The organism is Rhodococcus sp. HM1, assembly GCF_023218075.1.
Taxonomy (GTDB): Bacteria; Actinomycetota; Actinomycetes; order Mycobacteriales; family Mycobacteriaceae; genus Rhodococcus.
In genome coordinates this window covers 57,672-101,275 of the sequence record NZ_JALPTB010000018.1, presented here as the reverse complement: position 1 = coordinate 101,275, position 43,604 = coordinate 57,672, and the positions used below count along the sequence as shown (strand labels likewise).

Sequence of the window (43,604 nt, the reverse complement as noted above, 5' to 3'; positions counted from 1 at the left end):
GTCCTCGCCGAGGCGTTCGGCCGGCCCGACGACGCCCCCGAAACCCTGCAGCGACCGCCCGCCGCAGCCGGCGCCGATGCCGGAAACGAGGCCCCCGAACCCGATCCCTGGCGCGATCCGTCGACCCCGGTACGGCTCGGACCCGCCGCGCAGCAGGCGGGTGAGCAGGTTCTGCCGCCCGGACGGAAACTGACCCTGCGGGAGGTGCTGTTCGACCGTCGCGTCGAACCGCGCGCTCTCGCGACCCTCGCGGCGGTCGCCGTCGCGATCGGCATGGTGGGCGGCTTGATCGTCGCGCTGGTGACCGCCGACAACGGATCCCTGACCAGCCGCGGTGTCTCGCTCTCGCAGATCGCCGGCGACGACGAACTGCCCACCGGGCAGGTCGCGCGGGTCGCCGACGCGGTGCTCCCGGCGGTCGTGTCGATCCAGGTGACGCTCGGCGACGAGGCCGGCACCGGTTCCGGGGTCGTGATCGACGGCGCCGGGTACATCGTCACCAACAACCACGTCGTGTCGATGGCGGCGAGCAGCCCCGACGCGAAGATCCAGGTGACCTTCAACGACGGCACCAAGGTGCCCGCCTCGATCGTCGGCCGCGACATCCACACCGACCTCGCGGTGCTCGCGGTCGAGGACGTCGACAACCTGACGGTCGCCGAACTGGGACGGTCCGCCGACGTGCAGGTCGGTGAGGACGTCATCGCGGTCGGCTCGCCGCTCGGCCTGAGCAAGACCGTCACGCGCGGCATCGTCAGCGCCCTGCATCGGCCGATGCGCCTGGGCGGGCAGGGCACCGACACCGACGCCGTGATCGACGCCGTGCAGACCGATGCGTCCATCAACCCCGGCAACTCCGGTGGTCCGCTCGTCGACGCGGAAGGTCGCGTGATCGGCATCAACTCGGCGATCAAGACGGAGACCGGCGGTTCGGTCGGGCTCGGCTTCGCGATTCCCATCGACACGGTCACGCAGGTGGCCCAGGAACTGATCCGCAGCGGGGAGATGCACCACCCGGAGATCGGGGTGAACGCCCGCACGGTCGTCAACGACGCCGCAAGTGGGGCGGAGGTCGCGAACGTGCAGGCCGACAGCCCGGCCCAGCGTGCCGGGATCGTCGAGGGCGACGTGATCGTCAAGGTCGGCGACCGCACGGTGACCAGCGCGGACGAGCTGGTCGTGGCGGTTCACGAGCAGCGGATCGGGGAACCGGTGACCGTCCAGCTCGTGCGCAGCGGCCGTCTCGTCGACGTGCAGGTGACCCCCGAATCGGACTGACCGGCCGGGAGCCTCTCGGGCACCGGTTGTGATCTGCGCACGTCAACCGCACGCCCCGGTATCCGACCACGTACTCTGGAACGGTGTTCGGCAACATCGGTTGGGGCGAGTTCATGGTGCTCCTCGTGGCGGCGCTCGTGGTCCTGGGACCCGAGCGGCTGCCCGGCGCGGTCTCCTGGGTGACGAAGTCGCTGCGTCAGGTGCGCGACTACGCGTCCGGCGCCCGCCAGCAGCTCAAGGACGAACTCGGACCGGAGTTCGAGGACCTGCGCAAGCCGCTGTCCGAGCTGAACGAACTGCGGGGCATGACCCCGAAGGCCGTCATCACCAAGCATCTGCTCGACGGCGACGATTCGATCCTCACCGGCAACTTCGACAAGCCGGCACCGAAACCGCCGGCGGCGAAACCGCTCGGAGCGGGGGAGCTGCCCCCGATCGACACCGACGCGACCTGAGCGCGCGGGATCTGATCGGATAGCCGTGGCAGCACAGGAGGTCCGAACCCCTGTGCGGCGCGGCCGTCTCGCGGCCCGGCTCGCCGGCATCCGCGAGATCACCGACGAGGATTCGGCGTCGGCGGCGTTTCTGCTCGCGGCGACCGTGGCGGCGCTGATCTGGGCGAACCTCGGCGACTCCTACGAGGCGTTCTGGCATCTGCCGCTGACCGTGCAGATCGGCGACTACGGCATCGGCATGGACCTGCAGCACTGGGTCAACGACGCGCTGATGACGTTGTTCTTCTTCGTCGTGGGGCTCGAGGTCAAGCGTGAGCTGACCATCGGCGAGCTCACCGATCGGACCCGGGCCGCGGTCCCGGTCGTCGCGGCGGTCGCCGGGCTGGCGGTGCCGGTCGTGCTGTTCCTGCTGCTCAACCCGAGCGGTGAGGCGGCCGGAGCGTGGGGTGTCGTGATCTCCACGGACACGGCGTTCGTCATGGGCGCGCTCGCGCTGGTCGGCCCGCGGTGCCCGGCCCGGCTGCGGATCTTCCTGCTCACCCTCGCGGTCGCCGACGACATCGGGGCGCTCGGCGTGATCGCGTTGTTCTACACCGACGATCTGCGGGTCGGGCCTCTCGTGTTCGGCGCGATCGGGCTGCTGGGGATCGCGTTGCTGCGTCGCCTCGCGGTCTGGCGCGGCGTCGTGTACTTCCTGGTGGCGGCGGCCACCTGGGTGGCGTTCTACGAGTCCGGTGTCCACCCGACTCTGTCCGGGGTGTTGATCGCGCTGATACTTCCGGTGTATCCACCCCGGCGCAGCGAGGTCGAGAGGGCCGGGGAACTCGCCCGTGCGTTCCGGCAGTCACCGAACTCGGACTATGCGCGGGCGGCACAGCTGGGTGTGCTCCGCGCGGTGTCCGTCAACGAGCGCCTGCTGCGGCTCTACGGCCCCTACACGTCGTTTCTCGTCGTACCCGTGTTCGCGTTGGCGAACGCCGGGGTGGTGCTGAGCGCGGAGGCGGTCGGTGCCGCGGTGCGGTCGTCGCTCGCGTGGGGCATCCTGCTCGGCCTGGTGGTCGGCAAGTTCGTCGGCATCACCGGCGCGGTCGCGCTGTTCACCCGCATGCGTCCGGGGGCGCTGCCGCCGGGGCTGACGCTGTCGCAGATCGCCGGGGGCGGCGCGCTCGCCGGGATCGGGTTCACCATCTCCCTGTTCATCGTGGATCTGGCGATCCCGTCGCCGACCCTCGCGAACGACGCGCGGGTCGCGGTGCTCGCCGCCGCCGTCGTCTCCACCGTGGTGGGGTGGGTGCTGTTCCGCATCGACGACCGGCGGCGCGGCCCGGTCCCGGTGACGAGCCGGTTCCTGCCGCGCCCGGTCGAGGTGGGGCGGGACCACATCCGCGGCCCGGTCGACGCGCCGCTGACGCTCGTGGAGTACGGCGACTTCGAATGCCCCTTCTGCAGCCGGGCCACCGGCAGCATCCGGGACGTGCACGCGCATTTCGGGGACGCGGTGCGGTACGTGTTCCGGCACCTTCCGCGCGACGAGGCGCACCCGAACGCGCGGTTCGCCGCCGAGGCCAGCGAGGCCGCGGCGGAGCAGGACCTGTTCTGGGAGATGCACGATCAGCTGTTCGCGCACGCCGACCGCCTCGGCGAGGACGACATCTACGGCTACGCGGCCGAGTTGGGTGTGGACCTGGAGCGTTTCGAGGAGACGTTGCGGACCGGTGCCACGCGGTTGCGGGTCGTCGACGATGCCGTCGACGCCGAGGTCGGCGAGATCACCCAGACCCCCACGTTCTATCTGGGCGTGTCCGGGGAGGATCTGCTCCGGCACACCGGACCGTTCGACGCGGCGACCCTGATCCGGCGGCTCGAGGACGCGCGGCGACGGGGCGAATCGGGTGTCGGCGCCGGCTGAGCCCCGGTATGGGGCCGGCCGTGACGCTCAGAGGTGACGGGTGGTGTCGATACCCAGCGACATGCCGGCCAGGCCGCGGCGCCGCACCGCGAGCTTCTCGGCGATCTCGCGCAGCGCCGTTCCGGCGGCGGAATCCGGGGCACTGAGCACGATCGGGGTTCCGGCGTCGCCGGCCTCCCGGATCGCCGGGTCGAGCGGAATCTGCCCCAGCAGGGGGACCTGCGCGCCGACCGCGCGGGTGAGCCGTTCGGAGACGGCCTGGCCGCCGCCGGTGCCGAAGACGTCCATGCGGGTGCCGTCGGGCAGTTCGAGCCACGACATGTTCTCCACGACACCGGCGATGCGCTGACGGGTCTGCAGCGCGATCGACCCGGCCCGCTCGGCGACCTCCGCAGCGGCCTGCTGCGGGGTGGTGACGACGAGGATCTCGGCGCCCGGGATCAACTGGGCCACGGAGATCGCGACGTCACCGGTGCCGGGCGGCAGGTCGAGCAGCAGCACGTCCAGGTCGCCCCAGAACACGTCGGCGAGGAACTGCTGCAGCGCGCGGTGCAGCATCGGCCCGCGCCACACGACCGGAGTGTTGCCCTGCGTGAACTGGGCGATGGAGATCATCTTCACGTCGTGCGCGATCGGCGGCATGATCATGCGCTCGACCTGCGTGGGCTTGGCGTCGGTGCCGAGCATGCGCGGGATCGAGTGACCGTAGATGTCGGCGTCGAGGACGCCCACGGACAGACCGCGCGCGGCCATCGCGGCCGCGAGGTTGACCGTGACCGACGACTTGCCGACCCCGCCCTTGCCGGACGCGACCGCGTAGACGCGGGTCAGCGATCCGGGCTGGGCGAACGGGATGACCGGTTCGGTGGAGTCCCCGCGCAGCGACTTGCGCAGTTCGGTGCGCTGTTCGTCGTTCATCACGTCGAGGGTCACGTTGACGGCACCGACCCCGGCGACGTCGGCGACGGCCTTGGTGACGCGTTCGGTGATCTCGGTGCGCAGCGGGCACCCGGCGGTGGTGAGGTAGACGGCGACGGCGACGTTTCCGTCGGCGTCGATGTCGATGCTCTTGACCATCCCGAGTTCGGTGATGGGTTTGCGGATCTCCGGATCCTGCACCCGGGAGAGGGCACTGCGGATTTCGGATTCACTCACTGCCATGGCGCCCATCGTAGGCGGGTACGGATCAGTGGATGCGCGGCAGGTCGACGGGACTGGGCTCGATGCCGGTCGAATAGGCCGCGGACCAGGCCAGGACGTTCGCGACGTAGGCCATCGAATTGTTGTAGCGGTGGATGGCCTTGGTGGCCTGTGCGACGTTGCGCATGTCGAGGCCACCGTCGCACAGGTACTTGGCGGTCGTCAGGGTGGAGTCGAACAGGTTCTGCGGATCGGCGACGCCGTCGCCGTTGCCGTCGCCCGCGTACTGGTTCCAGGTGGTGGGGATGAACTGCATCGGGCCGACCGCGCGGTCGTAGACGGTGTCGCCGTCGAGGGCGCCGCCGTCGGTGTCGTAGATGGTGGCCTGGCCGGGCAGGCTGCCGTTGAGGGGAAGCCCGATGACGGGATCGAAGAGCTTGCCGTCGTCGGAGGCGCGTCCGCCGTTGGCGTGGCCCGATTCGACACGGCCGATGCCCGCGAGCAGCGTCCAGTACATGCCGCAGCCGGGGTTCTCGGCAGCGAGGATGCGTTCGGCGTTCTGGTAGGCGGCGAAGTTCACCGCGGGGATCCCGAGCGGCCCCTGCTGCCGGACGACGGGTGCGGCCGGTTCCGGTTCGGGTGCCGGCGCGGCCTTCGGGGCGGATGCGGCGGCGGGTTCCGGCGCGACCATCAGGTCGGCGACCGGCGCGACGGACCGGACGACCTCGGCGGGAGTCGTGTCGGCGGCAGCGGTTTCGGCCTCGGCGGAGCCGGCGGTCTGGTGGATACCGAGGAAGCTCTTCGAGGTCGCGCCCGCGGTGGCGGCGGCCGCGGTGACCAGGCCCACCGGTACGAGTCCTGTTACTGCGATGACGGAATTTCGTCGCAACTTGGAGGTCGTAACTTTGTTGTGCCGGCCCACTCGCTACCTTCCCTCGGGCACCTTTTCGAGATGCCTCCGTTATCTGGCCGACCGACGATAACACGGGCTGAGATTGTTCCGTTATTCAAACGTGATGTAACAGGGTGCGCTGCGCGCCCGTGTGCCTTTATGGCGGCTTGGGCCGCCACAAAGACACACCGCTACTGCTGGCAGAGCGCGGGAACCAGGCAGGGGATTTCCGGCAGGGCCGGGGGAGCGGGAGCCGGAGCCTCCGGAGCAGGCGCGGCTTCGGCCGGGGCGGGCTCGGCGGCCGGCTCCTCCACGACGACCGGCTGGGATGCGACCGGCTGTGGTGCCACCGGCTCGGGGGCCGCGACATCCGCGGCGTCGGGAACCGGCCGGACGGTGGTCGTGGGCATCGGCGGCGGGGTGATCACGCCCGGCGACGTGGCCGCACCCTTCTCGTACGCAGCCGACCACGCCTCGACGTTCACCCGGTATTCCGGGCGGGGGTCGAACAGTGCGATCGCCCGGGCGCGGCCCTCCGGCTCCCGCAGGTTCGCCTCGTTCGCGCACATCCAGTGGCCCGCCGCGAGGGACTGGTCGAACACGTTCTGCGGATCGGTGCGTCCGTCGGCGTTGCCGTCCACCGCGTACTGCTCCCACACCGCCGCCGGCAGCTGCATCGGGCCGAGTTCACCGTTCGGCGACACCTTCGGGGTGCTCAGTGTGCCGAGCACATCGGTACGGCCCCCCTCGGCGTGCCCGGATTCGAGCCGCCCGACCGCCGCGAGCAGATTCCACGGCAGCCCGCACCCGGGCGTGTCGATCTGCAACTGCATCTCCGCAGCGCGATACGCGTAGTAGACGAGTTCGGGCACCGCGAGGGGACCCTCCGCCGCGAGCACGGGGGACGGCTCGCCGGGTGGGACCGTGACATCCGGCGGGAACTGCGCCAGCGGGTCGGTGGGAATGCCCGCGGGGGCGGCCGCCGGGCCGCGTGGCGGGGTACCCGGCGCGGGAGTGCCCGGGACGATCCCCACGGCCCCGGCCGTGGTCGTCACGGCTTCCTCGGCCGCGGCAGCCGGTTCGGTCAACGGTGCTGCCGACGACGAGGCGGCCGCATATCCCGCCGCGAGAATCACCGGCACCGCGATCAGACCCTGCCACCGCACACGACCACCCCTCACATGTCCTGCACAGCACTTCCTGCACAGCCACGAACTCGGACCCCCACGCCGCCCGACCCGGCATGTCTGTGACGGAGATTACAGAACAGTCGAGCCGAGTGCTCGCTCGGGATGACGTCAGCGCCGCGCACCGGGTGGCGTCAGCGCCGCGCGCTGCGTGCCTTCGCCTGGCTCCCGGACCGGGCGGACTCGTCCTCGGTGTCGACGAGCAGGGCACGCAGGTCGTCCAGTTCGCGGCGCAGATAGTCGCGGGTCGCGACCTCGCCGACCGCGAGCCGCAGGGCGGCGAGTTCCCGTGCGAGGAACTCGGTATCCGCCTTCGTCTGCTCGGCCCGCGCGCGGTCCTCCTCCAGCGAGACCCGGTCGCGGTTCTCCTGACGGTTCTGTGCCAGCAGGATCAACGGTGCCGCGTACGCCGCCTGGGTCGAGAACGCCAGGTTGAGCAGGATGAACGGGTACGGATCCCACTTCAGGTCCACCGCGAGGATGTTCAGGGAGATCCACACCACGACGATGATCGTCTGGATCAGCAGATAGCGGCCGGTCCCGAGGAAGCGCGCGATCGACTCGCTGACCCGGCCGACGGCCTCCGCGTCGAAGTTGAGCCGGAACCGGGACGACCGCGGCGTGTCGAGACGCTGGCTGGCCAGAGTGGTGCGGTCACTCATCGTCGGTCTCCTCTTCACGCCAGTCCTCGGGCAGCAGGTGATCGAGCACGTCGTCGACCGTCACCGCGCCGAGCAGATGCTGTTCGTCGTCGACCACCGGACCGCACACCAGGTTGTAGGTCGCGAAGTACCGGGTGACGGCCGTCAGGGAATCGCCGGGATCGAGCCGGGGCAGGTCGTTGTCGACGATGCCGCCGACCAGGCTCGCGGGCGGTTCGCGCAGCAACTGCTGCAGGTGCACGCAGCCGAGGTAGCGGCCCGTGGGGGTCGCGGTGGGGGGCCGAACGACGAACAGCATCGACGCCAGCGCCGGTGTCAGGTCCGGGTTGCGTGCCCGCGCCAGCGCCTCCGCAACCGTCGTGGCCGGGGTGAGCACGACCGGCTCCGGGGTCATCAGACCACCGGCGGTGTCGGGCGAGTGCTCGAGCAGGCGGCGCACCGGCTCCGAATCCTCGGGGTCCATCAACTGCAGCAGCGATTCGGCTTCGGTTTCGGGGAGCTCACCGAGCAGGTCGGCCGCGTCGTCCGGGTCCATCGCCTCGAGCACGTCGGCGGCGCGATCGACACCGAGGCTGGTGAGCAGCTCGGTCTGGTCGTCGGCGGGCAACTCCTGCACGACGTCGGCGAGGCGTTCGTCGTCCAGCGCGACCGCGACCTCGTTGCGCCTCTTCTCGGGCAGTTCCCGCAGCGCCAGCGCGACGTCCGCCGGGCGCATGTCCTCGAACTGCAGCAGCAGTTGCGAGACGCCCTGGCCGGGCATGGCCAGCGTTGCCGCGGTGAGCCCGGAGATGTGCTGCCACCGCACGACGTGGATCGCCGAGCGCCGGGCGAGCCGGCCCCGGTGCTGCCGTACCGCGACGCGCGTGACGAGCCAGTCGCGGGTGCGGGTCAGCTCGATGCCGAGATCCACGACGACCGCGTCGACCCCGGCGAGCTCGGGCAGTTCCGGGTCGTCGACCCGGACCTTCGAATCGAGCACCTGGGCGAGGGCGAGGATCTCGGTCGGGCGCTGTTTGAATCGGCGCAGACTGACGTTTCCGGTCGTGAGGGTCACCGCGCCCGGCTCGATCGCGGTGACGCGCAGCATCGGCACGAAGATCCGCCTCCGGGTGGGCAGCTCGACGACGAGGCCGATGACACGCGGCTGCTGGCGTCCCATCCGGATGGTGAGCACGACGTCGCGGACGCGACCGATCGATTCGCCGTCGGGTCCGAGAACGACCAGGCCCGCAAGCCTGGCCGCGAACACCTTGCTCACTGCTGCCAAGTGGTCACTCCCCACGAATTCGGTGCCGGACCAGCCAAGCATAAGAGCGGCCCCCGCCGGTCACGCCGCACCGCCCGGACCCGCGCCCCCGCCGTGAAATCCACGCCACAGACGGGTGGTCGTTCAGGGTTCGGTCACTGCTGACATGATGGCCGGGTCAGGGCGTGGGGGCGCCGAAACTGCAAACGGGAGGTCCGTCCAGCTCATGTCGTTCTCGTACAAGCCGCGTCGATCCGTACTCGCCGTCCCCGGAAGCAGCCGGAAGATGATCGAGAAGGCGAAGGGCCTGCCCGCCGACGAGATCTTCCTGGACCTCGAGGACGCGGTGTCGCCGCTGGCGAAGGAAGAGGCCCGCACGAACATCGTCGACGCGCTCAACGAGGGCGGCTGGGGCGAGCAGCTCAAGGTCGTGCGCGTCAACGACTGGACCACCGACGCCACCTACCTCGACGTCACGTCCGTCGTCGGCGGCGCGGGCGCGCACCTCGACGCGATCCTGCTGCCCAAGGTGCCCGACGCGAGCCACGTCAAGGCCCTGGATCTGCTGCTCACGCAGGTGGAGAAGGCGCACGGCCTCGAGGTCGGCGCGATCGGTATCGAACCGCAGATCGAGAACGCCATCGGCCTGACCAACATCAACGAGATCGCGACGGCCAGCCCGCGCGTCCAGACGCTCGTGTTCGGTCCCGCCGACTTCATGGCCAGCATCAACATGCGCACCCTCGTCGTCGGCGAACAGCCCGACGGGTACGACCGCGGGGACGCCTACCACCACATCCTGATGACGATCCTCATGGCCGCCCGCGCCCACGGGCTGCAGGCCATCGACGGTCCCTACCTGCAGATTCGCGACGTCGAGGCGTTCCGCCGGTCGGCGCAGCGCACCGCCGCCCTCGGTTTCGACGGCAAGTGGGTGCTGCACCCGAGCCAGATCGACGCGGCCAACGAGGTCTTCAGCCCCCGGCAGGAGGACTACGACAAGGCCGAGATGATCCTCGACGCCTACGAGTGGCACACCTCGGCCGCCGGCGGCGCGCGCGGCGCGGCGATGCTCGGGGACGAGATGATCGACGAGGCCAGCCGGAAGATGGCTCTGGTGATCTCCGCGAAGGGCCGCGCGGCGGGCATGACGCGCACCACGGTGTTCGACCCGCCGCAGTAGCCACGCGGGAGTCGTCAACCGGGCAGAATGGACACGTGCGCACAGCCGGAGCTGTGCGCCGCCCCCGACTGCGAAGCGACGTGCGGGTCGCCCCGCGAAAAGGAGTTCATGCCCATGACGAACCCTCTCGGACAGCCCGGCCGACCCGCCCCGGGTCTGCCGACCCCGCCGAGTGGTTGGCCGGTCGGGTCGTACGCGACCTACGCCGAGGCCCAGCACGCCGTCGACTACCTGTCCGATCAGAACTTCTCGGTTCAGGACGTCACGATCGTCGGTGTCGACCTCATGCAGGTCGAGCGTGTCACCGGCCGGTTGACGTGGCCGAAGGTGATCGGCGGGGGAATCGTGTCGGGTGCCTGGCTCGGCCTGTTCTTCGGTCTCCTGCTGGGAATCTTCTCGACCGATTTCCTCGGTCCGCTGCTCGTCGGCCTGGTCGGTGGCATCGTGTTCGGTCTGATTTCGGCGACCATCCCGTATGCCGCGACACGCGGCCAGCGGGACTTCTCGTCGACGATGCAGCTGGTCGCCGGCCGCTACGACGTGCTGTGCGAACCGAAGAGCGCCGAACGGGCCCGCGACCTGCTCGCCAAGCTGGCCATTTAGGGCATGTCTCCCAATCCCCATTTCGGCGCACCAGTCGCCCAATCGCCAGGTGCATCCGAGAGGGATCAGGAGACACGCCCTGGACCGGCTCCCTGCGCGGCGGGATCGACGTAGTCTCGCCCCATGACGATCCTCGTGACCGGAGCCACGGGCAATGTGGGGCGGTTGGTCGTCGACGAGCTCGTGCGCGCCGGGACCGAACGGTCCGTTCTCCCGATCCGGGCGCTGACGGTGAACCCGGTTCGTGCCGCGCTGCCCGATGGGGTCGAGGTCGCGAAGGGATTCGTGGGCCGGCCGGAGTCGCTGGACGGTGTGTTCGACGGCGTCGACGTCCTCTACCTGGCGCCGGTGCCGGCCGTGGCCGGTGCGGTCGCGCAGCTGGCCCGGGACGCCGGTGTGCGCAGGATCGTGACGCTGACCGGCGGGGAAGGCTCGGATTGGCACGGCATCGAGGCCGACGTCGAACGATCCGGACTGGCCTGCACGCATCTCGAGCCGGGGGAGTTCATGTCGAACGCCCTGATCTGGGCGGAACAGATCCGCACCACCGGCGAGGTGCGCGGTGCGTACCCGACGGCGGCGACCGCCCCGATCGCCCTCGAGGACATCGCGGCGGTCGCTGCCCGGGCACTGCTCGACGACGCCCATGCGGGCCGCACCTACGAGCTGACCGGCCCCGAGTCGCTCAGCCACCCCGACATCGTCCGCGAGATCGGCCGGGCGCTCGGCCGTGAGGTGCCGTTCCGCGAGGTGAGCCGCGAAGAGGCGGAGACGTTGCTGAAACGGTCGATGGGGGAGTACGCGGGCTGGTATCTCGACGGCAGAGCATCCATGATCGGTCGTCCGCAGCAGGTCACGCGGACCGTCGAGGACGTTCTCGGCCGACCGGCCACGACCTTCGCCCAGTGGGCGCACGCCCACGTCGACGAGTTCCGGTGACGCGGTGGCGGACGCAGACGTGGATCCCGAGGAGATCGCCGACGAGTTGTACGGCCTCGACCCGAACGACTTCGTCGCGGCCAGGGACGAATACGTCGCGCAGGCCCGCAAGGCAGGCGATCGGGACACGGCAGCGGCGATCGGCAGGCTGCGCAAACCGACGGTCGCGGCGTGGCTGGTGAATCTGCTCGCCCGCGACCGCGCCGACGAACTCGCCGCGCTGCTCGACCTCGGCGAGGCCCTGCGCAAGGCCCAACGCCGCTTGTCCGGCAGCGATCTGCGCAAGCTGTCGAACCAGCGTCGGCACGCGGTCGGGGCGCTCGAACGGGAGGCGGGCCGTCTCGCCGTCGCGCGCGGACGCCGGGTGAGCGAGGCGGCGCTGCGTGAGGTCGGGCAGACCCTCAACGCCGCTCTCGCCGACCCGGACATCGAGGAACGGGTGCGTGCCGGGCGGCTCGAAACCTCGCTCGAATACAGCGGATTCGGAGACACCGGTGCGGCTCCGCTGCACGTCGTCCGCGATCGGGCGAAGGACACCGCGACCGAGGAGTCCGAGGACGAACAGGCGCGCGCCGCCGAGAAGGAGAAGGAGAAGGCCCGCGCGGCCGAACTGAAACGCGCGATCGCCGACGCGGAAGCCGCCCAGGCGGCCGTCGTCGAGGCCCGCGCCGCGGCCGAACGAGCCGAGCAGGAACTTACTCGCCACGAGACGCGGGTGCGGGAGCTGCGCGAACAACTCCAGCACGCCGAAGAGCAGCGCGAGTTCGCGCGCAGTGCCGCCAAAGCCGCGGCGCAGGACGCGAAGGAGGCCGAGCGCGCGGCCTCGGCGGCGAATGCAGCGGTCAGCCGTCTGCGGGGTGAGTGACCGAAGCTCCGACGATCGACGCGGTGAATGCGAATCCGCCCACGCTGCAGCGGGGGCGGATTCCGAAACGCGTCGTGGATGGGGACGAGCCCGATGCGGGAGTCACGATCCGGGCGTCCGAATCGTCGAACAGACGACAGGACTATCGGACGGAGAAGCTCATGGACACCGCATACATCGCAATCACCGTCCTGGCCGCCGTCGCGATGGCGAGTGCCGCCACGCTGAGCCTGGTTCGGCACCGGCTCGTCGTGGCCGCAGCCGACGTCGTGGAGCTGCCCCGCTCGTGGGTGCCGCGACTGGGGGCGCTCCTGGGGGCGGGTGCGGTCGGGCTGATCGTGGGATTCGCGGTCCCCGTGCTCGGCGTGGTCACGGCGGTCGCTCTCGTGCTGTACTTCCTCGCCGCCGTCGGCGCCCACATACGGGTGCGCGACCACGATCCGGGGCGGCTCGCGAACGTCCTGACGTTCCTCGTCCTCGCGGTCGCTGCCCTCGTGTCGAGCGTGCTGTATCACGTCCCGTGGTGATCGGGACCGGACCTACACGGGGAATTCCCGTTACGGGTGCTCCGGCGTACCTGCGAGATCGGTTCTGCCGGTAGTAGGGACCCGGCCGCCGGCGAGCCCGTCGACCACGGCCCATTCCGCGGCCAGCGCCGTCGCCTCGACCTCGTCCTCCTCGACGTCGGTGAGTGGCCGCGAGGGTGCCCGCACCGTGACGAACACCAGGACCGCGGCGGCGGTCGCGGCGACCGCGGCGAGCCCGAACGCGGCGACGAAGGCGGACTGCTTCGCGAATCCGCCCGCGCCGACGAGCGTCGCGAGCAGCGTGGTGACCAGCGCGCTGCTCAGGGAACTGCCGATGGTCCGGGCGATCGAGTTGATGCTGTTGGCGACGCCGGTCTCGTCGGGCCGGACCTCGGCGACGAGCAGCGCCGGCAGCGCCGCGTAGGCGAGGCTGACGAAGACCGAGACGAGGATGCCCGAGACGATGATGTGCCAGCTCAGGTCGTGCAGCACGGCGATGAGCACGAACCCGGCCGTGCCGATCACGCAGGACACCCCGAGGACCCGTTTGGCGGTGAATCGATGCACGAGACGGCCCGCCAGTGCCGCGGCGATCACCCCGACCAGCGCGCCCGGCAGCATGTACACGGCGGTGGCCTCGAGCACCGTCGCACCGAATCCGTAGCCCGCCGCCGGCGGGGTCTGGACGAAGTACGATGTCGCGAGGAAGTTCACGAACATCGCGACTCCCACGAGCAGTCCCGTCAGATGCAATACGAGCACGGGCCGGTGGGTGAGCATGCGCGGCGGGACGAGCGGTTCGTCGACGTGCCGTTCGAACGCGAACCAGCCGGCGAGCACGGTCAGGCCGCCGGCCGCACACAGCAACGTCGCCGGTGAACCCCAGCCCCACGTGCCGCCCTCCGACAGCGCCAGCAGCGCGAGGGCCAGCCCGAGCGACAGCAGTACCGCCCCGGCCCAGTCGATCCGGCCGTGCGCCGCAGCGACACGTTTCGGGACGACGACGAACGCCATCACCAGCCCGGCGAGGTTGAACAGCACCAACAGCCAGAACACCCGCCGGTAGTCGGTGTCGCCCGACACGGTCGTGCCGGTGAGAACCATGCCGATCGCCCCGCCGACGCCCATCGTTCCGGACAGCAGCCCCATCGCGCCGACGAGCCGATCCGGGGCGATCTCCTCGCGGAGCACCGCGATGCCCACGGGGAACAACGCGTACGAGGCCCCCTGCAGCACCCGGCCGACGACGAGCAGCGCGAACGAATCGGTGAGCGCGCACAGCAGCGACCCGGCCAGCACCACCCACAGGATTCCCATGAGGATCGCGCGTTTGCCGCGAAGGTCGGCGAGCCGTCCGAGGACGGGGGTCGCGACCGCTGCGGCCAGGAGGTTCGCGGTGAGCAGCCAGCCGGAGGCGGTGGTGCTCACGCCGAGTTGCGCGCGGATGGTGCCGACGATGGGCACCACGACGGTCTGCATCACGGCGACGGTGGTGACGATGAGACACAGTGCGGGTAGCAACAGTCTGGTACGCAACGTGTCCGATCTCGCCATCAGCCGACCGTAGCAGTGACGAACCACGACAGCGTGCGAGCAACCGGCACGCGGGACACAGGGGTGCGAAGGTGGGTCGGTGACGCCCCGCACCCTCACGAACCGTGAGCTCGGCCGCGCGACCCTCGCGCGCCAGCACCTGCTGCGCCGCAGCGACCTCGGTCCACTGCCGATGATCGAGCACCTGCTGGGTCTTCAGGCGCAGGCATCCCTCCCGCCCTATCTCGCGTTGTGGAGCCGGATCGGGCGATTCGCACCCGAGTCCCTCTCCGGCCTCATCGCCGCCCGCACGGTCGTGCGGATCGTCCTCATGCGCGGCACGATCTTCGCGGTCTCGGCGGCAGACGCGGCCGCGCTGCGTCCGTGGGTGCAGCCGCTGCTCGACCGCGACCTGGACACCAACACCGCCTACGCCGCCGCGCTGGCCGGGGTGGATCGGGACGCGCTCGCCGCCGCCGGACGCGAACTGGTCCGCGACGTGCCGCGTAGTCAGCAGGAACTGCAACCGCTGCTCGCCGAACGGTTCCCGGGCCGCGACCCGAAAGCCCTCGCGCACGGGGTACGCGGACTCGTGCCGATGGTGCAGGTGCCGCCGCGCGGTCTGTGGGGCAGGTCCGGGCAGCCGCGGCTGGCCGTGCTCGACGAGTGGACCGGTCACCCGCCGGTCGCACCGGACCCGGAGTCGCTGCTGCTGCGCTACCTCGGGGCGTTCGGGCCCGCGAGCGTGCGGGACGCGCAGGCGTGGTGCGGGCTCACCCGGCTCGGCGAGGTCTTCGAGCGGCTGCGGCCGCGGCTCGAGGTCTTCCGCGACGAGCGCGGCGTCGAACTGTTCGACCTGCCCGACGCACCGCGCCCCGATCCCGCGACCCCCGCCCCGGCGCGCATCCTCGCGCCCTACGACAACGTGCTGCTCTCGCATGCCGACCGGTCGCGGCTGATCTCGGACGAGAACCGGCGCCGCATCATGACGCAGAACGGCATCGTCAAGCCGGCCGTACTCGTCGGCGGGACCGTCGCGGGTATCGCCGACCTGAGGATCACGAAACAGGCTGCGGCACTGGATATCACACCGTGGCGCAGGCTCACGGCCGCGAACCGGTCCGCGCTCGAAGCGGAAGGGCTGCGGCTGCTGGACTTCGCGGCCCCGGCGACCGCCGACCACCGGGTGCGATTCGTCGACGACGACCGCTGACCCGCCACCCGGGACGAATGCCGCGCGCGGCGTACATTGCAGGGGTGACCGACGCTGTACTCCCTGCAGTCCGTGCCCACCTCACCGAGCATGTCGCCGGTGCGTCCGGTGCCGACCCGGAATCGGCATCGGTGACGTTCCTGGGTCTCGAACCCATCGAGGTGCTGCGGTTCCGGTCGACGGACTCCGGGGTCACCCGGTTCGTCACGCTCGGCTGTTCGCGGCATCCCATGGGCGATCCCACGGCGATGGTCGCCGATCCCACCCGGGGCCCCCGCGCCGAGCTGGTCCTGAGCCTGCGGAATGCGGAGGGCATCACCGCCGGTGTTCACCGCACCCTCGCGATCCTCGCGGCGCTGCCCGCCGTCGAAGGTGTCGTCCTGACCGACGACGCACTGCTCGATCTCGGTGAACCACTGTGGGAGAACGCGCCGTTCACCGCGGTGCTGCTCGGACCCAGCGACATTCCCGACCTGGAGCTGCCCGAACCCGCCGATCCGGTCCGGTTCTTCGACGCCGTACCGCTCACCGGCACCGAGGCCGCGTGGAAGCGGTTGCGCGGCGCCGGTGCGCTGCGCGACGCGTGGACCGAAGCCGGCATCGACGTGCGCGACCCGAACCGAGGCCAGCCACGGATGTGACGCGATCCACTCCTGCTGCGTGATGTGATCCGGGTCGCTCCTGCTCTACAGTCGCGTCCATCCGATCACCACGGGAGGCACGGATGGACAAGGACGTCGTCGTCGTCATCGGCGTAGGCGGCATGGGACTGGCGATCGCCCGCCGCCTCGGCAGCGGCCGGAAGGTGCTGCTCGCCGATTTCGACGAGACCACGCTCGCGGCAGCGACTGCGACACTGCGCGGCGAGGGCCACGACGTCACCGAACGGACAGTCGATGTCTCCGAACGCGATTCGGTCGTCGCCCTCGCGGACGCCGCCGCCGGACTCGGGCGCGTCACCCACATCGCGCACACCGCGGGGCTCTCGCCCGTGCAGGCGCCCACCGAGGCCATCCTGCGCGTCGACCTGCTCGGTGTCGCCCTGGTCCTCGACGAGTTCGCGCGCGTCGTCGCGTCCGGCGGTGCGGGCGTCGTCATCGCCAGCATGGCGGGGCACATGTCCGGCGGGCTGCCCGCCGACCAGGAGAAGGCGCTCGCGACCACCCCGACCGGCGAACTGCTCGACCTGCCGTTCCTCGCACCGGAAACGCTGGGGCATCCCGCGATGGCCTACGTGGTCGCCAAGCGCGCGAACGCTCTGCGCGTGCAGGCGGCGGCCGCCGCGTGGGGCGCGCGGGGTGCCCGCATCAACTCGATCAGCCCCGGCGTCATCTCCACCCCGATGGGCCAGGAGGAACTCGCCGGCGAGTCCGGCGCGAACATGCGCGCGATGGTCGAGATGTCCGCGACCGGTCGCCTCGGCACGCCCGACGACATCGCCGCCGCGGTCGCGTTCCTCCTCGATCCGCAGGCCGGTTTCGTCACCGGCACCGATCTGCTCGTCGACGGCGGTGCCGTCGCCGCGGTGCGTGCCGCCGGGTGGGCCGGCTGACGCCGGGCGCGGCCGGACCGACCGAATCCGGTTATTTCGGCGTGATCACCCCGACCGGACCGCCGCCGAAACACACGGTCGGTCCGGTCGCGGGAGAGCGCACCTGCAGGCCGTTCCCACCGCCCGGCACCCGGACGTAGACGGTGCCCGGACCGGACCCGACCGGAACCTGCGTGGGGTCGGCGCCCGGGAACCCGACCTCGATCCGCCCGGGCTGCGACGCGAAATAGTTCAGCTGCACGGTCCAGTCCAGTTCCATCATCGGGCCGTCCAGCGGCAGCGCGACGGTCGTGCCGGGCGAGAGCAGGTACCCGCAGTCCGGCTCGGGTCCCGGCGGCACCCACCGCACGGCGAACAGGGCTCCTTCGACGAGCGCGCCGGAGTCGTCCAGCACGGCCGGATCCTCGGCGCTGTCGGCGATCTCGGCGCGACCGGGCAGCGCGGAGAACACCGATCCGATGAGATTGTGCGGATGCGTGACCGGCAGCAGCACCCACACCGACACCGGGTGGTCCAGGATCGGCACGTCCGGGTGGGCGGTGAGCGCGACCCGGGCGGTGGCGAGATAGTCGCCGGTCGGATTGTCCACCCAGCTCCGCGTGAACGTCACCGTCGACCACAGCGAACCGGCCGTGAACGCGACCGCACAGATCGCCGCGACGACAGGGGAGATGCGGGCCGGTGCACCCCGTGCGGGAGCGCGCAGCGCCAGGGCGGCCGCGATCGCGCCGATCACCGCCGAGTCCGCGAAGTAGCGCAGGGTCTGCGCCAGTTCGTAGGTGGTCTCGGCACCGAACCGGGTGCTGATCATCGCCGCCAGGGAGGCGAGCACGTAGGCGGCGGCCGCGGCCCACACCCATCCCGTCCGCCGGCGTCGCCGCACGCTCCACACCAGCACCGCGATCACCGCCGCCCAGCTCACGACGACCAGCACGATCGGCGGCGTCGCCCACGGCGGGCTCGGGTTCCAGCGTTCCCACTGCCACGGTCCGCCGAGCAACGTCGGCACCAGCCCGTACGACAGCCCGTGATGCGTCAGCCCGGACACCATCGCGAGATCGGGTATCCCGAAACGGGATTCGACGAACGTGAGATAGCACGCGGCCCACCCGGTGAGCAGCGCCGCCGAGGCTATCCACAGCACCCGCCCGCGTCGCGCCGCGAGCCGCACCGGCCGGGCGCGCCCGTCGACCCGGTACGCGAGCGCGACGGTCGCGAACGCGACGAACGGCACCAGGATCGACTTCTCGAAGAACAGCAGGGCGATCGCGGTGACCACGGTCGCGGACACCGCGTAGCGGCGCCGGCCGGTGCGGGCCAGCAGCAGCGCGTCCCCCGCGACCCACGCCAGCGCCGCCTGCAACGGCAGCGCGTTGAGTCCCGCCGCCCACCACGCGAACGCCGGCAGCGTCAGCGGTGCGAACAGGTAGAACAGCAGCGGTCCCCACAGGACCCGGCGTGGGCCGAGCAACAGCCACAACACCCGCAGCACCGCGAGCGACGCCACCGCCTGCCCGACCACCAGCGACACCGCGGCGGGCCACCACTGCAGGGGCGCCACCGCGTCGGCGAGCGCGGCCGCGGCGAATGCGCCCGGCATGAGATGGCCGTCGTGGTCGTGCAGCAGCAGCTCCGCGGACCACAGCGGATAGGTTCCCGCGCGGCCGATCAGGATCAGGTCGTCCCAGTAGAGTTCGCCGACCGCGGCGACGGCCGCGCGGATCGCCACCTGCACCACGACGAGCGCGAACCCGACCCCGAGGACCAGGCGCACACGATCCCGCCGGTCCGCGGGCACCGTGGAGGAACGGTCGAGAAGTGCTGTTCTCACAGCCACTTGTTGCGCCGGAACGTCAGGAACAGGGCGACGGTGCTCACCACGATCACCCCGACGACCAGGTAGTAGCCGTATTCCCAGTGCAGTTCGGGCATCCGGTCGAAGTTCATGCCGTAGATGCCGGCGATCATCGTCGGGACGGCCGCGATCGCGACCCACGCCGAGATGCGCCGCATGTCGGTGTTCTGTTGCACGGTGACCTTCGCGATCGCGGCGTCGAGCAGGGTGCTGAGCGTTTCGTCGAACGTCGCGATGCGTTCGGCGACGGTGGTGTGGTGGTCGGCGACGTCCCGGAAGTAGCGGCGCACGTCCTTCGGGATCGGGTGGCCCTGTCCTCGGGTGAGCTGCTGCAGCGGCGTGGCGAGCGGGACCACCGCGCGGCGCAGTTCCACGATCTCGCGCTTGAGCAGATAGATCTGTTCGACGGCGATGCGGGTGCTGGGCGTGAACACGAGTTCCTCGAGGTCGTCGACGTCCGGCTCGACCAGGGTGGTCACCGCCAGATAGCTGTCCACCACGTAGTCGGCGACGGCGTGCAGCACCGACGCGGGCCCGAGCGCGAGCCGGCCGGGTGACTGCTCCAGCCGGTGCCGGACGTCGGACAGCCCGGAATGGTCGCCGTGCCGCACGCTCACCACGAAGTCGGGGCCGGTGAAGATCATGATCTCGCCGGTCTCGACGATCTCGTTGGTGGTCGTCACCGATTCGTGCTCGACGTAGTTGACGGTGCGCAGCACCAGGAACAGCACGTCGTCGTACCGCTCGAGCTTGGGCCGCTGGTGCGCGTGCACCGCGTCCTCGACCATCAGCTCGTGCAGGCCGAACGTCCGGGCGACGCTCGTCATCTGGTGTTCGTCGGGTTCGTGCAGTCCCAGCCAGACGAAGCCCTCGCCGCGGCTGCGCACCTCGGCGAGCGCGTCCGAGTGCGTGTACCGGCCGGGCAGGCGCCTGCCGTCGATGTAGACCGCGCAGTCGACGACGGCCTCTTCGGCGGGGACGGGGACGGCTCGGGAGTCGGCGTCGCGGCGGGACGGCAGGTTCGGCATCGGTTCCCTTCCGCGCGGCAGCTCGGCCCGGCCATGCTAACCCGCCCGCGGACGCCGCCCGGGGCGTTGCCTCGAGCTGTGTGCGGCCGGCGCCTGACAAACTGGAGGGGTGCGCATCGATCTGCATTCCCATTCGACGGCCTCCGACGGAACGGACACGCCGGCGGACCTGGTCCGTGCCGCCGCGACGGCGGGGCTGGACGTCGTTGCGCTTACCGATCACGACACGACCGCGGGCTGGGACGAGGCGGTCGCGGCGCTGCCGTCCCGGATGACGCTGGTGCGCGGGATGGAGATGTCGTGCACCGGCCGCGGTGAGGACGGGCATCCGGTCGCGGTGCATCTGCTCGCGTACCTGTTCGATCCAGCCGACCCGGTGTTCGCAGCGGAACGGGAACGACTCCGTACCGAGCGGGTCGGGCGGATCCGTGCGATGGCGTACCGGATGGCCGAGGACGGCCTGCTGCCGGATCCGGAGAGCGTCGTCGAGGCGGCGGGGCCCGTGGCGGGACGCCCCCACCTCGCGCGGGCGCTGGTCGAGGCCGGGGTGGTTCCGACGGTCGGTGCGGCCTTCACCGATCTGCTGTCGCCGCGGGGCCGCTACTACGTGCCCAAGGACGACACCGCCCTCGAGGATGCGGTGCGCATGGTGACGGCGGCCGGGGGAGTGACGGTGCTCGCGCACGCCCGCGCGCGGGCGCGCGGCAGGTTGCTGGCGCTCGACCACGTCGAGGAACTCGTCGACCACGGGCTCGGCGGGCTCGAGGCCGAGCATCCCGATCACGACGCCGCGGACGTGCGGCTGATGCGGGACATGGCGGCGAACCTCGGGCTGTTCGTCACCGGGTCGTCGGACTACCACGGCGCGAACAAGGACATCGGCATCGGCCGATTCACGACGCACCCGGCGGCGCTCGAGGAACTGATCGCACGGACCTCGGGTGTCGAGGTGGTCGTCGGATGAGTGCGTGGGGTCGGCGGGGCCGCGAGTCGTACGGGGACGACTACGACGATCGGTACTACGCCGCGGGCAATGACGACACCGAGTACTACGACAATGAGTACTACGACCATCAGTACTACGACGCGTCGGATTCGCCGACGGAGGTGTTCGATCGTGCCGGCCGGCGGGACAACGTCGCCGTGCGCGCGGTGCGGACGCTGTCCGGACTGGTGTGCGGCGCGGTCGTGATACTCGCCTTGGTCGTGGGCGGCGCCCAGTACCTCGCCGGGAATCGGGGAGTGCCGGGGCCGGGCGTCGAATCCGTGGCGGCTCACGTGGTGGCCGCGATCGTCGTGATCGCGGCTCAGATATCCGCGGATCGCCGTCGCGGGCTGTCCGCTCTACCCGGTTCCGCTGTGGTGTTTGTCACTGCGGCTTTCCTGATGTTCACGCAGTGGTGGGGATGACGCCCCGTATCTTCCCTGCTACCCGTGAGTAATTCGTCCGTTACGTGGACAAGACCCCCGGTTTCGTCGAAACTCACAGGTGGGACGCTCGAAAAGTGAGAGCTTCGCAATGTGTGGCGATTTGATTGTTCCGTTGTGAAGGTGGCAAACTTGCGTCCAATCCGGCGCCGGAGATACCCCCCGATGCCGGACGATGGCAGACCCCTGTACAAGGGCTCGTCGCCAGGGCTCACCAGCCACGGCGCCATCACGCTCCGGAAGTCGTACAGCGTAGTACAGCGGTAATCGTGATCGCGCCCGGATGCTTCACAGAATTTGTCCTTGGCGAAGCACCTGCGAACGAATGGTAAATCGTCGCAGCTACTTCGCAGTAACCGCGACCTGGGTGGTCACGGAACCAGCAGGAGTGTCATCGTGTCTATCGTGTCCGACGCACCAACGCCCAGCAAGGTCGAACTGACCAACGAAGAGATCTTCGACGCGCACATCGACGGCAAGCTGTCCGTCGAGCTCACGTCGCCGCTCGAGAACCAGCGCGACCTGTCGATCGCGTACACCCCGGGTGTCGCGCAGGTCAGCCGCGCGATCGCCGCCGACGAGACCCTCGCCGCCCGCTACACCTGGACCGACCGCCTGGTGGTCGTCGTCAGCGACGGCACCGCCGTGCTCGGTCTCGGAGACATCGGGCCGCGCGCCTCGCTGCCGGTGATGGAGGGCAAGTCCGCGCTGTTCAAGAAGTTCGCGGGCCTGAACTCGATCCCGCTCGTTCTCGACACCAAGGACCCCGACGAGATCGTCGAGACCCTGATCCGGCTGCGTCCGAGCTTCGGCGCCGTGAACCTCGAGGACATCTCGGCCCCGCGTTGCTTCGAGATCGAGAAGCGCGTCGTCGAGGCCCTCGACTGCCCGGTCATGCACGACGACCAGCACGGCACCGCCATCGTGGTGCTCGCCGCGCTCATGGGCGCCGTCAAGGTCCAGAACCGCAACATCGCGGACCTGCGCATCGTCGTCTCCGGCGCCGGTGCCGCCGGTGTCGCGTGCACCAACATCCTGCTCGCCGCCGGTGCCACCGACGTCGTCGTGCTCGACTCCAAGGGCATCGTCTCGCGTGAGCGCACCGAGCTCGGCCCGATCAAGGCCGACCTCGCCGAGCGCACCAACCCGGCCGGTCGCCACGGCGGGCTCATCGAGGCCCTCGACGGAGCCGACGTGTTCGTCGGTGTCTCCGCCGGCACCGTGCCCGAGGAGATCGTTGCGACCATGGCCGACGACGCGATCGTGTTCGCGCTGTCGAACCCGGACCCGGAGATCCACCCGGAGGTCGCGAGCAAGCACGTCGCAATCGTCGCGACCGGCCGCAGCGACTTCCCGAACCAGATCAACAACGTGCTGGCCTTCCCCGGTGTGTTCAAGGGCGCCCTCGACGCCGGTGCCCGCCGCATCACCGAGGGCATGAAGCTCGCTGCCGCCGAGGCCATCCTCTCGGTTGTCGGCGATGAGTTGGCGGTGGACAAGATCGTTCCGAGCCCGCTCGATCCGCGCGTCGCACCCGCCGTCGCCGAGGCCGTCGCGGCCGCGGCGAGGGCCGAGGGTGTCACCGACTAGCGGCATCGCACCGCACGCCCCGGACGGAGCCCGCACCAAGGCTTCCGGACCGGGGCGTTCGGCGTTGCGGACGGTGCGCGAGGATGGCACGGTGACCACGAACTCGAAGCGCACGACACGGTCGGGAAGAACCCTGGCCGCAACGGCGGCGATCGCGGCCGCGGCGGTCGCCGGGTGCGCGTCTCCGGTCCTCGACGAGGCCCCCGGACCGTCCGGCGTGGTCGTCGGCACGGGAACCGGGACCGACGGCGAGCTGCTCGCCCAGCTCTATGCGGGAGCGTTGCGTCGCACCGGGATCGACGTGACGGTCCGCGATCCGGGCGACCTCGCCGCGCTGGACGCCGCCGAGGTCACGCTCGTCCCCGGCTACACGGGCCGGCTACTGCGCCACTTCGACCCGTCCGCACCGCAGACGGACGCCGAGGACGTGTTCACCGCGCTCGGCCGGGCACTGCCCACCGACCTGACGGTCGCCGACTACGCGACCGCCCAGGACCGCGCCGTTCTCGTGCTGAGCGACGCGACGGCGGCCGCGCTGGGTGTCACGGGCGTCGACGAGATCACCGGCCGCTGCGCGGAACTCACGGTCGCGGCGACGCCGGGCTTCGCCGCGACCGGGGGCCTCGAGGCGCTCGCCGCCGCGGGCTGCGTGCCCGCCGCCGTCGAGCAGGTCGCCGACGCAGACGCCGTGCGCGCGGCGACCGATCGCGGCGCGCTCGGCGCCCTCACGACGGCCTCACCCGCGCTCGTCGATGCCGGCCTCGTCGCACTGGCCGACGCCCCGGACCGCGCGCCAGGTGAGGACGCGACCGCCGAGGACGCGCAGCCACCGGTGTTCGCGGCCCAGAACGTCGTCCCGTTGTTCCGGCGGGACGTGTTCGGGGAACGTCAGCTCGATGCGCTGAGTGTGATCGCCGGAGAACTCACCACCGCAGACCTCGCCGAGATGCGCGCCCGGGTGGACGACGGCGAGGACTCAGCCGCCGTCGCGGACGCGTGGCTCGGCGAGCATGTGTGAGCGCAGGAACTCACCCAGGTCGACGATCGCGTCGGCGGCCTCGCGGACCAGCGACGCCTGCAGGTGGGCGACGTGCCACAGCCGCGGCTGTTCGGTGACCTGCACGTCGACACCGGCCGCCCGCAACCGCCGCGCGAACTCGGTGACCTGCGGGTAGAAGACCTCGGTCGTGCCGACGTGGATCAGCGTCGGCGGCAGCGGGCGCAGGTCGGCATGCATCGGCGCGTATCCCGGATCGGCCGGGTCGCCGTCGCCGAGATACGCCTCGGCGGACGGGAACAGCCATCCGGTCGAGAGCACGGTGTCACGGTCGAACGGCACCGCGCGCGAGCCCGGATCCACCCACGGCGACAGCAGGCCCAGCGCGGCGGGCGTCACCCCGTGCCGGTCCGCAAGCCGCAGGGCCGCCGCGACCGCCAGACCGCCACCCGCGGAGTCCCCGGCGATCGGTGTGCTCGCGGCGTCCACACCGTGTTCGGTGACGAGCTCGAGATACGCGGCGACCGCGTCGTCGAGCGCCGCCGGATACGGATGCTCCGGGGCGAGACGGTAGTCCAGGACGTACACGGCCGACGCGGTCGCTGCGGCCAGGTGCGCGGCGAGCGACCGGTGCGTGGCCGGGGAGCAGGTCGTGAACGCACCGCCGTGCAGGTACAGCACCGCGGTGCGCCGCTCGGTCGCACCGACCGTGATCCGTTCGGCGGGACGGCCGGCGAGGGTGATCTTCCGGACCACCGTGCCCTTCGGCAACGTCTGGATCGGTGCCGCCAGCCCGAGCAGCCGTCGTTGCATCGGATACGACAGCCGCGGGCTCAGCACGAGCCGGTACATCGGACGCAGGGCCGCGCGCACGAGCGGCAGCGGGAACTGTGGCATGTCGGTATCTACCCCTTCGGCAGCACGCGGCCGGCGATGTTCGCGACCACTCGTTGGTAGGACGGTCCGAGCAGCCGCACCCACGCGTCGAGCAGTTTCGCGTCACCGCCGATGAGCACCCGGGCGCGGTTCTTCCGTACGCCGTCGACGATGGTCTTCGCGGCGTCCTCCGGGGAGGTGCGGGCGAGCTTGCTGTCGAAGAACTGGGCGAAGCTCGCCTGGTCGACACCGTCGGGCACGGTCGCGTTGCGGGCGATCGCGGTCTTGATGCCGCCCGGATGCACGCACGTGACCCGCACCGGGTGGCCGGCGATCAGCATCTCCTGCCGCAGCGACTCGGTGAATCCGCGGACCGCGAATTTCGCTGCGTTGTAAGCGCTTTGGCCGGGGATCGAGAGCAGGCCGAAGAGCGACGAGACGTTGATCAGATGGCCGTCGCCGGACGCGATCAGGTGCGGCAGGAACGCCTTGCTGACGTTGACGACGCCCCAGAAGTCGACGTCCATGATGCGTTCGATGTCCTTGAACTCGGTGCGTTCGAACTCGCCGTGGTATGCGATGCCCGCGTTGTTGTAGACCTGGTTCACCGTGCCGAACCGTTCGAGCACCGCGTCGGCGTACGCGAAGACCGCCTCGCGCTGGGTGACGTCGAGATGGGTGGAGTGGACCTCGGCGCCGAGATTCTCTGCTCGCCGGACGGTTTCGGCCAGGCCCACGGTGTCCACGTCGGACAGGGCGAGCCGCGCGCCCTTCGCGGCGAGCGCCACGGCCAGTGCCCGGCCGATACCCGAGCCGGCGCCGGTGACGACGGCGACCCTGCCTGCGAATTCACTCATCGCACTGCCGCCTTTCCGCTGCTGCGCTCGGTCTGCTCGGTGGTGGTCACCGCGGGGTCGATCGCTGCGGCCGGTGGGACGAGGTCCGCGGCCGCGACGCCACGATACGCGTCGAGATCGAATTTCTTGGTCAGGCGCCGGAATTCGAACGTGAAGCCGGGCCACAGGGTGGTGTTGTTGCCGTGCTTGTCGAGGTACCAGCTCGCGCAACCGCCGTTGTTCCACACGCTGTTCTTCAGCGCGGCCTGCAGCTTGCGGTTGTACTCGTCCTGGGCTTCCTGCCGGACCTCGATCGTCCCGATGCGGTGCCGGTCGAGGGTTTCGACCGCGTCGACGACGTAGTTGAGCTGCGATTCGATCATGTACACCATCGAGGTGTGGCCCAGGCCGGTGTTCGGGCCGACGAGGAAGAACAGGTTGGGGAAGCCCGCGACCGCGCTGCCCTTGTAACCCTGCATGCCGGTCTCGTCGAACACCTCTGCCAGCGAGCGGCCGTCCTTGCCGACGATGCCTGCGAAGGTCGGGGAGTCCGTGACGTGGAAGCCGGTCGCGACGACGATCGCGTCGACCTTCCGGACCGTGCCGTCGCGGGTGACGACGGCGTCGGGACGCACCTCGGCGATGCCGTCGGTGACGAGGTCCACGTTCGGGCGGGTCAGCGCGGGGTAGTAGTTGTTGGAGATCAGCATGCGCTTGCAGCCGATCCGGAAATTCGGAGTGACCTTGCGGCGCAGTTCCGGATCGGGGATCTGCCGGCGCAGGTGCCGGCGGGCCGCGAACTCCAGCGGTTTCATGAAGATCGGGGCCTTGGCCAGGCCCACCACCTGCGTCTCGCGGGTGAGGTACTGCAGGGCGCGCGACAGTCGCTGGGCGCCCGGCACGTACTTGAACGCGAGATGTTCGACGGTCGTGTACTCGCGATCCGCGCGGGGCAGGATCCACGGCGCGGTGCGCTGGTACACGTCCAGGTGTTCGACGCGGCCGGCGATCGCGGGCACGATCTGGATCGCGGAGGCGCCGGTGCCGATCACCGCGACCCGTTTGCCGGTCAGGTCGGCGTCGTGGTTCCAGCGTGCCGAATGGAAGATCTCGCCGTCGAAGCTGTCGATGCCGGGGATGTCCGGCAGCGACGGCTCGCACAGCGCACCCACGGCGGAGACGAGCACCTTCGCGCTGTAGTCACCGGTGGTGGTGTGCACGTCCCAGCGGAAGGTCGCGGGGTTCCAGCGCGCGCCGAGCACGTCGCACCCGAACACCGTGCGGCGCCGCACGTCGTACTTGTCGGCGACCCCGGTGATGTAGCGCTGGATCTCCGACTGCGGCGAGAACGAGCGGGTCCAGTCCGGGTTGAGGGCGAAGGAGTACGAGTAGAGATTCGAGGGCACGTCGCACGCGGCACCCGGATAGGTGTTGTCGCGCCACGTGCCGCCGACCTCGGTGCCGCGTTCGAGGACGAGGAAGTCCTTGCCGGCGCGGGTGAGCCGGATGGCGGCCCCGAGTCCGGCGAACCCGCTGCCGATGATCAAGGTCTCGACCTGCCGTACGGCGGTGCCGGCAGCGGAGATATCTGTAACCGGAAGACTCATGTACCCGAGCGTAGGTCCCTATTGAGGGATGGTCAATAGCATTGTTGACTCTAATTCAACAAAGGTGCTTGCATGGCACTTGTGAAGAACTCCGGCCCCAAACGCACCCGGCTCAGCCCGGACCAGCGCCGTGCGCAGTTGATCGATCTGGGTGTGCAGATGCTGTCGGAGCGGCCGCTCGAACAGATCTCCGTCGACGACATCGCCGATCAGGCCGGGGTGTCCCGGGGCCTGCTGTTCCACTACTTCTCGAGCAAACACGAGTTCCACGTCGAGATCGTCCGGCACATCAGCCGCGACATGCTCGAACGCACCGCCCCGGACGAGAGTCTCGATCCGATCGCGATGCTGCGCGGCACCCTGGTCGCCTACGTCGACTACGTGACCGAACGCCGCGACACCTACGTGTCCATGCTGCGCGGGGCCGCCAGCAGCGACCCCGACATGACCGAGGTCTTCGAACAAACCCGGACCGCGATGGTCGAGCGCACCGCCGCACACCTGCCGATGCTGGGGATCGAGGTGACCCCCGCCGTGCATCTCGCGGTGCGCGGATGGATCGCGTTCGTCGAGGACACCACCATCGAATGGCTGCGCGATCCGCAGATCACCCGCGAGGAGTTCATCGAGCTCGCGGTCGGCGCCCTGCCCGCGGTGGTCATGGTCGCCGGGGCGCCGGCGGGTGCCTCCCCGTCGTAGCCGTCCCACCCCGGGTGTTTCGAGCGAATGTATCCCTCGTCTCCTTGGATCGACCGAACGATACATTCGCTCACCAGGGGGAGGGGGTCGGAGGGGGAGCGCAGGCCGCAGAGGGCAGGCCGCAGAACGGCGCGAACCGGGCCGGCCCGCCCCGAAGGGCAGGCACGACCCGGCTCGCATGAGAACCGTCTTTCGAAGAAAGGCGGGGTGTGCCGAGAAGGTGCGGGCTACCGCGCGAACGCCTTCTCGATGATCTCCTGCTGCTCGACCGCGTGGACCTTGCTCGAGCCCGACGACGGCGCGGACATCGAACGACGCGACACCCGCTTGATGCCGGTGAGCTTCTCCGGCAGCAGTTCCGGCAGCGCCAGGCCCAGGAACGGCCACGCACCCTGGTTCGCCGGCTCTTCCTGCACCCAGAAGAACTCGGTGGCGTTCGGGTACTGGTCGAGGGTCTCGGCGATGCGACGACGCGGCACCGGGTACAGCTGCTCGATGCGGACGATCGCGATGTCCTCGCGGTTCTCCTTCTGCTTCTTCGCGAGCAGCTCCCAGTAGAGCTTGCCGGAGGTCAGCAGGATGCGGGTCGCCTTGGTGCGGTCGGCGGTGCCGTTCTCGTAGGGGACCTCTTCCAGCAGCGAGCGGAACTTGCCCTGGGTGAAGTCCTCGACGTTGCTGACCGCGGCCTTGTTGCGGAGCATCGACTTCGGCGTGAACACCACGAGCGGGCGGCGGATGCCGTCGAGGTGGTGACGACGCAGCAGGTGGAAGTAGCTGGCCGGAGTCGATGGAACCGCCACGGTCATCGAACCCTCGGCGCACAGCTGCAGCCAGCGCTCGATACGGCCGGACGTGTGGTCCGGGCCCTGCCCCTCGTGGCCGTGCGGCAGCAGCATCACGACGTCGGAGAGCTGGCCCCACTTGGCCTCACCGGACGAGATGAACTCGTCGATGATCGACTGCGCACCGTTGACGAAGTCGCCGAACTGCGCCTCCCACAGCACCAGCGCGTCGGGGTTGCCCACCGAGTAGCCGTACTCGAAGCCCAGGCCCGCGAACTCGGTCAGCGCCGAGTCGTACACCATGAAGCGACCACCGTTGCCGGCCTGCGCGGCCAGCGTGGCGAGCGGGTTGTACTCGTCGCCCGTCTTGCGGTCGATGAGCACCGAGTGACGCTGCGTGAACGTGCCGCGGCGCGAGTCCTGACCGGCCAGGCGCACCAGCGCGCCCTGCTCGGCGAGCGAACCGAACGCGAGCAGTTCCGCGAAGGCCCAGTCGATGTTGCCCTCGCGCGCCATCTCGCGGCGCTTCTCGATGACCGGCTTGACGCGCGGGTGCACGTTGAAGCCCTCGGGAACGTTCGCGAACTGGTCACCGATGCGCTCGAGCACCGACTTGTCCACGGCGGTGGTCAGGCGCGGCGCCGGCGTCTGGTCCAGCTCGACCGACTCCGACGGTTCCGGCTTGTACTTCTCGAGCTCGCGGACCTCGTTGAACACGCGTTCCAGCTGGCCCTGGTAGTCCCGCAGGGCGTCTTCCGCTTCCTTGAGCGAGATGTCGCCGCGGCCGATGAGGGCCTCGGTGTAGCTCTTGCGGACGCTGCGCTTGGTGTCGATCACGTCGTACATGGCCGGCTGCGTCATCGACGGGTCGTCGCCCTCGTTGTGGCCGCGGCGGCGGTAGCAGATCATGTCGATCACGACGTCCTTGTGGAACTTCTCGCGGAAGTCCACGGCGAGCTGCGCAACCCAGACGCACGCCTCCGGATCGTCGCCGTTGACGTGGAAGATCGGCGCGCCGATCATCTTCGCGACGTCGGTGCAGTACTCCGACGACCGCGAGTGTTCCGGCGCGGTCGTGAAGCCGACCTGGTTGTTGACGACGATGTGCACGGTGCCGCCGGTGCGGTACCCGCGCAGCAGCGCCAGGTTCAGCGTCTCGGCGACGACACCCTGACCGGCGAACGCGGCGTCGCCGTGCAGCAGCAGCGGCAGGACGGTGAAGCCGTCCTCACCCTTGTCGAGGATGTCCTGCTTGGCGCGGACCAGGCCCTCGAGGACCGGGTTCACGGCTTCGAGGTGCGACGGGTTCGCGGTCAGCGAGACCTTGATGTCGTTCTCGCCGAACATCTGGATGTAGGTGCCCTCGGCGCCGAGGTGGTACTTCACGTCGCCGGAGCCGTGCGCGGCGGCCGGGTTCAGGTTGCCCTCGAACTCGGTGAAGATCTTCGAGTACGGCTTGCCGACGATGTTGGCGAGCACGTTGAGGCGACCGCGGTGCGGCATGGCGATGGCGACCTCGTCGAGCTGGTGCTCGGCGGCCTGGTCGATGATCGAGTCCATCATCGGGATGACCGACTCGGCGCCCTCGAGCGAGAACCGCTTCTGGCCGACGTACTTGGTCTGGAGGAACGTCTCGAACGCCTCGGCGGCGTTGAGGCGGCTCAGGATGTACTTCTGCTGCGCGACCGTCGGCTTGACGTGATGCGCCTCGACCCGCTCCTGCAGCCACTGCTGCTGCTCCGGCTCGAGGATGTGCGTGTACTCGATGCCGACGTGGCGGCAGTACGCGTCACGCAGCACCGACAGCACGTCGCGCAGCTTCATGCGCTGCTGGCCGTGGAAGCCGCCGACGTTGAACTCGCGGTCGAGGTCCCACAGGGTCAGGTCGTGCGTGGTGACGTCGAGGTCCGGGTGCGAGCGGAACTTGTCCTTGACGAACTGCAGCGGGTCGGTGTCGGCCATGAGGTGGCCGCGGCTGCGGTACGCCGCGATCAGCTCGAGCACGCGGGTGCTCTTGTCGACCGCGCCCTCCGGCACGTCCTTGCGCCAGCGGACCGGCTCGTAAGGGATGTGGAGGGTGTGGAAGATCTCGTCGTAGAAATCGTCGGAGATCAGCAGCTCGTGAACGGTCTTGAGGAACTCGCCGGACTCGGCGCCCTGGATGACCCGGTGGTCGTAGGTCGAGGTGAGGGTCAGCAGCTTGCCGACGCCCAGTTCCGCGATGCGCTCGTCGGAAGCACCCTGGAACTCGGCCGGGTACTCCATCGCGCCGGCGCCGATGATGGCGCCCTGACCGGCCATCAGGCGCGGCACCGAGTGCACGGTGCCGATGCCGCCGGGGTTGGTCAGCGAGATCGTCACACCGGAGAAGTCGTCACCGGTGAGCTTGCCGTCGCGGGCGCGGCGGACGATGTCCTCGTACGCCGAGTAGAACTGTGCGAAATTCATGGTTTCGCAGTTCTTGATCGCGGCGACCACGAGCGAACGTTGTCCGTTCTTGCCCGGCAGGTCGATCGCGAGACCGAGGTTGGTGTGCGCCGGCGTCACCAGGTTCGGCTTGCCGTCGATCTCGGCGTAGTGGTTGTTCATGTTCGGGAACGCCTTGACCGCCTGGACCAGGGCGTAACCGAGCAGATGCGTGAACGAGACCTTACCGCCCCGGGTACGGGCGAGGTGGTTGTTGATGACGATCCGGTTGTCGAACATCAGCTTCGCAGGGATGGCGCGAACGCTGGTGGCGGTGGGGATCGAGAGCGAGGCGTTCATGTTCTTCGCGACAGCGGCAGCGGCACCGCGGAGAACCTTCTTCTCCTCGGCGGCGGCCTTGTCGGAAGAGGGTGCAGCCGGCTTCGGGGCAGCAGCTGCGGGCTTCGCCGGCGCGGCGGCCGGAGCCGCGGCCTTCGGAGCGGGTGCTGCCTTCGGTGCGGGAGCCGGTGCGGGCGTCGGGGCGGGAGCCGTCGCAGTGGCGGTCGGAGCGGTAGCGGTGGCGGTCTCGATGCCGTTTGCACCACCTGCGACCGCTGTTTCGGGGGAATAATCTGTCAGGAATTCGTGCCAACTCGCGTCCACGGACGAAGGATCGTCCTGAAAGCGCTGGTACATCTCGTCAACCAACCACTGGTTCTGACCGAACTGTGATGTAGAGCTGCTGCTCACGGCAGTTGTTCGCCTCGTTTCTTTCTTCGGTACCCGATCGGAGCGCCTGTATTCATGAGGCTATCCCGTGCGTGCGGCGATCGTAATTGATCGAACATGCGGCGAGATCTACCTCACAATTTGTGCTTCGACTTCGACGGGGTCTCCATCGATGACGGTTCTCGACGACCGATTATTCCCTGCGCGGGTTTCGGCCGCATCACAGAGGGTCTGGTATACGCCGCCCGCGTAACGCAGCTCCGCGTGCGGCCCGGTTTCGACGATCCGCCCCCCGTCGACCACCACGACGCGGTCGGCGCGGGCCGCGGTTCCCAGCCGATGCGCGACCACCACGGCGGTCCGGGAACGCGCGACCTTCTCGCCGGCCTCGAGAACGGCCCGTTCGGTGCCCGGATCGAGGGTCGCGGTCGCCTCGTCGAGAAGCAGCAGGTCGGGATCGACGAGTTCGGCGCGGGCCAGCGCGACCAGCTGCCGCTGGCCCGCGGACAGACCCTGGCCGCGTTCGCCGACCGGATGGTGCATTCCGCCCGACAGGGTCGCGATCATGCCCAGCGCACCGACCGCGCGGGCCGCGGCCTCGATGTCGGCGCGGTCCGCGTCGGGACGGCCGTACGCGATGTTGCTCGCGACGGTGCCCGTGAACAGGTGGGCCTCCTGTGGCACGACACCGAGCCGGCCGCGGTAGTCGGCGAGCCGATAGTCGCGCAGGTCGACCCCGTCGACGCGCACCGAACCGGAGGTCGGATCGTAGAAGCGGGCGAGGAGCTTGACCACGGTGGACTTGCCGGCGCCGGTGCGGCCGACGAGCGCGACCGTCGTACCCGCCGGGATGTGCAGTTCGACGTCGGTGAGCGCGTCGGTCTCGGCGCCGGCGTACCGGAAGCCGACATCGGCGAGGTGCACGTCGCCGCGCAGGTGCCCGGTCACCGGCACCGAGCCGGGCGGACCGGCCTCCAGCGAACTCTCGGTGCGCAGCAGGTCGCCGATGCGGCGCAGCCCGACGCGGGCCTGCTGATAGCCGTCGAACACCTGCGACAGATGCTGGATCGGGCCGAACAGCAGGCTCAGGTACAGCACGAACGCCACCAGCACGCCCGGCGTCGCCTCACCCGCCGCGACCTCCCGGGCGCCGACGTACACGACCGCAGCCAGCGCCAGGTCCGACAGCATCGTGATGAACGGGAAGTACAGGGAGATCGCCCGCTGCGAGCGCATGCGGCTGCGACGGTAGGCGTCGGCGCGTTCGGCGAACCGCTGCGCGGCGAACGCCTCCCGCCGATAGGCCTGCGCGGCACGCAGACCGGTGACGTTCTCCTGGAAATCCGCGTTGACGATCGAGATGCGCTCGCGCGAGATCGCGTACGCCGACGACGACACCTTCCGGAACCAGAAGGTCGCGATCAGCAGCGGCGGCACCACCGCCAGCGCCACCAGCCCGAGCGAGACGTCGGTGACCAGCAGCGCCACGGAGATGCCGGTGACGGTGAGCACGCTGACCACCGCGGTCGACAGACCGGTCTGGATGAACGACGACAGTGCGTCGACGTCCGTGGTCATCCGGGTCATGATCCGCCCGGACAGTTCCCGCTCGTAGTAGTCGAGTCCGAGCCGCTGCAGATGCGCGTAGCTGCGCACCCGCAACCCGAACAGCACCCGTTCCCCGGCCCGGGCGGTGAGCACCGTCAGCACCGCCACCACCGCCCAGCCGAGCAGCGCGAGCAGCACCCCGGCGCCGACCGCGGCCCACAACCGGGCGGGATCGCCGGGCGTGACGCCCTGGTCGACGGCGTACTGCACGATCGAGGGGAACCCGATCGAGGTGAGGGATTCGACGATCAGGCACAGCACGACCGCGCCGAGCAGCAACCGGACGGGCCGCAGCGTCGTCCACAGCCGGAACCTCGGATCGGGGCGGCGCAGCGCCCGGGACTGCAGGTCGCGATGCCGGCCCGGGGTTTCGGTGGCCGGGGGCAGCGCCGCCACCGCGGCCCGGAGTTCCGGGGTGGGTGCGACGGAACCGAGCGCCCCGCTCATCGGGCCGCCGCCACCGCGTCCGCCACCGCCCGGGCCGCCGCCGCCCGGACCACCGCCGGGACCTGCCAGGGCAGGAGAGGCGGGGGACCTGCCGGCCTCGTCCGGGTCGGCCGTCACCTCCGGCCACAGCTGCTCGGCCGACGGTTCGGGCCCGGAGGCGAGGGGAGCGGTGTCGGGGTCGTCGTCGCCGGTGCCGGTGAGCAGCGCCCGGAACAGCGCATTGCGTTCCTCGAGTTCCTCGACGGTCCCGACGTCGACAATGCGACCCTCGTCGAGGACCGCCACCCGATCCGCGAGCGACAGGGTCGAGCGGCGGTGCGCGAGCACGAGGGTGGTGCGCCCGCGCTGTGCGCGCAGCGCCGCGAAGATCGCGGCCTCGGTTTCGGCGTCGACGGCGGAGGTCGCATCGTCGAGGATCAGCACCCGCGGATCCAGCAGCAGCGCCCGGGCCAGCGCGACCCGCTGCCGCTGCCCGCCGGACAGGGTCAGGCCGCGTTCCCCGACGACGGTGTCGTATCCGTCCGGCAGGTTCTCGACGAATTCGTCCGCGCGGGCCGCGACCGCGGCGGCCCGGATCTCGTCGGGGGTGGCGTCGGGCCGGCCCAGCGCGATGTTCGCGGCGATCGTGTCGGAGAACAGGAACGGTTCGTCGAACACGAGGCCGACGGCTTCACGCAGCTCGTCGCTGCGCAGCGAGCGCACGTCCAGCTCGAAGTCGTCGCCGGTCAGGCTCACCGACCCGGCGTCCGGCGCGTAGAAGCGCGGCAGCAGCAGCGACAGGGCGGTCTTGCCGGACCCGGCCGGGCCGACCACGGCGACGGTTTCGCCGGGAGTCACCTCGAGATCCACGCCGCGCAGCACGTCGCGACCGGGTTCGAATCCGAAGGTGACGTCGCGCAGCGCCAGCCCGAGCGGACCGGCGGGCAGCGGCACCGGGTGCGGCGGGTCCGCGACGTCGGGTTCGGCGTCGATCACTTCGTAGACGCGTTCGACGGCGGCGCGCGAGAGCTGCGCCATGATGATCACCGACGACAGCGTGCGGGTCGTCGCGCTCATCGTCGCCAGGTACGCGGTGAACGCGAGGAACGTGCCGACCGTCACGGTGCCGTGCAGGGCCAGCCACCCGCCGAGCGCGATGGTCGCGACCAGGCCGAGCTGCGGGATCGCGCCCATCGGGGCGGTGAACCGGGCATTGACGCGGGCCGCGCGCATCCGTTCGGCGTACAGCGCCAAGCCGTGCCGTTCGAGCTGGTCGACCGCGCGGTCCTCCTGACCGAAGCCCTTGACGACGCGCACACCGGTGACGGTTTCCTCGACGTGCTGGGCCAGGTCGGCGGCGCGTTGCTGCGCGGACCAGGTCGCGGCGAACAGTTTCGGCCGCACGGTCCGGACGATCAGCGCGATGACCGGCACGGTAACGACGGCGATGAGGGTCAGCAGCGGCGACAGTACCGCCATGATGACCAGCGCCAATACGAACTGCAGCAGGGCGCCCGCCGACATCGGCACCATCGCGAGCAGTCCCTGGACGAGCTGCAGATCGGTGATCGAGCGGGACACGACCTGTCCGGTGCGGATCTGGTCCTGGCCGCGTCCGTCGAGCCGCTGCAGCGACCCGAGCAGCCGCAGCCGCAGGTCGTGCTGGACGTTCAGCGACAGCTGTCCGGCGAGCATCCGGCGCCCGTACTGGCAGCCGAACCGGACCAGTGCACCACCGGCGATTCCCGCGGCGGCGACCCCGATCAGGTGCAGGTCGGCGCCCTGCGGGTGGGTGGCGCTGTCGAGTGCGAGTTTCGTCAGGAGCGGGAAGCCGATGTCGATGAGCGCGGCGACGACCGTCGCCAGCAGTGCGCCGATGGCGACGGCACGATGGCGGAAGGATTCGGTGCTCAGTCGGCGGATCCAGCCGGGGGACTGCGAGTCGTGTTGCATCGCTGCCGACATTAGCGCCAGGCGCCGACGGCGCCCGTGTGCCTTTGTGGCGGTGGGGACCGCCACAAAGGCACACCGGCGCGAAGCGCCCGGTCAGCCCACGTCGCGGCTGCGGACCCGCCACCAGCCGAGCGCGCAGACGAGCAGCGTCCAGCCGATCAGCGCCAGCGGAGCCCCCGGCCAGCGAACGGCCATGTCGCCGGTTTCGGGAATGTCGATGACCCCGACGATCGTGTACCAGGTGAGCTGGACGGGAAGCAGGTCCGCGACCGCGCCCAGCCCGAGGCCGTGCAGGATCAGCGACACGATCAGCTCACCGAACGGCACCCACGCGGAGATCGCGAGCACGCTGCCGACCGTCGAACCGGTGAGCAGACCGAGCCCGGACCCCATGAGGGCCCACAGCGCGGCGCAGAGCATGCCGGTGGTGAGGACTGCCGCGAGCTGGCCGAAATCGGATCCGCTGGACGGGCCGCTGTCGCCGCCGGCGAACATCAGGACGGTCAGAACGGCCGCGATCTCCACGACCACGCAGTACAGCAGCCCGAACGCCGCGGCGGTGACGTACTTGGCGGCGACCACCCCGTCGCGACCGCGGGTGGTCAGGAACGTCGTCGCCATCGTCCGATGCTGGAATTCGGTGCCGCCGTTCACCGCGCCGAACACGGCCGCGAACAGGAACACCAGCGCCAACGCCAGCGCGATGCCGATCGCTGCCGACACGGTCGACGCGAAACCCTCACCGATGATGTCCTCGACCTGACGGGCGAGCGGCAGGGTCAGGGCACCGGTGAACAGCCCCACCACGACCGGCGCGATCCCGAGGATCCACCAGTAGCGCAACCCGAGGACCTTGCGGACCTCGGCGTTCAGAAGCGCGGTCAACGTTGGAATCCTCCCGGTCCGAAGGGCGGTTGGTGAGGTGCGGGCACGCCCGGCGGGTACTGCTGGGCCGGAGGCTGCTGGACGGGGTACGGCTGGGCGGGATACGGCGGGGCCGCCTGGCCGGCCTGCTGGTAGTGCTGCGGAGGGTAGTGCTGCGGTGGGTATCGGTCCTGCGGGTGCTGCTGCGGCGACTGGGGGATCGGCGGCGCATATCCGGGCGGGACATGGCCCGACGCAGGCGGTCCCGGCTGGTGGTAGCCGTGCGTCGCGGCGTAGCGACCGCTGGTCATGGACAGGAACACCTGCTCGAGATCGACGTGTTCGACGTGCGTGCCGAAGATCGTGACCTTCTGCTCGGCCGCGAGCGCCGCGATCCGTTCGGGATCGGCCCCGACGACCGCGAGCCGCCCGTCGCCCTGGATCTGCGCGTCCGTGATGCCGGCGGCCGCCAGGGCCGCCGCGAGACGGGCCGGGTCGGAACAGGCCACCAGGACACGCGAACGGTAGGCGTTGCGCAGATCCGCGGTGCTGCTCTGATGCACGAGCGTGCCGTTGGAGACGATCACCAGGTGGTCGGCCATCTGCTCGACCTCCCGCAGGATGTGGCTCGACACCAGCACCGTGCCGCCGGATCGGGCATACGACTGCAGGAATTCGCGCAGCCAGGCCATGCCCTCCGGATCGAGGCCGTTCGCCGGTTCGTCGAGGACCAGGTAGCGGGGTTGCCCCAGCAGCGCGGTCGCCAGCGCCAGCCGTTGGCGCATCCCGAGGGAGAACTCGCCGGTGCGCCGGGTCGCGACCGAACCCAGGCCGACCAGGTCGAGGGACGCCCGCGCTTGCGAGAGCGGCACCCGCATCGCCGTGCAGTACACCTCGAGATGGGTGAGCGCCGTGTGCTTCGGGTGCGCGCCCTGCGCGTCGAGGACGGCACCGACGACCCGCCCCGGCTGCGGCAACGACGAGTACGGGACGCCGTCGATCAGCGCGATTCCCGCAGTCGGGCGCACCAGGCCCAGCAGCATCCGCAGCGTGGTGGTCTTCCCGGATCCGTTGGGCCCGAGGAAACCGGTGATCGATCCGGGCGGCACCGTGAACGACAGGTTGGAGACGGCCGGAATGTTCCTGTACGTCTTGGTCAGCCCCTGCACGGCGATGCCCGGCGGCGGCCCGGAACCGGGGAACGCATCGGGCGCCTGCGCGAACTGTGCGGTCAAGAACTTCCCCCGTCTCTGCCGGTCCACGTGGTCGTCGCGAGCCTACGTGCCCGCCTCCCCGGCGGCGAGACGCCGGTGCTCGAGGAACGGCAGCACCGCGCCGAGGAACTCGGTGGGTGCCTCGAGCTGGGGGCAATGCCCGGCGTCGGGGATGATCACCACCCGCCGGTCCGGTCCGCCGACGACGCGGCGAGCCGCCCGCGCCGGCGTGAGCCGATCGTGCGCACCCCACAGCAACAGCGTCGGCATCGTCAGCGCGTGCACCATCTCCGGTATCGGGAGTCTCCCGAGTTCACGCACCGCGGTCCGGCCGACCCTCAGCATTGTGTCCATCCGCCGCCGGTCGGCGAAGTTCGCGGTGAACGCGGACAGCGTGGCCGCATCCATCCGTTCCGGCCGGTGCAGCGCCGCCCGCGTGTACAGCTCGCCGATCATCCGCTGCATCACCGGCATCGGAACCGGCCGGGACATCATCCGGGACATCAGGTCCAGGGGAAGCCGCGCGCTCTCCGTCCAGACCCGCGGAATTCCGGCCAGGCCCGGCATGTCCGACAGCACCACCCGGTCGGTTCGTTTCGGATGCACCGACGCGAACGCCAGCGCCGTGACCGCACCGAGCGAGTTGCCGATCAGCGCGACCGGTTCGGTGCGGTCCGCGACGAGATCCGCGACGGTGTCGACGTAGTGGTCGAACACCGGTGCCCGCCACTGCGCGTAGCTGCGACCGAACCCCGGTAGATCCACGGTGAGCACCCGGTACCGCTCGGCGAGTTCCGGTTCCACCTTGCACCATGTGCCGCCGTGATCGGAGTAGCCGTGCAACAGCACGACGGTCCGTGAGCCGGTACCCGACTCGCGGACGTACACCGACGGCGCGGACATGTCAGGGACCGGTCGATGCGGCGCTCGGCAGGGCACCCACCGTGCCGGGTTCGAGCGCGGCGGGGGCATCCGGCCACTGCGCGGGCGGCGGACCGAACGCGGTACGGGCGTTGCTGATGGTGCGCTTGCCGAGCGCGCGGTTACCGGCGCCACCGATGACCGCCCCGATTCCGGCGGGCACCAGCTTGCCGAGGATCAGCGCGCTGCGCTTGGCGAAGTACTTGCGGATGAACTTCTTGACCAGCGAATTGTTGAGCATCCTCAGCTGGGAGCCGGGGATCTTCCCGGTGATCGCCGACGTCCAGTTCTTCATCGTCGTGCCGGTCGCCTTGCTCACCACCTCCATGCCGGTCTCACCGAGGGCCACGGCCAGGACGAGCGCGCGGCGCTGCTCGTGATCCTGCGGGTGGACGCCGTGCACCGACGCGACGGCGAGGGTCAGCAGTGCCGACGCCTCGAGGAAGAACATCGTCTCGGCGCCGACCGCCCCGACCGCGGTGAGGGTTCCGACTCCGGGGAACGCGGCGGTCGCACCGACCGCGGATCCGCTGCCCGTGACCCCGGTCAGGAACATCTTCTCGAGACGTTCGATGATCTGCGCGGGCGACTCGTCGGGATGCGCCCGGCGGACCCGGTCGACGTACTTCGCCACCGCGGGGCCCTGCAGCCTGCTGCCGTTGTCGAGCAGCGTGACGAGGAACTTCTCGATCGGCCCGGATTTTTCGCTCATCGGTTCGCCTTTCGTGTCGCCCCCTGTGTGTCGCCGTCTTCGTGTCGCGGAGGCACATCCGGGGGTGCACGGCCGACTATAGATATTTCCGGCGACGAGCCGGTGGGATTGCGACCGGACCGCGCCTACGCTGGCGATTGTGCCGGGGGTCTCCGACGGAGCGCGACGGCGGCCGGCGCCGCCGTTGCGGCCGTACGTGCGCTGGTACGACGGCTACCGCCTCACCGGTTTCCCCGCAGGCGAGCATCTGGGACTGCCGTCGCAGGACCTGACGGTCGTGCTGACGATCGGCGAACCCCTCGACCTCGCCCGCGCCGCCGCTCCCGGACAGCAGCCGGGCCGGTTCCGGGCACTCGCCGGCGGCCTCACGACGTCACCGGTGACGATCGCGCACGACGGCAACCAGCACGGCATCCAGCTGGCGCTCACCCCGGCCGGTGCCCGCGCCCTGCTCGGCGTCCCGGCCGGGGCACTCGGCGCGTGGGTCGTCGACCTGGAGGACGTGCTCGGCGCCGACGCGCGGGAGTTGCAGGACCGCATCGCCGCGGCCGAGGAATGGCCGGAGCGGTTCGCGGTGCTCGACGACGTGCTCGGCCGCCTCGAACGCCGCGACCGGCGCGCCGGCGGTGTCGAGCCCCGGCTCGCGCGGGCGTGGCAGCAGCTGACCTCCCCTGGAAGCGCCGGGGTGCGGGCGGTCGCCGACGACATCGGCTGGAGCCGCCGCCACCTGACCGGCCGATTCACCGCCGAATACGGGGTCGGGCCCAAGGACGCGGCGCGGCTGGCGCGGTTCGACCGCTCCCGCAGGCTGCTGCGCACCCCCGGCCGGCACCGTCTCGCGGACGTCGCGGTGCGCGCGGGCTTCTACGACCAGGCGCACCTGGCCCGCGACTGGCGCGACCTCGCCGGGGTACCCCCGTCGCAGTGGATGGACGACGAGGTGTTCCCAATCGTCCAAGACGGGGAACCGTCGACGGACGGAGGATCTGTGACATGACTACCGACGACATGACTACCGACGACATGGCCACGACAACCACCACGACAGCAGTGTTTCCCTGCTTCACCTACGACGACGCACGCGGCGCCATCCGCTTCCTCGTCGACGCGTTCGGGTTCGTCGAGACGGCCGTGTACGGCGAGGGCGACCGCGTCGACCACGCGGAACTGACCTGGCCGTACGGCGGCGGCATCATGCTCGGCTCGGCCGGCCGAGACGACAGTGCGATCGACCTGCCCGCCGGCGTCGGCGCGGCTTATCTCGTCGTGCCCGACGACGCGAAGGTCGACGCTCTGTACGACCGGGCCCTCGCGCACGGCGCGACCGTCACGCGCGGCATCCGCGACGAGGACTTCGGATCGCACGGATTCACGTGCCGCGACCCGCAGGGCGTCCACTGGAGTTTCGGCACCTACAGGGGTGAGGCCGCCAGCGGCGAGTGACCGCTCGGGACCTGTTCGGCCGGCTGGGGAGGGAGCGGCGGTGTGCCGTCCCCGAACGGCCGGCCACCGAGCGCTTCGCGCCCGTGCGGGGTGAGCCAGCCGGACAGGTCCGGCCCCTTCGGCACGATCCCGGTGGGGTTGATATCGGTGTGCACGAGGTAGTAGTGCTGCTTGATCTGCACGAAGTCGATCGTGTCGCCGAACCCGGGTGTGGTGAACAGGTCCCGCGCATACGCCCACAGCGCGGGGAACGCGGGGAGCGGGTTGCGGTTGCACTTGAAGTGCCCGTGATAGACCGCGTCGAACCGGGCGAGGGTGGTGAACAGCCGCACGTCCGCCTCGGTGATGGTGTCGCCCACCAGGTACCGGCGCGTGGTGAGCCGGTCCTCGAGCCAGTCGAGCCGCGCGAACAGGGCGTCGAACGCCTCCTCGTAGGCGTGCTGTGATCCGGCGAAACCGCACCGGTAGACCCCGTTGTTCACGTCCCGGTACACCAGTTCGGCGACCTCGTCGATCTCGGCGCGAAGTGCCTCCGGATACAGGTCGGGGGCGCCCGGCCGGTGGAACCGGGTCCACTCGGTGGACAGGTCGAGGGTGATCTGCGCGTAGTCGTTGGTGACGACCTGCCCGGTGCTCACCTCCACGATCGCCGGGACGGTGATGCCGCGCGAATATTCGGGGTCCCGCGCGAAGTACGCCTCCTGGAGTCGCTCGATGCCGAGCACCGGGTCGACCCCTCCGGGATCGAGATCGAACGTCCAGCTGCGCCGGTCGTGCGTCGGACCGCACAGTCCCAGCGACAACGCATCCTCGAGTCCCAGCAGCCGTCGCACGATCAGCGCGCGGTTCGCCCACGGGCAGGCCCGCGCCGCGATCAGCCGATAGCGACCGGCCTCGACCGGATATCCGTCCCGGCCGTCCGCGGTGATCCGCGTCGTCACGTAGCGGGTGTCGCGGTTGAACTCACCGGCTTCGACGTAGCTGCTGCTGCGGGAATCGGAGTGTTCGGTCACGGGATTTCCTTCCCTGCGGAGTTGACTACACGCTAGCGCCGCAGCTGCACCGTCAGGTGGCTTCCGCACTCCTCGTATCCCAGTACCGCCGCCAGACCGCGCCCGGCGAGATTGTCGCGGCGGACCCGGCACTGCGGAATCAGTCCCGCGTCCAGGGCCTCGTGTGTCGCCAGGGTCGCGACGGTCGAGGCCAGACCCAGCCGCCGATGTTCGGGGACGGTCAGCGCCACCACGTCGGCGAGGATCGAGTGGACTTCGCCGTATCCGGCCGCGGACAGCGGCCGGTGGTCGTCGTCGAGAAGGACGAACACGCGGTCGCCGTCGGCGGGGGTGGCATCGATCGTGTCGTCCGGCGGGCAGCGCCGCCGCAGTTCGGCGAGGTCGCGGGCGTCGTGCGAGATCAGCGGATCCCGCACCCGGCTCGCATCGATCCAGTCCGCGCAGTAGTGCAGCACGTGGCTCCGGGCGCCGTGCCCGCCCGTCGCCTCCCGGACCGTCGCCGCGTCGAGCGCTTCGGCGGGAATGCGGTCGACGGCCGCGACCGCGTCACCGGGACCGACGACGGCCGTCGTCTCACCCAGACGCAGAACCTGCAGCCGGTCGGCGGTATCGTCCACGCGCACCACACGCCCACCCGCGGTGAGCGCGTGGTCGTCGAGAGCGAGTTCACGGCACCACGCCAGCTGCACGATGTCCAGGAGATGTCGTTCCACGCGGCTACCGTAGACCCGCGTAGTGGAAGGAGCGTTCGTGAACACCAGATCCGGAGAATGGCCCGCGCTGTGGGCGCTGTGCCTCGGGTTCTTCATGATCATGGTCGACGGCACCATCGTGGCCGTCGCCAACCCCGTGATCATGCGAGAGCTCGACGCGGACATCAACTCCGTGGTGTGGGTGACGAGCGCGTATCTGCTGGCGTACGCGGTGCCGCTGCTCGTCACCGGCCGCCTCGGCGATCGCTTCGGTCCCAAACGCATCTACCTGGCGGGTCTGGTGCTGTTCACCGCCGCGTCGTTGTGGTGCGGTCTGTCCGGCACCATCGCGGTCCTGATCCTGGCGCGGGTCTTCCAGGGACTCGGTGCGGCACTGATGTCGCCGCAGACGATGGCGATCATCACCCGCATCTTCCCGCCGGACCGGCGCGGCGCCGCGATGGGCATGTGGGGTGCCGTGGCCGGTGTCGCGAGCCTCGTCGGGCCGCTCGCCGGCGGTGGTCTGGTCGACGGTCTGGGCTGGGAGTGGATCTTCTTCGTCAACGTCCCCGTCGGCGTCCTCGCGTTCGTGATGGCGGTGCGGCTGGTGCCGAACCTGGAGACGCACTCGCACACCTTCGATCTGCCCGGTGTCGCGCTCAGCGGCGCGGGCATGTTCCTGCTGGTGTTCGGCATCCAGGAGGGCAATTCCTACGACTGGTCCGCGAAGGTGTGGGGCTG

General features: G+C 70.2%; 38 protein-coding genes (1 of these 38 only partly in view). 19 read left to right on the top strand and 19 right to left on the bottom strand.

Going from position 1 to position 43,604, the window contains the following annotated elements; all coding sequences use genetic code 11:
• The 3 genes from M1M07_RS12275 to nhaA form a co-directional block, all read left to right on the top strand.
• Positions 1–1,278, top strand: a 1,278-nt coding sequence (locus M1M07_RS12275; RefSeq protein WP_248674324.1) for a S1C family serine protease, incomplete at its 5' end; no start/stop codon positions are given.
• 83 nt (positions 1,279–1,361) lie between these two features.
• Positions 1,362–1,733 carry a Sec-independent protein translocase protein TatB gene (gene tatB, locus M1M07_RS12270; RefSeq protein WP_197250207.1) on the top strand — a complete coding sequence of 124 codons (372 nt, stop codon included), beginning with the start codon at positions 1,362–1,364 and terminating at the stop codon, positions 1,731–1,733.
• A gap of 25 nt (positions 1,734–1,758) precedes the next feature.
• Positions 1,759–3,642 carry a Na+/H+ antiporter NhaA gene (nhaA, locus tag M1M07_RS12265; RefSeq protein WP_248674323.1) on the top strand — a complete coding sequence of 628 codons (1,884 nt, stop codon included), beginning with the start codon at positions 1,759–1,761 and terminating at the stop codon, positions 3,640–3,642.
• Positions 3,643–3,669: 27 nt separating this feature from the next.
• Here nhaA and M1M07_RS12260 read toward each other — a convergent pair whose 3' ends face one another.
• The 5 genes from M1M07_RS12260 to M1M07_RS12240 all read right to left on the bottom strand — a co-directional run bounded on the left by M1M07_RS12260 (position 3,670) and on the right by M1M07_RS12240 (position 8,790).
• Entirely contained in the window at positions 3,670–4,803 is a 1,134-nt protein-coding gene (locus tag M1M07_RS12260) for an Mrp/NBP35 family ATP-binding protein (RefSeq protein WP_248674322.1), read from the bottom strand.
• A gap of 25 nt (positions 4,804–4,828) precedes the next feature.
• Entirely contained in the window at positions 4,829–5,704 is an 876-nt protein-coding gene (locus tag M1M07_RS12255) for a lytic murein transglycosylase (RefSeq protein WP_248674321.1), read from the bottom strand.
• A 161-nt stretch (positions 5,705–5,865) separates the two neighbouring features.
• Positions 5,866–6,840, bottom strand: coding sequence for a hypothetical protein (locus M1M07_RS12250; protein WP_248674320.1), 975 nt, complete (start codon positions 6,838–6,840; stop codon positions 5,866–5,868).
• Between the two features lie 155 nt (positions 6,841–6,995).
• Positions 6,996–7,523 carry a DUF1003 domain-containing protein gene (locus tag M1M07_RS12245; RefSeq protein WP_197250212.1) on the bottom strand — a complete coding sequence of 176 codons (528 nt, stop codon included), beginning with the start codon at positions 7,521–7,523 and terminating at the stop codon, positions 6,996–6,998.
• Positions 7,516–8,790 (bottom strand): CBS domain-containing protein, encoded by a 1,275-nt coding sequence (locus tag M1M07_RS12240; protein ID WP_197250213.1) that lies wholly within the window; start codon positions 8,788–8,790, stop codon positions 7,516–7,518. The genes M1M07_RS12245 and M1M07_RS12240 overlap by 8 nt, the downstream gene beginning before the upstream one ends.
• Positions 8,791–8,995: 205 nt before the next feature.
• Here M1M07_RS12240 and M1M07_RS12235 point away from each other — a divergent pair, with 205 nt between their 5' ends.
• From M1M07_RS12235 to M1M07_RS12215, 5 genes are all read left to right on the top strand, one after another.
• The gene (locus M1M07_RS12235) at positions 8,996–9,952 is read left to right on the top strand and encodes a CoA ester lyase (protein ID WP_197250214.1); all 957 of its coding nucleotides are present in this window, start codon (positions 8,996–8,998) and stop codon (positions 9,950–9,952) included.
• Between the two features lie 114 nt (positions 9,953–10,066).
• The gene (locus tag M1M07_RS12230) at positions 10,067–10,555 is read left to right on the top strand and encodes a general stress protein (protein WP_197250215.1); all 489 of its coding nucleotides are present in this window, start codon (positions 10,067–10,069) and stop codon (positions 10,553–10,555) included.
• A 123-nt stretch (positions 10,556–10,678) separates the two neighbouring features.
• Positions 10,679–11,494 carry an NmrA family NAD(P)-binding protein gene (locus tag M1M07_RS12225; RefSeq protein WP_248674319.1) on the top strand — a complete coding sequence of 272 codons (816 nt, stop codon included), beginning with the start codon at positions 10,679–10,681 and terminating at the stop codon, positions 11,492–11,494.
• A 4-nt stretch (positions 11,495–11,498) separates the two neighbouring features.
• Entirely contained in the window at positions 11,499–12,359 is an 861-nt protein-coding gene (locus tag M1M07_RS12220) for a hypothetical protein (RefSeq protein WP_248674318.1), read from the top strand.
• A 161-nt stretch (positions 12,360–12,520) separates the two neighbouring features.
• Positions 12,521–12,886, top strand: coding sequence for a DoxX family protein (locus M1M07_RS12215; RefSeq protein ID WP_197257419.1), 366 nt, complete (start codon positions 12,521–12,523; stop codon positions 12,884–12,886).
• Positions 12,887–12,916: 30 nt separating this feature from the next.
• Here M1M07_RS12215 and M1M07_RS12210 read toward each other — a convergent pair whose 3' ends face one another.
• A complete protein-coding gene (locus tag M1M07_RS12210) occupies positions 12,917–14,440 on the bottom strand; it encodes an MFS transporter (RefSeq protein ID WP_197257417.1) in 1,524 nt (507 codons plus the stop codon).
• Between the two features lie 79 nt (positions 14,441–14,519).
• Between M1M07_RS12210 and M1M07_RS12205 the strand changes: the two genes are divergently transcribed.
• The 3 genes from M1M07_RS12205 (at position 14,520) to M1M07_RS12195 (ending at position 17,184) form a co-directional block, all read left to right on the top strand.
• Complete coding sequence (locus M1M07_RS12205) at positions 14,520–15,632, top strand: winged helix DNA-binding domain-containing protein (RefSeq protein ID WP_248674317.1); 1,113 nt, start codon at positions 14,520–14,522, stop codon at positions 15,630–15,632.
• A gap of 44 nt (positions 15,633–15,676) precedes the next feature.
• Entirely contained in the window at positions 15,677–16,273 is a 597-nt protein-coding gene (locus M1M07_RS12200) for a suppressor of fused domain protein (RefSeq protein WP_197257415.1), read from the top strand.
• A gap of 83 nt (positions 16,274–16,356) precedes the next feature.
• A complete protein-coding gene (locus M1M07_RS12195) occupies positions 16,357–17,184 on the top strand; it encodes an SDR family oxidoreductase (RefSeq protein WP_197257413.1) in 828 nt (275 codons plus the stop codon).
• 31 nt (positions 17,185–17,215) lie between these two features.
• On the opposite strand, the gene M1M07_RS12190 is transcribed toward M1M07_RS12195, so the two are convergent.
• Positions 17,216–19,021 carry a hypothetical protein gene (locus M1M07_RS12190; RefSeq protein WP_248674316.1) on the bottom strand — a complete coding sequence of 602 codons (1,806 nt, stop codon included), beginning with the start codon at positions 19,019–19,021 and terminating at the stop codon, positions 17,216–17,218.
• A complete protein-coding gene (locus M1M07_RS12185) occupies positions 19,012–20,067 on the bottom strand; it encodes a magnesium and cobalt transport protein CorA (RefSeq protein ID WP_248674315.1) in 1,056 nt (351 codons plus the stop codon). Before M1M07_RS12185 ends, M1M07_RS12190 begins: the two co-directional genes overlap by 10 nt.
• A 109-nt stretch (positions 20,068–20,176) precedes the next feature.
• Between M1M07_RS12185 and M1M07_RS12180 the strand changes: the two genes are divergently transcribed.
• The 4 genes from M1M07_RS12180 (at position 20,177) to M1M07_RS12165 (ending at position 24,103) form a co-directional block, all read left to right on the top strand.
• Entirely contained in the window at positions 20,177–21,031 is an 855-nt protein-coding gene (locus tag M1M07_RS12180; protein WP_197257407.1) for a PHP domain-containing protein, read from the top strand.
• Complete coding sequence (locus tag M1M07_RS12175) at positions 21,028–21,477, top strand: hypothetical protein (protein WP_197257405.1); 450 nt, start codon at positions 21,028–21,030, stop codon at positions 21,475–21,477. The genes M1M07_RS12180 and M1M07_RS12175 overlap by 4 nt, the downstream gene beginning before the upstream one ends.
• A gap of 414 nt (positions 21,478–21,891) precedes the next feature.
• Positions 21,892–23,085 carry an NADP-dependent malic enzyme gene (locus M1M07_RS12170; RefSeq protein ID WP_248674314.1) on the top strand — a complete coding sequence of 398 codons (1,194 nt, stop codon included), beginning with the start codon at positions 21,892–21,894 and terminating at the stop codon, positions 23,083–23,085.
• A gap of 91 nt (positions 23,086–23,176) precedes the next feature.
• Positions 23,177–24,103 carry a glycine betaine ABC transporter substrate-binding protein gene (locus M1M07_RS12165; RefSeq protein ID WP_248674313.1) on the top strand — a complete coding sequence of 309 codons (927 nt, stop codon included), beginning with the start codon at positions 23,177–23,179 and terminating at the stop codon, positions 24,101–24,103.
• Here M1M07_RS12165 and M1M07_RS12160 read toward each other — a convergent pair.
• Genes M1M07_RS12160 through M1M07_RS12150 form a run of 3 tightly spaced genes read right to left on the bottom strand, consistent with a single transcriptional unit; the run spans position 24,062 to position 27,401 of the window.
• Positions 24,062–24,979, bottom strand: a complete 918-nt coding sequence (locus M1M07_RS12160; protein ID WP_248674312.1) for an alpha/beta hydrolase fold domain-containing protein — start codon at positions 24,977–24,979, stop codon at positions 24,062–24,064. The two genes, M1M07_RS12165 and M1M07_RS12160, sit on opposite strands and share 42 nt — an antisense overlap.
• Positions 24,980–24,987: 8 nt before the next feature.
• On the bottom strand, positions 24,988–25,815 hold the full coding sequence (locus M1M07_RS12155) for an SDR family oxidoreductase (RefSeq protein WP_248674311.1): 828 nt from the start codon (positions 25,813–25,815) through the stop codon (positions 24,988–24,990).
• On the bottom strand, positions 25,812–27,401 hold the full coding sequence (locus M1M07_RS12150) for an NAD(P)/FAD-dependent oxidoreductase (protein WP_248674310.1): 1,590 nt from the start codon (positions 27,399–27,401) through the stop codon (positions 25,812–25,814). Before M1M07_RS12150 ends, M1M07_RS12155 begins: the two co-directional genes overlap by 4 nt.
• Before the next feature lie 72 nt (positions 27,402–27,473).
• On the opposite strand from M1M07_RS12150, the gene M1M07_RS12145 reads away from it, so the two are divergent.
• Entirely contained in the window at positions 27,474–28,100 is a 627-nt protein-coding gene (locus M1M07_RS12145) for a TetR/AcrR family transcriptional regulator (RefSeq protein WP_248674309.1), read from the top strand.
• A gap of 227 nt (positions 28,101–28,327) precedes the next feature.
• Here the strand turns inward: M1M07_RS12145 and M1M07_RS12140 are convergent, their stop codons facing one another.
• The 6 genes from M1M07_RS12140 to M1M07_RS12115 form a co-directional block, all read right to left on the bottom strand.
• On the bottom strand, positions 28,328–32,038 hold the full coding sequence (locus M1M07_RS12140) for a multifunctional oxoglutarate decarboxylase/oxoglutarate dehydrogenase thiamine pyrophosphate-binding subunit/dihydrolipoyllysine-residue succinyltransferase subunit (protein ID WP_197257876.1): 3,711 nt from the start codon (positions 32,036–32,038) through the stop codon (positions 28,328–28,330).
• 108 nt (positions 32,039–32,146) lie between these two features.
• Positions 32,147–36,004: an ABC transporter ATP-binding protein gene (locus M1M07_RS12135; protein WP_248674308.1), complete on the bottom strand. Its 3,858-nt coding sequence runs from the start codon at positions 36,002–36,004 to the stop codon at positions 32,147–32,149.
• A gap of 93 nt (positions 36,005–36,097) precedes the next feature.
• The gene (locus M1M07_RS12130; RefSeq protein ID WP_248674307.1) at positions 36,098–36,889 is read right to left on the bottom strand and encodes an ABC transporter permease; all 792 of its coding nucleotides are present in this window, start codon (positions 36,887–36,889) and stop codon (positions 36,098–36,100) included.
• Entirely contained in the window at positions 36,886–38,037 is a 1,152-nt protein-coding gene (locus M1M07_RS12125; protein ID WP_248674326.1) for an ATP-binding cassette domain-containing protein, read from the bottom strand. Before M1M07_RS12125 ends, M1M07_RS12130 begins: the two co-directional genes overlap by 4 nt.
• A 108-nt stretch (positions 38,038–38,145) precedes the next feature.
• Complete coding sequence (locus tag M1M07_RS12120; protein ID WP_197256035.1) at positions 38,146–38,985, bottom strand: alpha/beta fold hydrolase; 840 nt, start codon at positions 38,983–38,985, stop codon at positions 38,146–38,148.
• A gap of 1 nt (position 38,986) precedes the next feature.
• Positions 38,987–39,715 carry a hypothetical protein gene (locus M1M07_RS12115; protein WP_197256037.1) on the bottom strand — a complete coding sequence of 243 codons (729 nt, stop codon included), beginning with the start codon at positions 39,713–39,715 and terminating at the stop codon, positions 38,987–38,989.
• A 139-nt stretch (positions 39,716–39,854) separates the two neighbouring features.
• On the opposite strand from M1M07_RS12115, the gene M1M07_RS12110 reads away from it, so the two are divergent.
• On the top strand, positions 39,855–40,712 hold the full coding sequence (locus tag M1M07_RS12110; protein WP_248674306.1) for a helix-turn-helix domain-containing protein: 858 nt from the start codon (positions 39,855–39,857) through the stop codon (positions 40,710–40,712).
• A gap of 26 nt (positions 40,713–40,738) precedes the next feature.
• Positions 40,739–41,158, top strand: coding sequence for a VOC family protein (locus tag M1M07_RS12105; RefSeq protein WP_197256121.1), 420 nt, complete (start codon positions 40,739–40,741; stop codon positions 41,156–41,158).
• On the opposite strand, the gene M1M07_RS12100 is transcribed toward M1M07_RS12105, so the two are convergent.
• Positions 41,128–42,171 (bottom strand): glutathione S-transferase family protein, encoded by a 1,044-nt coding sequence (locus M1M07_RS12100; protein WP_197256039.1) that lies wholly within the window; start codon positions 42,169–42,171, stop codon positions 41,128–41,130. The genes M1M07_RS12105 and M1M07_RS12100 overlap by 31 nt on opposite strands.
• 32 nt (positions 42,172–42,203) lie before the next feature.
• Positions 42,204–42,884, bottom strand: a complete 681-nt coding sequence (locus M1M07_RS12095) for a GNAT family N-acetyltransferase (protein ID WP_197256041.1) — start codon at positions 42,882–42,884, stop codon at positions 42,204–42,206.
• Between the two features lie 37 nt (positions 42,885–42,921).
• Between M1M07_RS12095 and M1M07_RS12090 the strand changes: the two genes are divergently transcribed.
• Positions 42,922–43,604 carry the 5' end (the start) of an MFS transporter gene (locus M1M07_RS12090; RefSeq protein WP_307846527.1) on the top strand. It continues 793 nt past the right edge of the window, so the window shows 683 of its 1,476 coding nt (coding positions 1–683); the start codon lies at positions 42,922–42,924; its stop codon lies beyond the right edge, outside the window.

Excerpts from the sequence above, each read along its gene's own strand:
- M1M07_RS12260 (WP_248674322.1), bottom strand. The coding sequence starts at position 4,803 with ATGGCAGTGAGTGAATCCGAAATCCGCAGTGCCCTCTCCCGGGTGCAG.
- M1M07_RS12245 (WP_197250212.1), bottom strand. The coding sequence starts at position 7,523 with ATGAGTGACCGCACCACTCTGGCCAGCCAGCGTCTCGACACGCCGCGG.
- M1M07_RS12235 (WP_197250214.1), top strand. The coding sequence starts at position 8,996 with ATGTCGTTCTCGTACAAGCCGCGTCGATCCGTACTCGCCGTCCCCGGA.
- M1M07_RS12230 (WP_197250215.1), top strand. The coding sequence starts at position 10,067 with ATGACGAACCCTCTCGGACAGCCCGGCCGACCCGCCCCGGGTCTGCCG.
- M1M07_RS12225 (WP_248674319.1), top strand. The coding sequence starts at position 10,679 with ATGACGATCCTCGTGACCGGAGCCACGGGCAATGTGGGGCGGTTGGTC.
- M1M07_RS12215 (WP_197257419.1), top strand. The coding sequence starts at position 12,521 with ATGGACACCGCATACATCGCAATCACCGTCCTGGCCGCCGTCGCGATG.
- M1M07_RS12210 (WP_197257417.1), bottom strand. The coding sequence starts at position 14,440 with ATGGCGAGATCGGACACGTTGCGTACCAGACTGTTGCTACCCGCACTG.
- M1M07_RS12195 (WP_197257413.1), top strand. The coding sequence starts at position 16,357 with ATGGACAAGGACGTCGTCGTCGTCATCGGCGTAGGCGGCATGGGACTG.
- M1M07_RS12185 (WP_248674315.1), bottom strand. The coding sequence starts at position 20,067 with ATGCCGAACCTGCCGTCCCGCCGCGACGCCGACTCCCGAGCCGTCCCC.
- M1M07_RS12175 (WP_197257405.1), top strand. The coding sequence starts at position 21,028 with ATGAGTGCGTGGGGTCGGCGGGGCCGCGAGTCGTACGGGGACGACTAC.
- M1M07_RS12160 (WP_248674312.1), bottom strand. The coding sequence starts at position 24,979 with ATGCCACAGTTCCCGCTGCCGCTCGTGCGCGCGGCCCTGCGTCCGATG.
- M1M07_RS12155 (WP_248674311.1), bottom strand. The coding sequence starts at position 25,815 with ATGAGTGAATTCGCAGGCAGGGTCGCCGTCGTCACCGGCGCCGGCTCG.
- M1M07_RS12150 (WP_248674310.1), bottom strand. The coding sequence starts at position 27,401 with ATGAGTCTTCCGGTTACAGATATCTCCGCTGCCGGCACCGCCGTACGG.
- M1M07_RS12145 (WP_248674309.1), top strand. The coding sequence starts at position 27,474 with ATGGCACTTGTGAAGAACTCCGGCCCCAAACGCACCCGGCTCAGCCCG.
- M1M07_RS12135 (WP_248674308.1), bottom strand. The coding sequence starts at position 36,004 with ATGCAACACGACTCGCAGTCCCCCGGCTGGATCCGCCGACTGAGCACC.
- M1M07_RS12120 (WP_197256035.1), bottom strand. The coding sequence starts at position 38,985 with ATGTCCGCGCCGTCGGTGTACGTCCGCGAGTCGGGTACCGGCTCACGG.
- M1M07_RS12115 (WP_197256037.1), bottom strand. The coding sequence starts at position 39,715 with ATGAGCGAAAAATCCGGGCCGATCGAGAAGTTCCTCGTCACGCTGCTC.
- M1M07_RS12105 (WP_197256121.1), top strand. The coding sequence starts at position 40,739 with ATGGCCACGACAACCACCACGACAGCAGTGTTTCCCTGCTTCACCTAC.